Below are 57,671 nucleotides of genomic sequence, written 5' to 3'. Positions count from 1 at the left end.
ATCATCCGGCAGGTAGAGCAGTCTCACCTGCCGGCGAAGCGGACACTCGACATGATCGGCGTGCCCCGCACGACCTTCTACCGGTGGTATGATCGCTATCTGTCTCTCGGAGCCGCCGGGCTCGAGGACCGGCCTTCGCGTCCGACCCGGGTCTGGAACCGCATCCCGGACAAGGTGCGCCGGCAGATCGTCGATCTCGCGCTCGAACAGCCTGAGCTGTCGCCCCGGGAACTCGCGGTCAGGTTCACCGATACCCGGTGCTACTTCGTGTCGGAGGCCAGCGTTTACAGGGTTCTGAAGGCACAAGACCTGATCACCAGCCCGGCCTTCGTCGTGATCAAGGCGGCGAACGAGTTCCATGAGAAGACGACCCGCCCGAACCAGCTCTGGCAGACCGACTTCACCTATTTGAAGGTCATCGGCTGGGGCTGGTTCTACCTCTCAACGATCCTCGACGACTACAGCCGTTACGTCGTCGCGTGGCGGCTCTGCACGACGATGAAAGCATCAGACGTGACAGCTACGCTGGAAGATGCCCTGGTCGCCTCGGGCTGCGACCGAGCCACCGTCGTCCACCGGCCCAGGCTGCTCAGCGACAATGGCAGCAGCTACATCTCCAGCGAATTGGCCAACTGGCTTGCCGACGAGGGCATGGATCACGTCCGCGGCGCGCCCCGGCACCCACAGACCCAAGGCAAGATCGAGCGCTGGCATCAGACCCTGAAGAACCGAATTCTCCTTGAGAACTACTACTTGCCCGGGGCGCTCGAAGAGGCGGTCGCGGCCTTCATCGACCACTACAATCATGACCGCTACCACGAGAGCCTCGGGAACCTCACGCCTGCCGATGTCTATCTCGGCAGGGCAGAAGCAATCCTGAATCGGCGAAAGGAGATCAAAGCCAAGACCATCGAGAAGCGCCGCTTGCTGCATCGCCAAACCGCGGCATAAACTGAAACCCGATCGAGCCAGACCCTCCATTCCCAGTCAGGCCTTCGTGTCCCAAATCATCTGACAACGGACAGGCATGGTAGTTGGTGATGACGATCTTGGCGCTCTGGATATCCCGAAGCATGTCCGGTGGCGTGATCTCGCGGCTGCGATAGTAGCTTTCGGGGTCATTGGGCAGCAGGACGCGCAACCGGTCACGAATGGTGATGCCGGGCGAGACGATCAGGAACCGGCTTGAGAACTGCTTGCTGTTCGGGTGGCGCACGGCATTTACCGTCTGCCACGCGATCAGCATCGCCATGACAGTTGTCTTGCCTGCGCCGGTTGCAAGCTTCAGCGCCAGGCGAAGCAGTTCCGGATTTGCCTGTTTGTTGGTCCCCTTGATATGGGCCCCGAACTTGGCCACCCGCGGTCCCATTTTTGGCGCGACCTCGGTCAGCCAGATCGCGGTCTCGACCGCTTCGATTTGGCAGAAAAAGGGACGAATGCCCTCGAACTGATGGTGCCGCCAATGCTGCAACAGTCTGGCCGTTTCGGGTGTAACCATCCACTGATCGGGATTCGGAAGGTTACGCCAAGTTTCGACGTATCCTCGTACTTCGTTGATGATCGGGGTTGAATTGTATTCCTGGTCAGTCGTCGAAAGATCGTCGTCCGCACCTAGAATGAGGGAGCCCTGCTTCTGGTTCTGACGCTGCTTTTTTGCCTTTGGGACAGGTGTGATCAGATCAGAACGTCGTCTTGACTTGATGATCCGGTTCGTCGGTTGCCCATCGTCATCCAACTCCCAATGGCGACCAGGGTATTCGTAAGGAGAATTGAGTATTGGCTGCTCGAAAAACGTCTCGGTCATACCTTTGCACTCCCAACAAAGCTTGAGTTCGCGCCGTTGAATAGCTCACCTCGATTGAGAAGAACGATCTGCTGATTCTGCGGATTTCTGGCGGCCGGATCCGTATCGAGGCCAAGCCTTTTCAGCGCGTAGTAGAGGAGCGCACGCCGGACCGTGATCTTCGCCTTGCCACCCCGCATGCCGTAGTCGAGCGCGATGACTTTTGCTTGCGTATCCGAGAGGTCGGGGTGGGGAGCGATCTCCAGCGTGACATCGGAGTGCCAGTCGCTGTCGTCGGCGGCCGAGGTTTCGGTCTGCCGTGCACCTCGGATCCTAAGCATCCGGGACAATAAGAAGTCCTTAAAGCATTCATCGGTCTGGCAGAAAGCCCGCGTGTGCCATCGGAACCCGTCGAACGCGATGGCGTGCGGAGCGACCCAGCGCCAACGCGGCTCAGGGCTGGACAGGGATTGGTACTTGACCTCGATCGCCTCGGTCCGGCGGATCGCGCCGACAACTGAGAACACTCCGCGCCAGGGCGTCGGCCGAGTGGCGTGAAATCGTGGCGGCCTGAGGCTGCCTCCAGGAGGTGCGGCCGGCCAAAGAGAATTACCGTGACAGTGCCCGTTCGGGCTTTCCTGAGCCTTACAAATCTTTAGGTTTCAGGAATGCGGATGGTTCAACTTCGATGGTTCACGTAATTTCCGAAACAGCGCGCTGCCCGTGATGGCATCGACGCGAAACCGACCTTTGCCGGAGACCCCAGATGCCGCACATCGCGACTGACCCGACCAAAGCCCTGCCGGTTGGTCTTGCTGGCTTGATGCGCGGCCGTGTCGCGCGCCGTGAGGGCCGGGTCGCCGGGTTGGTCCTGGCTGTCGCGGTCGCAGGGATCGTCGGGGCGGATGCTGCGGCCGCTGCCGATCTGCTCAGCCCGATCGGGCCGGTCTTGGCGGACCAGTCGACCCATTTCCTGCGCGCGGCGCTGATCGCCCTTGTCGCGGTCCTGCCTGCAATCATCCTCCTGCCGATCATGCTTTACCGCTACCGTCTCGGTAGCGGGGCGCGCTATACGCCCGAGTGGGAATTCAACAAGTGGTTCGAGGCCGCGATCTGGGGCATCCCGGTGCTCGTGATCTGCGTTCTGGCCTATTGGCTGGCGCAGGCAACGCTGGAGCTGGATCCCTATGCCCCCTTGGGCGATGACCCGCTGGAGATCGACCTAGTGGGGCTCGATTTCCGCTATCTCGCGCTCTATCCCGACCAGCAGGTGGCCGCCGTGGATCAGATCGTGATCCCCGTCGGGCGGCCCGTCACCATTCGCCTGACGACGGACACGGTGATGCAAAGCTTTCTGCCCAACGGTTTTGCCGGGCAGATCTACGCGATGCCGGGGATGGTGACGAAACTGAACCTCTCGGCCGATCAGGAGGGGCAGGGGCTGGCGACCCAGACCCAGTTCAACGGCTTTGGCTTTGCCAATATGCGCGTGCCGATGCGCGCCGTGCTGCAGGCCGAGTTCGACGCCTGGATCACCGGCGCGACCGGCGCCGCGCTGGACGCCGCGACCTATCCTACGTTGGTCGTCACCGGCGCCGAGGCCGACGAATTTCACGAAACCTCGCCCGTGCTTCGGCCCTTGGGGGATGCCTGCCTCTTCGACCGGGTGGTGGCCCGCTATCACCAGGGCACAGCCGTTCCGCCCGAGGCGCAGCCGGGCAGCACCGTCTATGACCCCGCCAAGGGCACCTTGCCCGGGGGAGCCTGCGACAGCGTTCTGGCCGACAGCCATTTAGGAATGGATGGGACGGATATGACGCATCACGACCATTCCACCGCGCCCGCCGCCTCCGGCCAATAGAAGCGACAGACTATGGAACAGTTCATCTTCGGACGTCTCGGTTGGGACGACATCGCGATCTTCGACGTCTTTCGCGATCCCACGGCCAGCAACATCGTTGGCAGTTCGGCGGGCTGGCTGGCCGTCATCGGTGGGGTCATCACATTGGCCCTGCTACTGATCAGGGGCTGGTGGAAGCCGTTGCTGTTTGATTGGCTGAACACGACCGACCACAAGAAGATCGGCATCATGTATATCGTGGTGGGTCTGGTCATGTTCGCCCGCGGCGTGGCCGAAGGCGTCGTTATGCGGTCGCAATACGCGACCGCATATCAGGGGGGGTATCTGACGCCGGACCACTTCTCCGAGCTGTTCTCGACCCACGGCACCATCATGATCTTCTTCGTTTTGATGCCCTTCCTGATCGGCTTCATGAACCTGCTGGTGCCCTTGCAGATCGGCGCGCGGGACGTGGCGTTCCCCCGGCTGAACCAGATCAGCCTGGGCTTTACCATCGTGGGTGCAATGCTGTTGATGATCAGCCTTGTGGTCGGGCAGTTCGCGACCGGCGGCTGGACCGGCTATCCGCCCTATACCGGCGTCGCCTTTCAGCCCGGCACGGGGCCGGACTACTGGATCTGGTCCCTGGGCCTATCGGGGATCGGGTCGCTGCTGACGGGGCTGAACTTTGCCGTGACCATCTACAAGATGAGATGCCCCGGCATGACCTTCCTGCGGATGCCGATCTTTGTGTGGACGGCGCTCTGCACCTCGATCCTGCTGGTCTTTGCGCTGCCGCCGCTGACGGCGGTCATCATCATGCAGGCACTCGACCGCTATCTGGATTTCCACTTCTTCACGAACGACCTTGGCGGGAACATGATGAATTTCGCCAACCTGTTCTGGATGTTCGGCCACCCGGAGGTCTATATCCTGATCCTTCCCGCCTTCGGCCTCTACTCCGAGTTCACGGCGATCTTCTCGGGCAAGCGGATCTATGGCTACATGTCGCTGGTGATCGCGACGATGGCGATCGCGGTGCTGTCCTTTACCGTCTGGCTGCACCATTTCTTCACGATGGGGCAAAGCCCGACGATCAATGTGGCCTTCGGGATCGCCACCATGCTGATCGCGATCCCGACGGGGGTGAAGGTCTATGTCTGGATCGCCACGCTCTGGGGCGGGCGGATCCGGATGCGCACGCCGATCATCTATCTGGCGGGATTCATCTTCTACTTCTCGGTGGGCGGCTATACCGGCATACTGCTGGCGAACCCGACGATCAACTTCACCGTCCACAACAGCCAGTTCGTGGTGGCGCATTTCCACAACGTGCTGCTGCCCGGGACGCTGTTCGCGGTTCTGGCCAGCATTTATGTCTGGTTCCCGAAATTCTTCGGCTTCCGCTTGGACGAGCGCTGGTCGGCCGCCACCGCCTGGCTGTTCATCATCGGCTTCACCTTCGCCTTCATGCCGCTTTACATAGTGGGCCTGATGGGGATGCCGCGACGCAGCCCGGCCTTCGACGATCCGGCCTATGTACCGTACATGATTGTGACGATGGGGGGCGCGCTCTGCGTTCTGACAGCGCTTGGCTGCCTGATCGGCACCTTCGTCGTCTCGGCCCGCCGGCGCGAGGCCCTGGCCGTGCCCGGCGGCGACCCCTGGGATGGCCGCACGCTGGAATGGGCCACACCCGCCCCAGTGCCCGCATGGAACTATGCCTTCATCCCGCAGGTCCACGGCCCGGACGCCTTTGCCGCGGAAAAGGCCCACGGCACCGCCTATGCCATCGACTGCCCGTCCTACGAGGACATCGAGCTTTCCCCGACAAGCTGGATCGGCCTGACCATCATCGTCTTTGGCACGGCCCTGGGTTTTGCGATGGTGTTTTGGATCTGGTGGCTGGCGATTCTGTCGGCGCTGGCCATCCTGATCCATGCCATCGGCCTGGGCTTTCTGCGCGACAAGGAAGAGATCGTCCCCGCCCAGGTGGTCGAGGCGACCGAGCGCGCCTGGCTCGACGGCGCCAGGCAGGGCCCACTGACCGATCGGCGCGACGAAGTGACCAGCCAGAACCGCGGCTACGCCGCACGCATCCCCGAGGCGTGACATGAGCACATCGACCGCGACCGCCAACAGCCATCCCGGCCTGAACCTCGGCCCCAGCCATGGCGAAGCCCACGAACAGGCCGAAACGGTCGTCTTCGGGTTCTGGGTCTTCCTGATGAGCGACCTCGTCACCTTCGTGATGTTCTTCGCGACCTATGCTATCTCGATCCAGGCGACAGCTGGAGGACCGGGCAATGCCGACATCGTCGACATCGCCAGCATCGGCATGCAGACCGGCGCGCTGCTGATCAGCTCGCTTCTGTTCGGGATCGCGACGGTGACCATGAAGCACGGCTCGACCCCGCGCCGCGTGATCGGTTGGCTGCTGGCTTCGCTTGTCTTCGGGCTGTGCTTTCTGGGGCTGGAGGTCCGTGACTTCATCGACGCCGCCGAAAAGGGGGCCGTGCCGATGCGATCGGGCTACCTCAGCGCCTATTGGGCGCTGGTCGGCCTGCACGGGCTGCACGTGACCGTGGGCAGCATCATGATCCTTGTCGTCTGCGCGCAGATCGCCATCTTCGGCTTTGCGGCGGACGTGAAGACCCGCGTGCTGCGGTTGGGGCTCTACTGGCATTTCCTTGACATCATCTGGATCGGGATCTTTTCGATCGTGTTTCTTCCGGGGATCCTGACATGAGCGACAGGGACAAACGCGCGCGCGATCTGCGCATGTATTTCATCGGCTTCGCGGCGGCAGTCGCCCTGACCGCACTGTCCTTCCTGACCGCGATCCTGCAGCCCTTCGGACCCGCGGGGGTCTTTGCCGCACTGTCGATCCTGGCCTTCGCGCAGGTGCTTGTTCATTTCCGCTACTTCCTGCACATCGACCTGTCGCGGCAAAAGCGCGAAGATCTTCACCTGATCCTGTTCACCGGCCTGATCATCGCGATCATGGCAGCGGGCACGATCTGGATCCTCGGCAACCTGATGATGCGGATGATGTGACGCGCCCGGCGGCCCGCCCCGTCGATCTCGCCCGCGTCGTCGACATCGAACGGCGTATCGTGACGCTGAATGCGCAGATCACAGAGGGGCGCTGTCACGTAAAGCCAGTGGCAGCCACCAGGGGGTGACGGTAGAAGTCGGCATGCGCCCAATTTCCTACGCACGTCACCGGTTTCCGCCCGCCATCATCCAACATGCGGTCTGGCTCTACTTTCGGTTTGCGCTCAGTTACCGCAATGTCGAGGAAATACTCGCCGCGCGTGGCATTGATGTTTCCTATGATACCGTCCGGCGATGGGTGCATAAATTCGGCCAAGTTTTCGCTGAGCGTATTCGATGGCACCTAGACGAGGTTTTCCTCAAGATCGGCGGCAAGGCGGTATATCTGTGGCGCGCGGTGGATGACGAGGGCGAAGTGCTTGACGTCTTGGTCCAACCGAAGCGGGACCGGAAGGCCGCGCTGAAATTGCTTAAGCGCCAAAGCTATATTCCCAGTGCGATCGTGACGGATCGGCTTCGATCGTACGGCGTAGCCCTGCGAGAGTTGGACCTGGCCGACCGGCACGTGACCGGCGGCCGGTCCAACAACCGAGCAGAGGTTTCGCATCAGCCGACCCGACGCCGAGAGCGGCAGCAAATTCGATTCAAGTCGCCCGGATCGGCGTAGCGCTTCCTCTCCTCCCACGCCGCCATCTCCAACCACTTCGACGTCCAGCGTCATCTGATTTCCCGCAGCACACTGAGAACACTCCGCGCCAGGGCGTCGGCCGAGTGGCGTGAAATCGTGGCGGCCTGAGGCTGCCTCCAGGAGGTGCGGCCGGCCAAAGAGAGTTACCGTGACAGTGCCCGCTCCACCGCTTCCAGCGATTGTAGAGCGTCTTGTGCGGGCCATAGGTTGTAGGCGCATCGCGCCATCGTAAGTCATTGCGATTGATGAAGATAATCCCACTCAACACCCGCCGGTCATCGCCCCTTGGTTTGCCGTGTGACTTTGGGAAGAAAGGCTCAAGACGCGCCATCTGCGAATCCGTCAGCCAAAAGAGATCAGACATGTTCACCGCTCGGTTTTCGAACCGTGAATCACCCCCCTACGCGGAAATCAATGGGTCCTGACCCTAGCACCTCGGGCAAGGGCCTTTGGGCCCGCTGGCAGGCCGTTCATACCTTTTAAGCATCAAAGATACCGCTTTTGGTATTGGACGGTAATGCCGTGCTTTCCCCATGTTGTGCCCGAATGGAACACCAACAAAGGCGAAGGGCATATGCAGACCAAACCTCAACACAAGGGCTCTGCCGGCCGGCTACCGGAAGACCGGATCTGCCGGATGCCGGCGGCGATCGATCCGGCGCTGCTGGACCGCTTCGAAAAGCTCGAGGATCTGACCAGCACCGTTTCGGACGTTCTGGACAAACTTGGACGTGTCGGGGTGATCGGCTCGTCGATCCTGAAGCCGACGCTGCCGCAAAAGAGGGTGATCGGCCGCGCGATTACCGTCCGCAACATCCCCCAGACCCGCTCCGTCCAGCAGACCATTGCGGATGGAGCCAACATGATGACCGAAATCGAGGGGATCCATCAGGCGGAGACCGGCGACGTTCTGGTGATCCAGGGGCTGCGGAACCTCTCGAACATGGGCGGGGTCATGGCCACGACCTGTTTCTACAAGGGACTAGCGGGCGCCGTGGTGGACGGCGGCATCCGAGATGTCGGAGAGAGCCGGGGGCTCGGCTTCCCCGTATGGTCGCGCGATATTTCCCCGATCTCGGGGAAGTGGCGGGCCGAAACCAAGGAAATTAACGGCCCGGTGAAGATTGATGGCGTGCCCGTCGAGGCGGGCGACTTGGTCATCGCCGATGAAACCGGGGTGTGTTTCGTCCCCCGCGATCTGATCGAACAGGTGCTGGAGGCCTGCGAGGCAATTGCCCAGACCGAACAGGGTTGGGTCGAGGGGTTGAAGAACGGGATGACCGTTCCGGAGCTTGTGGCCCAGCTGTTCAAGTAGAAACACAAACCAATCAGGGAGGAGTATCATGACTGCAAAAACGATCGTGGTGGCCGGGCTTGGCCTAGCCGCCAGCCTCATGACCCAGCCGGTTCTTGCCGAAGGCGAGGATTATCCCAACAGACCGGTGGAGTTGATCATCCCTTATCCGCCGGGGGGGTCGGATACGCTGGGTAGGCTGATTGCCAACAGCATGTCCGAGATGACCGACGAAGACATCGTGGTGGTGAACGTGCCCGGCGCTTCGACCCAGATCGCCAGCAGGCGTGTGGCGGGGGCGAAGCCGGACGGTTATACGATGTACATTGCCACACCGTCGGAGTTCCTGTCTGGCATGGTGTTTCAGGGCAACCTTCCCTTTGACCCGATGAAGGACTTCACCTTCATCTCGCATACGGCCGAAGCGCCCTACATGCTGATGGTCAATCCTGAGTTGCCGGTCACTAATTATGAGGAGTTTGCGGCTTACCTCTCCGAGCATCCCCAGGAAATCCTCTTCGGCTCCTACGGGCCGCTGTCGCAGTCGGACCTGATCGCGCGACGTTTCCGTGCAGAAACCGGGATCGGATTCGATATCATCCCCTACAGTGGCGGCACTCCCTCTTTCAACGCGCTTCTGTCCGGTGAGATCCAGGCTCTTTTCGCGACCTCGATTCCGACGCGCGATTTTATCCGCAACGGCCAGATGCGGCCGCTTGCGGTGACGACAGGTGAGAGGGTCGCGCTTTTCCCCGATCTGCCGACGCTCCGCGAGGTTGGGGTGGATGTCGTGGATTCCCTGTCGTTCTCGCTGGTCGGTCCGGCCGGGCTTCCCGATGAGGTGGTTCACTACTGGAACGAAAACTGGACGGCCGCGATGAACGACCCCGAGACCCTTGCGCGGATCGAGGAGATGAGCGTGACGGTTATCGGAAGCTCTCCGGAGGAGCTAAGGGGCTGGTTCGATGAGAACCTGGCGCTCTGGCAGAGCTTCCCCGAAACGCTGGACCTTGATGCGGCGAACTGACGTGACACCGTCGGGCCCTCGCATCTGGGAGGAGAGGAATTTGGACGAAGCCAAAAAAAACACATCGGAATGGTACGCTTGGAGCGTTGCTGTTCCGCTGATCTTCATCGGTATGGGACTCTATGTGGCGCTTGTCGCGCTTGACTTCGGCTTAGGGAAGCTGGCGCGACCGGGCCCGGGAGTCTATCCGCTGGCCCTCGGGATCATGCTGGCACTGCTGGCTCTGGCCTGTCTGATCGCCTCTCGGCGGGAGCAACCAGACGTACGGGGAATGAGCCTTCGGCCTGCACTGCTGGTGCCGGCGGCGCTTGTCGTCTTCGGGTTGTGCCTGGAGCGGTTTGGCCTGATTCCCGCCACGGTCATTTTTACATTCGTCGCAGGGCTGGCGGACAGAGAGGCCCGGTCGATGACCGTGCTCATCACCGCCGCCTTCCTGTCTCTGACCGGCGTTCTTGTTTTCATTTACGGGCTGGGCGTCCCTGTCCACATCGCGGAGTTCTGAACCGGTGGACTTTCAAGACATCTATCTGGGCCTCCAGGTCGCGTTCTCCTGGCAGGCGCTGATCTTCTGTTTCGTTGGGGTCGCCGTCGGGACGGCGATTGGCGTCCTTCCCGGCATCGGCCCGCTGGCGGCGATCTCCATGGCCTTGCCGATCACCTTCCACCTAGACCCGACCATTTCGCTGATCATGCTGGCGGGCATCTTCTACGGGGCGCAATATGGCGGCTCGACGGCGTCCATCTTGCTGAACCTGCCGGGGACGGCCTCTTCCGCAGTCATTTGCCTGGACGGTTACCCCATGTCCAAGCAGGGCAGAGCGGGCGTGGCTCTGTTCATCGCGGCTATCGCATCCTTCTTCGGCTCGTCTTTCGCGATCCTTCTCATGATGGTTTTCACGCCGTTGCTCGCCACTTTCGCGCTCAGCTTCACCTCAGTTGAGTATTTCTCGGTCATGCTGCTGGCGCTGATCATCGCCTCAACGGTCAGCACGGGCGCTCCGCTCAAGGGATTGCTGATGGTCATCGTGGGGCTGATCCTTGGCGTTGTCGGGACGGATGTCAGCAGCGGCACGTTCCGCTATACTTTCGGACTTCTGGAGCTTGCGGATGGGGTCAGCATGGCCGCGGTCGCCATGGGGTTGTTCGGCGTGTCGGAAGTGATCGGATCTCTTTCGGGCGCAACGCGTCCAAGCGGGCTCGGTAAGGTTTCCATGCGGTCGATGTATCCCACGCGGGCGGAGATGCGTAGCCTCGCAAAGCCGATCCTGCGCGGTTCGATCGTGGGGTCTCTCGTAGGTATCCTGCCGGGGACCGGGCCTTCTGTCGCCTCGTTCATGGCCTATTCCACCGAGCAAAGGGTGGCCCGTGACCGAAGCCGGTTCGGCAAGGGGGCGATCGAAGGGATTGCTGGCCCGGAAGCGGCAAACAACGCTTCGGTGCAAGCAGCCTTCATCCCGACGCTCAGCTTGGGCATTCCCGGCGATGTGGTCATGGCGGTGATGCTGGGAGCGATGATCATCCATGGCATTTCGCCGGGACCGGAGTTGGTCAACAGTCACCCGGATCTGTTCTGGGGACTGGTGATGAGCTTCTGGGTGGGGAACATCATGCTGATCGTGCTGAACGTGCCACTTATCGGGGTTTGGGTGAAGATCCTGTCGATTCCGTACCACTATCTATCGATCGCGATCCTCTTCTTCATCTGCATCGGGGCCTATTCAATGACCGGGTCTCCCTTCGCCATCTATCTCACCGCAATTTTCGGCCTGGTGGGTTACGTGCTGAACACGTTTGGCTATCCGCCGGCGCCGCTGATCCTTGGTCTGGTGCTCGGCCCGATGATGGAGGAGAATTTCCGGCGGTCGTTGATGGTGTCGCGGGGGGACTTCGCGATCTTCTTGTCGCGGCCGGTCAGTGCGCTGTTCCTGCTGCTATCTCTGGTGATGATCTGGCTCGCGATCCGGCCCTATCTGGCGCAGCGCGTCCGGCCGGACTAGGATCCCCGCCAGCACATATTCAGGTCAGAACCGAAGGGGGGGCGATGAACCTGACGCGGCTTCGCTGCTTTCTGGTGGTTGCGGAGGAACTGAACTTCGGGCGGGCTGCGCAGCGGCTCAACATTTCACAGCCTCCGTTGACCCGCCATATTCAGATGCTGGAAGCGGAATATGGGTGTACGCTGCTGCGCCGCAACAATCGTGTGGTTGAGCTGACGGCGGCGGGGCGTGTTCTGATGGAGGAGGCGCGGCGACTTCTGTCTCAAGCCGCGCGGGTCGACCAGCTAATGCAGAAAGGAGGGCAAGAGCGCAATACGCTGTTCTTCGGGGTCGTTCCCTTCGCTCTCCACACTGTCTTCCCGGAGTTCATCCGCAACCACAAGGAGACCTATCCCGACACGCAATTCGTCTTGGACGAGGGACATACCTCCAGCGTGATTGCTGGGGTGAAAGCCGGGCGGTATGACTTCGGTATCGCTTGGCGAAGTCTGAGCCAAGTCGAATACGGGAACAGTGGGCTGGACGAGGTGATCCTGCGCCGTGGCCGCTTTGTGCTGGCCTTGCCACAGGGACATCCGCTGATCGACACAGAATGTGTCACGCTGGAGCTTCTGGCGGGCGAGCCGCTGATCCTGCCGTCTCGACGGCAGTCTCCATTCTACTACGACAAGCTGATCGCGGCCTTCGCCGGACGGGGGGTCAGCCCGACGATCAGCCGGGAGGTGGCCCGTATCCATTCGCAGCTTGGCTACGTGGCCAGTGGCCTTGGCATTGCGCTGGTGCCGGAAGCGGCTTCTGCCGTCAACGAACGCCACGTTACCCTGCGGCGTGTGGAAGAGCTCGATGTGGAGTGGCAGATCCAGCTTGTCTGGTCACGCGACCGGACATGCCGGCTGAGCCCGGAGCTCATCGATTTCCTTCGGCAGGAATATATCGAAGGTCGGTAGTGGGTCAGTTTGTAACCTAGATGGTTACGGCTTCTCCCGCATTACTTGTGGAACACGACAGTGTGGCTTGATCCACTTTGCCTTGGTAGGGGCTCTGTTGCGCAAACCCTTGCGGGGATTCATCTCGTGAATCCAGAAGGGTAGCTGGTCGTCATGAGCAGACCCACACCTCCGACCTACAAGACCAGGAACTGGCCGACCTACAATGAAGCGCTCAAGTGCCGGGGCTCGCTGACGATCTGGTTCGACCCAGAGATGAGCTGGGATGCCGCGCCGACAGGCCGGCGTGGCCGCCAGCAAACCTACGGCGACACCGCCATCCAGACGTGCCCTTCGATGAAGGTTTTGTTCGGCATGGCGTTTCGGCAAACGAGTGGTTTTGTCGAGAGCCTGCTGAAGTTGATCGGCTTGGACTGGGCGGTGCCCGACTTCAGCACGCTGTCCCGCCGCCAGAAGACCTTGGCCGTGAACATCCCGCATCGCGGCTCCAAGGGGCCCTTGCACCTGCTGATCGACAGTACCGGCATCAAGGTCGAGGGGGAAGGCGAATGGAATGCGCGCAAGCATGGCGGTCCCAAACGGCGGGTCTGGCGCAAGATTCATCTCGGCATCGATGAGCAAACGCTGGAAATCCGCGCTGTCGAGTTCACCAGAAGTGGTATCGGCGACGCCCCCATGCTACCGGAATTGCTCGATCAGATCCCGCCCGAACAGGAGATCGGCAGTGTCACCGCAGAGGGTGCGTATGATACGCGCAAGTGTCATGACGCCACTGCGGATCGAGGTGCTGCCGCCGTTCGTCGGGGAAATGGTCCCCCGGACCATTTCCTGATCCTCCTCACTCCCACCCCGCAAGAACGCAAAGCCATGGAAGCCGAACACGCCCGGGGCGCGCGCACGAAACGAAGCCTTCCGGGCGTCGAAAAATCTTGGGCGGGCGCTCTGGCGAAACTGGAGTGGCTATCACCGCCGAAGCCGCGTCGAGAGCAAGATGCATTGGGTAAAGCTGCTGGGCCAGCGCCTCATGGCGCGAGCCTTTGATCGCCAGCTCGCCGAGATCCAGATCCGCATAGCCGTCCTGAACGGCTACACCGCGCTCGGCATGCCCGTCACAGAGGCCGTAGGATAAGTCTGTCCGGGGATGGGGGAACCTCGACCGTCAGCCGATTTGCGCAACAGAGTCGAGACGCAGCATAATAGAGGCCGGGTGGAGGTCCGCACCGGGCCGGACGAGACGCGCAACTGCGTCGCTCCGCGGTCACGACCGCCGCACCGCCGCATGGATGCGGTGCCCCAATTTCGCCGGTGTAGCTATGCGCGTTGTGGCTCGACCGGCCCATAGCTGCCGTTCGACTGCCACGCTGGCACTGTCACGGTAATTCTCAGTGGCCGGCAGCACCTCCTGGAGGCAGCCTCAGGCCGCCACGATTTCACGCCACTCGGCCGACGCCCTGGCGCGGAGTGTTCTCAGTGTGCTGCGGGAAATCAGATGACGCTGGACGTCGATGTGGTTGGAGATGGCGGCGTGGGAGGAGATGGCGGCGTGGGAGGAGAGGAAGCGCTGCGCCGATCCGGGTGACTTGAATCGAATTTGCTGCCGCTCTCGGCGTCGGGTCGGCCGATGCGAAACCTCTGCTCGGTTGTTGGACCGGCCGCCAGTCAGATGCCGGTCCGCCAGGTCCAACTCCCGGAGGGCTGCGCCATAGGATCGAAGCCGATCCGTCACGATCGCACTGGGAATATAGCCTTGGCGCTTAAGCAGTTTTCGAAGCAATTTCAGCGCGGCCTTCCGGTCCCGCTTCGGTTGGACCAAGACGTCAAGCACTTCGCCCTCGTCGTCCACCGCGCGCCACAGATATACCGCCTTGCCGCCGATCTTGAGGAAAACCTCGTCTAGGTGCCATCGAATACGCTCAGCGAAAACTTGGCCGAATTTATGCACCCATCGCCGGACGGTATCATAGGAAGCATCAATGCCACGCGCGGCGAGTATTTCCTCGACATTGCGGTAGCTGAGCGCAAACCGCAAGTAGAGCCAGACCGCATGTCGGATGATGGCGGGCGAAAACCGGTGACGTGCGTAGGAAAGTGGGCGCATGCCGACTTCTACCGTCACCCCCTGGTGGCTGCCACTGGCTTTAAGTGACAGTGCCCCGAAGGCTGGACCGAAAGCCGCCATCGTATCGGTCTCGATCCTGGCCGCTGCGTCGGGGTCGGTGACGAAGGTCGGAAAGCCCGGCTCGAACAGGTAGAGACTGCGCACCAGGTCGGGCCGCTCGATCGCGAGCGCCAGCGCCGCATGCGCCGAGTATGACCATGCCGTTAGGTCGATCGGGCCTCCGATCCCGCGCGCGATGTCGCCAAGGTCGTCCCGCTGCTGCGTGGTGCCGAACGGTCTTTCGCCGTGGGGCCCAGAGCCCGCATGACGCTGGCTGATCGTGATCGCACGGCAGATGTCGGCAAGCGCATCCGCGACCGGTGCAAGCGTCTCCATGTCTCCGGGCACGCCATGCAGCAGCACCAGGGAGCTGCCGACCCCGACCGCACGCCATCGCAACCGTGCGTCGGCGACGACACAGGCGCCTTGCGACACCTCTCCCGCTTCGCTCATCCCAACAACTCCATCAGGGCGTTAACTTCGGCATCGGGGAGGTCACACGGAGCGTAACGCTCTTCGGCGAGGATAGCCTTCGCGGCCGCTGCCCAGCCCTGCGGTCCGTTCGGATCGCATCGCGCCAGCGTATCCAAGATGCGCAATTCCACAGAGGGAAGATCGACTTCTCGAACCCGTTCGAGTAGGTTCTTGATTTGGGAAAGATCATTGCAGCCCCCGTGGTCAAGCCGGTGGCAAAGGAGTGCTGCCTCGGCAGATAGACGTGGAATAGGGTTCAACCCGCCAGCCTTGATTGCCAGAAGACGATCCAGAGTGTGCTCGCCGTCCGTAGACGCGCCTATCTTGAGGTCGAGCTCGGCCAGCTGCGCTTCGGCAGTATAGACGTAATTTCTGAATTCCATCTCCCGGCTAATTGTAAGAGCGGATTTGAAGGCCTCTGCCGCGGCATCGTGGCGGCTCGCGCCGGACAGCATTTCCCCTATCGCGAGGAACGTCTTGTATTTGTCGATCGGCCGTTTTGTCGCTTGGCTGGCCTCGATCATGTCACGCGCGCAGTCGAGCGCGGTACGGGATTCTCCCAAGGCGGCGTGCGCCCGGGTCAATAGATGTTGCAGCATGACGTAACGCGTAACGACAAGGTCGCCGCGATGCATCTTCCGGTCGTCCCAGTAATTCCGGTGCGAAGCAATGGCGCTGAGCGCGCGGCCCATGTGACCTTGGAACGTGAAAGTCTGACAACGTGCCAAAGCACTTTCAGCCACAAGCTCGTCCGAGCCTGCGGCGAGCGCGGCTGCGCGCGCTGCATCGCAGAATGCCAGCGCCTTCGCTACCTGACCATCATCGGTATGGCGATAGGCGCGCTGGACGCAGATATCGGCAATCAAGTGCTGGTCGCCCAGTTGGCGGGAAATCGCTTCGGATTGGGCGAGGCTTTCGTCGACTTCCTCGAGCTTGGACAACGGCCAGGCAAGCGGGCGCTGCCAAGCGAGGATCTTTGCCATGAGCCGGCGGTTTTCTGCAGTGGGCTCAAGCGTTCGGGCGCCTTTGAGCGCAAGCCCCAGCATCTTGTCCGCAAGCGGATAGGACGATTGCGCGACGGCCTGCTCGGTTGCACAGAGCGCCAGTTCGACGGCTTTGGCAGGCTGCCCGCTGGCGAGCGCATGATGCGCCAGCATGATGCTCAGGCCCTTGTCGCCTGCGCGCCAATCATCTTCGCGCAGCGCGACGACCTTCGTATGAAGCTCTTTGCGCCGATTGGTCGGGATCGCCTGGTAGGCCGCCTCTTGCACCAGCGCGTGTTTGAACCCGTAGACACGCTGCGGCACCGATCGGATTCGGAACAGGAGGTCGCCATCCGCAAGCTGGGTTATGGCCACCTCGTAGGCGTCAGGGCGCAGCCCGGACAAGGGCTGCAGCAGGTCGTCCGCCGGCTCGGCCCCCAGAACGGCGGCCGCCTCGATCGTCCGGCGCAGATGCGGTGGCAGCGCGTCGATCCGCCGGGTCAGAAGGCCGGCAAGTGTTTCAGGTACGGGTTGAGATCCGTCACCAGGCATCGTCCCCAGCCGGGCGATCTCCTCCAGAAACAACGGCACGCCACCTGATCTGGCGGTGATATCGCTGGTCACATCATGTCCCAGCAGGGCCAGAAGGCGGACGGACTCGGCTTCCGACAACGGTGCCAGGGTGATCGAGCCCAGACCGGCGATGCCTGACAAATTCAGGCCGCTGCCAGGCCGCATCGTGACGATCACCAGCGGGCCGTCGCCGTCGAGCGACCGCAACATCCGTTCGACAAGCATGGCGCCATCGTCGTCCGCCCAGTGCGCATCCTCGACCAGCAGTATCGAATCACGACCTGCCAGAAACTGGATCGCAAGAAGCAGTGCATCGGCAATCGCCTGCAGGCGCACGCTCCTCGGCAATTCCCCGCTTTCCGGAAGCGCGCCGCGCGCGGCGAAAAGAGCCTCCACCGGCGCGATCCGGCGGCGCAGGGTCGCATCCGGGATCGCGGCGTCGAGGGCCGCAACCAGATTGTCTGCCGACCTTCCCCCGAGGAGCGAAGCCAGCACCGATGTGAACCGGGTGATACCCCCACCGAGCTCATTGGGATGGAACTGAACGCGTAGCAGTTGAACCGGGCCGAGCCGCATGAGCGTCTCGTGGACAAACCGGGACTTTCCGATCCCGGCCTCGCCGGTAATGGCTACGGCCCGCGGTCCTACTTGCGCGGCCAGCGCAGATACCTCGTCGATTTCGGACTCTCGCGCCACGAAGGGTGTCAGGCCGCGCGCTTTCCGGATGTCGAAGCTGCCCCGCGAAAGGATCTCTCCGGTCAGCCGCCATGCGACAACCGGTTTTGCCTCGCTCGTCTGCACGGGGTCCGCCGCCGCGAAGGAGAAAGCCCCGCTGCACGATGCTGCCACTCTGTCAGTGCAAAGTGCGTCCCCTGGAGCTGCCGCCTCGGCCAGGACCTGTGCGAGGTGGGCGGCGGGAAAGCTGTCGCTCTCGCCGCCGATCAGCGCGCGCGCGGCGTCGATGCCCACGGCGCAGTCGAGGCCCGCGATCTCGTACGCGGCGAAAGTCGCTGAAAGCGCCGGGCTCTCGTCCGGACGGTCGACACCGAAGACGCAGGACAACCGGTGTCCGGCCCGGCCCGCGATCAAGCCACCCTCACGCCGCACAGCCCGCTCGATGGCGTCGGAGGCTGCGCGGCTGGCCGCCTCCGCGTCCTCGGGATCGCGGTTGCGCAGCGCCGCCAGAAGGCGGTTCGAGACAACATGCATGACCGCAACATGCCGAAGGTGGGGCAGGGTCGCCTTCGCCGGCGGCCCCGTCGGTGAGGCGGGCGGCTCGATCCTCTCGGCGGTGACGGCCGTTCGCTTCTGGTCCTGAGGGACGGCGGGTCGCGCCCTGATCTCATGATAGAGCGCTGTCGTGGAAGGATCGACGGACACCGACAGGTCGGCACGTATGCGCTGGCTCGTCTCGCGAAATGCATCCAGTGCCGCATTCCTTCGGCCCTGACGCCAGAGGGCTGTCATCAGCATCCGCAGTGCGCTTTCGTCGTAGCCGTCGAGCACGAGATGCCGCCGCGCGAGGCTCTCGAGATCGGCAAATCGGCGTGCGGCAAGGGCCTCGGACTCTGCGTCTTCCAACCAGTTCATGAGACGCGCCCGCAGTTCTGCGCGCGCCGCGTCGAGCCGATCCTCGACCTCGGGCTCCAATCCGCTCATCCCCTCGAGCGGCGTGCCGATCGGAAGCGCCGAGGCCGCCGCGCCGCGTCCGAGCGCATCGATGTCCCGCTCGATCCGGTCGCTCCGAAGCTTGATCCAACCGGAGGTCACTTCCACGGCATCCGAAGGATCAAGTGCTGTCTTCAGACGGAAGATCGCCTGCCGGAGTGAGGCCCGCGCCTGCGCGTCGGGCTGCCCCGGCCAGAGCATTCCCGCGAGCGTGGAACGGCTGAGCGCCACGTCCGGCTCGATCGCGAGAAGTGCAAGGATCAGTTCGACCTTCCGCGTCGGCATACGGACGGGAATGCCGTCGAGACGCACCTCGAACTGTCCGAACAGATTGATCCCGATCTGATGTTCCATGGCTCCAGATACTTACACATGCAGCGATTCTAAGGGCATGATCCATTTGGGCCTTGAATGGCCTGTGCGTAAACGGCCTTGGGGGTCGGGTTTGACCTTTTAACGACGCTGTAACGGCTGGCCGCCGCCGCGTGGAACGGCCAGGGTCCAAACGACGGGTGTCAAAACGAAAGGCACCCATCATGTTCAGACGTATCTTCAAACCATTCCGACGCAGGCTGCTTCCCGACCTGCCAAGCAGCGCGCATCTGCGCCGCGATCTTGGCATTGAGCAGGCCGATTGCCGTGACACGTTCCTGGCCCGGCACAACCCCAATCTCGGGGGGTGGGTGTGATGCGTGCGCTCCATCGAAACCGGTTGCCGCAGATCGACGGCACGCAACTCCTGACCGACGCCGGCCTCGAGACGACGCTCATCTTCCTCGAAGGGCTCGATCTGCCGTGCTTCGCATCCTATCCGCTCCTTGGACACAACGACGGGCGCCAGACGCTCAAGAGCTACTTCGAGCGGCATCTCGCCATCGCGGCCGATCACGGCACCGGCTTCCTGCTCGAGGCGCCGACCTGGCGCGCCAGCCGGCACTGGGGGGCGCAGCTCGGGCATTCGCCGGATGATCTCGCGCGGTTCAACAAGCGCGCGATCGAGCTGCTGGCCGAGGTGCGGCGCGAGGCTGTCTCGGTCTCACCGATCGTGATCTCAGGCAATATCGGCCCGCGTGGCGATGGCTACCGGCCCGATACGGCGATGAGCGCGGACGAGGCGCAAGCCTTTCACGCCGAGCAGATCGGCTGGTTTCTGGACACGGAGGCCGACATGGTCAGTGCCTTCACGATCTCGACCGTGAACGAAGGCGTGGGAATCGTGCGCGCGGCTGCCGAGGTGGGGATGCCGGTGGTCCTGTCCTACACGACCGAAACCGATGGCCACCTGCCAGACGGCACGCCGCTGGGCGAGGCCTTCCAGCGGACGGACATGCTGACCGGAGGTGCCGCGGCCTACTTCATGGTCAATTGTGCCCATCCCGACCACTTCCGGGCTGCGCTCGAGTCCGACGCCGCCTGGTTGCGGCGCATCTGGGGCGTGCGGGCGAATGCCTCGCGTCTTAGCCATGCGGAGCTCGACGAGGCCGAAGAGCTCGACCCGGGAAACCCGGCGGAACTCGGACAGGACTACGCCCAGCTCAAGCGGATCCTGCCGAACCTGCGCGTCTACGGCGGCTGCTGCGGCACCGACCATCGCCACATCGAGGCGATGGCGGATTGCTGCTGTCAAGCACACACGGCCTGAGAAAAACACCGTCCTGCATTCGGCCGGAACGGCATGATCCACTCTCAATTTCAAGGAGCTTTCCCATGAAGGCCATGACCTCCCAATGGGACCCTAACGAGCGCACTGCGAATGACGCCGGAACCGATGCCAAACGATCAGGATGCGCCATGCGATATCGTGGCGTCACCTATCTCCATGGCGATTTGCCGAGACCGATCCCCCTCGCATTCGGCGACATGATCTATCGTGGCGTCCGCTATCGCGCCCGTCTGCCTCGACGCATACCCACCGTCGTTCCCGGCCAACGCCGCTATAGGGGCGCCGCCTACTAAGCGAAGCGTCCCCAATCTGTTGGACATATTTCAGAAGGAAAAGAATGATGACACCGAAGTTTTCCCGTGCAGCACTCCTTGCCGCGACTACCGCCCTGACGCTGCCCGCCTCGGCGCATGAGACCGAGCGGCGCACCGAGCTGTTCCGTCCCGGCGTCGCCCATGCAGAGACGACCATGCTCGACTCCGACGCTGCAGTCGCCATGGAGCTTGCCGGCTACGGCGATTTCGGCTTCGACGCCGGTACCCAAGTGCCCGAGGCGCGCGAGGCTTTCGCGCGGGGTGTCGCGCTTCTGTGGGGCTTTAATCACGCCGCCGCCGTGTCGGCCTTCCAGGCGGCGCAGGAGGCGGATCCCAGTTGCTCTGCCTGTTTCTGGGGCGAGGCGTACGCGCTTGGGCCAAACCTGAATGACGGGATCCACAACGAGAATGTCGCGCGCGCATTCGATACGGTCTGGACTGCGGTCGATACGGCATCGACCGAAAAAGAGCTGGAACTCGCGCGGGCCCTGACGCTTCGCTACGCCTCGGAGGGCGGTGATCGGGCGCTTCTGAACCGCGCCTTTGCGCAGGCCATGGGGGAATTGGCGGTCCGGTATCCCGACGATCCGAACATCCATGTCGTCCATGCAGATGCGCTGATGAACATGCAGCCTTGGGACTATTGGGAGACCGACGGCGTGACGCCGAAAGGACAGACGGAAGCCATTCTCGCGGCGCTCGACTGGGCCCTGAAGCTTGACCCTCAGCATCCCGGTGCGCTGCACCTTCTGATCCACGCGGTCGAGGCTTCCGCCGATCCGTCCATGGCCGAAGCGGCGGCAGACGCGCTGCGCGGCGCAGTCCCGCTGGCTGGGCACCTGCTGCACATGCCTGCCCACATCTACAACCGGGTGGGGCGCTACGCCGACTCCATAGCAGTCAACAAGGAGGCCATCGCCGCCGACCAGGCCTACCTCGCAGCCGCTGGCGACGCGGCGAGCCCGCTCTACCGCTATGGCTACTACCCGCACAACATCCATTTCCTGCTGGTGGGTGCGCAGATGGCCGGACTGTGGCAGGACGCTCTCGAGGCGGCGGACCTCCTGGCCAGCGTGACCTCGGAGGACGTGTCTAGCGATCTCGCGTGGGTGCAGGCCATCGACACCGCACCCTACGCCGCCCACGCACAGCTGGCCACGCCGGACGCGATCCTCGCGCTGTCCGATCCGGGCGAAAGGTTCCCATTCGTCCGGGGTCATTGGCACTGGGCACGCGGCACTGCCTTCGCGCTGCAGGGCGATCTGGACGCCGCGCTGGCCGAGCAGCGCGCCATCGAAGCGATCATAGCCGAGGCCGATCTGTCGGGTCTGGAGGAGCAGTATCTGCCCGCCCGCGACGTCCTCGAGATCGCCAGACACCTGGTGGAGGCCCGTATCGAACAGGCGCAGGGCAACTGGCACGCCGCCGAACATCACCTTGAGGAGGCAATCCGGCTCGAGGACACGATCGGCTATATGGAGCCGCCCTACTGGTCGTATCCGGTGCGACAGACGCTTGGCGCCGTGCGGCTCCAGGCGGGCAACGAGCTTGGCGCGCTCCAGGCTTTCGAGGCCGCGCTTGAAACCCACCCGAACAACGCCTGGGCGCTCTGGGGCGTCTGGCAAGCCGAGGAGGCGCTGGCCGTCGACCAAGGCGACGCAGGAAGCGCTGCCGCCGCGCGCCGTGCGTTCGAGCGGGCCTGGCTGGGCGAAGTCGAGCCGTCTCTCGGCAGGCTCTGAAGATTGCGGGGCGCCGTCACCCGGCGCCCCGAACCACACGGAACAGCAACGAAAGGGGCTTCCCATGAACCAGGCACTGAAATCCAGGCCAGACCACTCCATCAAAAGTGATCTCCAAATGAGCGAGGCTCAGGTGGTCGCCGACCTGACCGCTGCATTCGAGACCGATCCGGCGGTCCGGTGGATGTATCCCGAACAGACCGGGTATCTGCGACATTTCCCGACATTTCTGCATCCCTTCGGCGGTGTCGCGATGCACGAGGGAACGCTCGATTGGGCCGAAGGAGGAGCTGCGCTCTGGATCGCGCCCGGATTGGCGCCCGACGAAGCGGCCATCATGGCTGTCGTCGAGGCGAGCGTGCCGGCAAGCCGTCATGAAGCCGTCTTCGCCGTCTTCAAGGCCATGGGACACACCCACCCGGAAGACCCGCACTGGTATCTTCCTGTCATGGGCGTCGTGCCGGAGCGTCAGGGCCAGGGTCTCGGCACGGCGCTGATGCGTCCCGTTCTCGAGCGCTGCGACGCGACGGGCACCTTAGCCTATCTCGAGGCCACGACCGAGCGTAGCCGCGCCCTCTACGCGCGGCTCGGTTTCGAGCAGACGGACACGATCCTCGTCGCGGATTGCCCGCCGATCTATCCGATGGTGAGGCAGCCGAGACGAGGGTGACGGGTGCGTTTCGACGCATCCAAGCCGGCATGTCTCGATTTCGCGCGTTTATGTCTTTCCTGCGTCCCCCGGGGATCACGCGGTCGCCGGTCTTGCTACCCAAAAACTTCACTTGAGCGGCAGCGTAATTGCCGGATAGACACGAGGAAACCCATGCAAATATCCCATTCGACGCTCTTCTCCGCCCCGACTGGGATCGTCTGGCGGGTAACGGCCGATGTCGCCCAATGGCCGGAATGGTCGCCGACTATAACCTCTATATCAGGCTGGGGCGGCGGTGACTTGTTTCAAGATGCGCAATTCGATCTCAAACAACCTTTCCAGCGCAGGCGATCGTGGGTCCTGTCGCACTGCGCAGCTCCGCATTTGCTAAGCTTGCGCACGGCAGAGGGCGATATGACCGCGCTGCATGAGATAATTGTGACGGAAAGTGTGAGATGCAACCGGCTGTCCCTCCAGGTGTCGGGGCTTTTAGGCAGGCTCGCCCGACCATTTATTTCACTCGCGCTGCAAAAGGAAAATGCGGCTCTGAAGAGCCGATGCGAAAGCGCGGCGGCGACGTGGATCTTCCCGCCTCGCGTTCTGCACACCGAGATTACCCAATAGTGAGACACTCATAATGACTTTGTCGTTTGCCTTGCGGCCCTATGAAGAGAGCAATGCAGCCCCCCTCGCGGCCATCTACCGAAAGGGCGTCGAAAGTCTCGGACCTAACGCCTACAGGGCCGAGCAGGTCGCGGCGTGGCTCTCCATCGCGCCCTCCGCGCAGGATCTGGATCGCATCTACCGCGATGGCCGTTTCACCCGCGTGGCGTCGGACCGGAACGGTGTGCCCATCGGCTTCGGCGATCTCGCATAGACCGGCCACATCCGTTTCCTTTTTGTCGACCCTGACTTCGCTGGTCAGGGCATCGGCCGCGCGCTGGTTGCGGAATTCCTGCGCGAGGCGCGCCGCCAGTCGCTCGAGACGGTGTTTTCAGATGCCAGCGAACTGGCCCGCCCAGTTTTTTGGAGGGTCGGATTCAAATGCATCGCGCGGCAGGAGCGCGAGATCAATGGCATTTGCATCCACAACTACCACGTGTGTTTCGCGGTGTCGGAACGGGAGCGGGCGCTTTCGCAAGCAAGGGGACGATCCGATGGTGACACTTAAAAGACCGTTCCGGCTGGCCACGGACGAGGACGCCCCGCAACTCGCGGAGCTCGTCAATTTCGCCGGAGAGGGCCTGCCGCTGCATGTCTGGGCGGGTCTTTCCGGGCAGGGCGAAGACCCCTGGGAGATCGGCCGCGCTCGGCAGGCGCGGAAGGCGCGCGACGGTGACATCATCGTTGTTGACCATGGCACGGGCGCAGTGGCCGGTCTGACCGGCTACTCGATCGGCACCGAGCCTCAACCTGTTGGCATGGACCTACCTGTCCTGTTCCGTCCCCTGCAGGAGCTCGAAAACAGCGCCCTCGAAAGCTGGTATATTAATGTCTTGGCCTGCTATCCGGCGGCGCGCGGAAAAGGGATCGGATCACGGCTCCTGCGCCTGGCGGAGGAGATCGCCGTGTCTGAAGGGCTCAGCCGCCTCAGCGTGATCGTGGCCAGCGACAATGCCGGCGCCTGTCGGCTTTACGAACGACACGAATTCAAGGAGGTCGAGCGGAAGGCCTGCGTCAAGGACGGATGGGACACTGAGACCGACCAGTGGCTTCTTCTGATGAAGCCGCTTTCCAGTGCCAAAGCGAAGACCGGCGACGTTCCTGCGCAGGACCTGGCATTCGGAGGGGGGGCTTCGCGATGAACTTCCGGAGCGATATCGGATCCCGGCGATCGCTCTGCATACGGCCCGCTGCCGTGGCGGACGCGGAATTGCTGGCGCGTCTGTTCGACGAGGCCGATGGCGGGCTTTCTCATCCCCGCTGGGCAGCAGCGGCATCGCCCGGCCAGAACCCTTTCGCGGTCGGCGCCGAGAATATCGTCTCGAACCGGACACGGCAAGCGCTGCGCGATGCCTGGGTCGGCGAAGACGAAGGAAGAATCGTGGGTGCGATCCTCGCCTACAGAATGACACCGGCCTTGATCGGCACCGACCAACCCTACGCGCGCCTCAAGACCCATGTGCTCGGCACATGGTACATCGACTCCCTCGCGGTTCTGGAGGGCCGCCGCCGCAGCGGCGTGGGTCGGTCCTTCCTCCAAGCAGCCGACGATGCGGCCCGTCGTGCCGGCTGCACTGGGCTGTCACTCCTCGTCTACGACAACAATCCCGCGGCGGCAGCGCTCTACGAGCGGTGCGGTTTCACCGAAACTCATGCCCATCCGCTGCCACCGGAACACCCGACCGGGGCACGGACCATCCTGCTTCTCCAGCGTGAGGTAACCAACTCGGAGCATTGATTTTCGGAAGCATGAACCCTGGGCTAGGGGTGGAGAAGGTTGGATAACAGGCCCATCCCCTCCGCCACTTGCCCCCGCGAAAGCGTTCTCCCGATCCGGCTGCGGCCGAATTTTCCGTTGTTTTCGAGGGTTATGCGGGTGGGGCTCAGCACTGGCCCTGCCGCCGCTAGGCTTGGAAGCGGTCTCTCTGGGCCGATATTCTCCGAACCTCATGACTGCGTGGGTTTGGTGAATAGCCTGCAACTATCGGAAATTTCAGTTCTTTCCGACGCCCCACCTGAACACTTCGATGTCAGTGGCGTTCGTGAAAAGGAACCCGGATCGAACATTGAACAGGCGGATCATAGCCTTGCTGCGCTGGATCAATCAGCAGGCAGAGCCGGCGTCCTCACCTTCTCTTGCGTGTGCCGAAGCCTCGATTTCACCGAGTTCGAGCGCGTCACCTACGGCCGCCAGCCATTCTGTAAGGCGGTCAGTGGCCACGGAGACCTGTTCGGGCTTACGCAAGGCACACTCCCAAATCGTCGCCACGCGCCAACCCTCCTCAAGCAGCGCTCCGCGAACGGCGCTGTCACGAGCAACGTTCGCCGCGAATTTGGCCTGCCAGAAGTCCGAGCGCGTAGCGGGAGTGGTGGAGTAGCGGCATCCCTCATGCCGATGCCAGAAGCAGCCGTGCACAAGGACGACGGCGCGATACTTCGGCAGAACGAGGTCCGGTCGCCCGCGGACCTTCTTAGAATGGAGCCGGAATCGAAAACCGCGCGCGTGCAACGCCCGTCTTAGCGCAAGCTCGGGCCTTGTGTCTTTTCCCCTGATCCCCGACATCATCCGGGAACGGGTCTGCTGGTCCACGATATCTGACACATGCGTCCTGGTTTTTGTTTCTGAACCTAGTATAGACCAACGGGATGAAAATCGTCAGGAGCCTGATTTGCCTTCCACTTTCGGTATTGTCGATCTGTTTGCCGGTCCAGGCGGGCTTGGCGAGGGATTTGCGTCCCTTGCCAGGGACGGCCATGCGCCGTTCCGGATCGGCATCTCGGTCGAGAAGGAGGCATCGGCCCATCGGACCCTGACGCTTCGTGCATTCTTGCGTGAATACATGGCTCTTCACGGCACCTTGCCCGATCAGTTCATCAATTTTCATGCAGGGCTTGAGACCGAACCAGACTGGTCAGCCGTCGACGCTCAGGCGTGGAAGCATGCCATAGACGAAGCCCGTGCGCTTGAACTTGGAACCGATGTCGCCGCGTCCGCAATAGATTGCGCCATCAAGAATCTGAAGGCCGGATACGACGATACGATCCTGATCGGCGGCCCCCCCTGCCAAGCCTATTCCTTGGTTGGGCGCGCACGGTCGAAGGGCAAACTCGGCTATGTTCCCGAGAAAGACGCACGGCACTACCTCTTCCGCGAGTACATCCGGGTGCTGGACAAACTTCGCCCAGCCGCCTTCGTCATGGAAAACGTCAAGGGCATGCTGTCCTCGACGGTCGAGAGTCGGCTGGTCTTCGAGATGCTGATGGAAGACCTGTCGTCGCTCGGTACGGGGCGCGACCATCATTACGAACTGCGTGCCATCCGGGTCGAAGACGACAAGGCAGATCTGCAGGAAGCGACACAACCTTCGGACTTCATCGTACGCTCCGAGGCATTCGGAGTTCCGCAACGACGCCACAGGGTGATCATTATCGGCATCCGCTCCGATCTTGCAGCAAGGGCAGCAGATGCAGAGATCGCTGTCTCACCGGCGACCAGGACAGTCAACAATGTCATAGGGAACATGCCCTCCTTGCGGAGCGGCATCAGCAGAGGGCTCGACGAGGCCAAGTCGTGGCGTAGTGAGGTCATCGATGCGGCAAAGCTGCTGGCCGACATCTACAAGGGGAAGGATGACCGCGCCCTTCGCGAAGCCTTCCGCTCTGTCTCACGGCGCGTGCAGGAAGCTTCCCCAGAAGTTCGTGCTGCCTCGTGGCTTCCAGACGGCTATGCAATGTCGAATGACGAGTTGCTGCAATGGCTGGAACGGCCGGGCCTCCGCGCGATCGCCCAGCACGAGACGCGCGGGCACATGGCGTCTGATCTCGGCCGCTATCTCTTCGCCGCGGTCTTCGGTAACGTCCATGGTTATAGCCCGAAGGCCGCCGACTTCCCGCTCGCACTCAGCCCCGATCACCGCAACTGGCACACCGGTGTCTTCAACGACCGCTTCCGGGTTCAGCTGGCGCACAAGGCATCTACCACGGTCACCAGCCACATCTCGAAGGACGGCCACTATTTCATCCACCCGGACCCGATCCAGTGCCGAAGCCTGACAGTAAGAGAGGCCGCCCGACTGCAGACCTTTCCCGACGACTACCTTTTTCTCGGGAACCGTACGCAGCAGTATGTGCAAGTGGGGAATGCCGTGCCGCCATTTCTGGCAAGGCAGATAGCCAGACTCTTGCTTAAGTGCCTGTCAACCTCCGGCATCTAGCATTACTCTCAGTTGTTCGATTGCTCGATGTGAGCAACGGTTGATTGTCTTGTTACTGCAGATTCATGGAATGCATAAAATGGGCCTAGCTCGGCATGCAGATGCCACTCCTCACGCCGCCGCATTGATCGAGGGGCTGAGGGACATCGGTTATTCCCTCGAGACGGCAATTTCTGACATCATCGACAATTCGATTACTGCGGGTGCACATCGGATCCATATCGTCACCGAAACGTATTCCGATGAGCCCTACATCGCGATCATCGACGATGGCGAGGGGATGTCAGAGGAAGAACTGGTTGCTGCAATGCGACCAGGCAGCAAGAACCCATTGGCCACACGCGATAAACCTGATCTAGGAAGGTTCGGCCTCGGACTCAAGAGCGCAAGTTTTTCACAGTGCCGCCGCCTGACGGTCGTTTCCAGACGGTCGGGACAAACAAGCGCAGCCATCTGGGATCTGGATGTCGTGGCCGAGCGGAACAAATGGGAGGTGGAGTTACCGGGCCAATATGATTTGATCCCCGGCATCGGCAAGTTGAGCCCAAAGGGCACGCTTGTTCTCTGGCAGAAACTCGATCGGCTGACCGGGGGTTATTCCCACAATGCCGCCAAGCGCGCCGAAGTCATCAACCAGAGAATTGCAGAAACCGAGCGCCACCTGCGCCTTGTGTTCCATCGATTCATGGAAGACTCAAAACCGCTGCACATTTTCCTGAACGGGCGACTGCTTCGTCCCCTCGATCCTTTCGCGCGAAAGAACCCCGCAACCATTTCAGACCCCGAAGAGAAGCTGACCCTGATCAGGGGCGATGTAAAAATCCAGAGCTTTACGATTCCTCATCACAAGCAGACCACGGATTGGGAGGATCTCGGCGGCCCGGAAGGCCACCTAAAATCGCAAGGCTTCTATCTGTATCGTGGCAAACGCCTAATTGTGCACGGCACCTGGTTTGGCCTCTGTCGCCAATCGGAACTGACAAAGCTGTCGCGGGTCCGGATCGACATTCCCAACACCATGGACGCCGACTGGAAGATCGACGTCAAGAAATCCTCGGCACAACTTCCGCCAATTGTGCGCGATCGCTTGAAAAAGGTCATCGAGCGCATCCTTGCTGGTTCGAAGCGAACCTACAGCAAGCGGGGCCAGAAGCTCGTCGATCACGAACGGCTGCCGATGTGGCACCGGACTCAGGCAGATGGGCAGATCCGCTACCGTCCGAACACGGACCACCCGGCCTTCGCCGATTTCGCCGAAAGCCTGCCTCCTGACTTTCGGCGCGGCTTCATCAACTGCATCGCCTTGGTCGGAGCGTCTCTGCCTATCGAAACATTGCACGCTGACATGGCAGGCACGGCCGAGCAAATCGTCCCGGATCGTGTGGACGAAGACACGCTTGCCCAAGCCGTGCAGGCAACCCTCTCCGCCCTTCTAGCCGCGCACAAGGACATCAAGGAAATCAAGGCACTGATGAAGGACGTCGATCCGTTCAGATCGGCTTGGGAAGATACGGAACGCATCATCGCAGCGACGATCGAGACGAAGGAAGACAAGTGAAGCAGATCCTGAGCAGCCTCGAGGGCATGACGTCCATGTACATGGCGTCTCAACCCGGCCCCCACACGGCACAGTCGATCAGGGAGATCATTGCCCAGCTGCGCGACATGCCGATGTTTGCAGGGCAGGTCGAAGATGATGACGCCGAAGAACTAGCGCGCTTGATCGAGGAGAAGTACGGCATCAGCATGGGCTTCGGCGCAATTGTCGATGCCGAGGATTTTCGCCCCTGGCTGCATGACGCCCGGATCAACGGCGAGGTCGGTGACTTCTACTGGGGCCGGTACCGAAAGCTCCTGAACTTGAAGGGACTGCCGAAGTCGGTGATCGACGCGACGGACGAGGTGACCGACCGGGTGCTGGACCGTCTGGGCGATCCGCGCAACCTCAGCCCCTGGAGCCGCCGCGGTATGGTCGTGGGCCATGTGCAAAGCGGCAAAACTGCCAACTACACCGGGCTGATCTGCAAGGCGGCGGATGCCGGCTATCGCCTGATCGTCGTGATCGCAGGCATCCACAACAACCTGCGCAACCAGACCCAGGCGCGGATCGACGAGGGCTTCATCGGCCGGGATACAGGGCGGCTGGCGCACGCCAACAAGGCCATGAAACAGAAGATCATCGGGGTCGGCCAGTTCGATCAGCGCGAGTTCCCGGTCTCGCTGACCAACACGATCAGAGACTTCAACAAGGCGACGGCGACCACCAACACCAGCCAGATCGGGCAATACAACGTCCCCGTCGTGCTAGTGATCAAGAAGAATTCCAGCACGCTGAAGAACCTGCTGGAATGGCTGGAGGAACACTCCGCAACCGGGGCCTCCCGGATGGTCAGCCAGCCCATGCTGCTGATCGACGACGAGGCCGACAACGCCTCGATCAACACCGCCTATGCGCGCGACGAGGTCACCCGTATCAACGGGCAGCTCCGGCAGCTGTTGTCGATGTTCCACCGCAGCTGCTACGTTGGATATACCGCGACGCCCTTTGCCAACATCTTCATCGACCCGGATACCGACGACGAGGCCCTGAAGCAGGACCTGTTCCCGCGGCACTTCATCATCGGCCTCGACGCACCGTCGAACTATTTCGGCGCGCAGAAGGTGTTCCTCGATTCCCGCGAACGGCATGTCCGCCTGATCGACGACAACGAGGACATCCTGCCAATGAAGCACAAGATCGACCATCCGGTCGACGTGCTGCCAGCAAGCCTGATCCGTGCCGTCCGCGCCTTTGTCGTCGCGCGAGCGATACGGAATGCCCGGGGCCAGCAGGGCGCGCATGCCTCGATGCTGATCAACGCCTCGCGCTTCACCGACGTCCAGGGGCGGTTGCGGTTTCGAGTGGCCGACCTGGTCGACAGGATGCGGGACGCGGTCGCGGTCGATGGGGCCAAGGGCGTGGCAGCGCTGTGCAACCCCGAGATTGCTGCCCTGCACGCGGTCTGGGAGTCCGAGTTCGCCGAAGCCGAGGGCGCGGACTGGCCCACCGTCCAGTCTCATCTGCATGAGGTTCTGGTCGCCGGGCGTGTTGTCGAGGTCAACGCGTCAAAGCGGTCGCAGCCGCTCGACTATGACCAGGCTGGGGAACATGGCGTGACGGTGATCGCCGTGGGCGGCTTCTCTCTCTCACGCGGACTGACGCTGGAAGGACTGACGATCAGCTACTTCCTGCGGAACTCCATTATGTATGACACGCTCATGCAGATGGGTCGGTGGTTCGGCTACCGGTCGGGCTACGAGGATCTGTGCCGCATCTGGATCCCCGCCGATGGTGTGGGCTGGTATGCACATATCCACGAGGCGATGGACGATCTGCAGACGCAGCTGAAGCGGATGGAGCTGGCCAAGGCCACGCCAGAGCAGTTCGGCCTGGCCGTGCGCAGCCATCCGGAATCGCTGATCGTGACGGCGCGAAACAAGATGGGAACGGGGAAGGAATTCCCCATGAAAGTCAGCCTCGAAGAGAAGCTGATCGAAACCACGCGCATAGTTGCCGACGAGTCCCTGATGCAACGCAACCGTGCCGCAGGCGAGGCATTGCTACAGGACATGCTTTCAGATGGCCTTGCGTTCAAGCGTCGAAGCCGCGGACACTTGGTAAAGGGGGTTGCGGTTGGCAGGATCGACTCCTTCCTGCGGACCTACCGCACGGATCCATCGAATGTGCCTGCAGATCTTCTGACTGACCCGAAACTGATCCGCGATTACATCGTCGCGCGCGCCGACAGCGAGTTGCGGCTGTGGGACGTTTTCATTGCCAGTTCAACCGGAAGAGACTTCAAATTGGTCGACTTCGGGCATCTGACTCTAGTGCCATACGGGCGTTCGGTCGACCCGGGCGACTTCTCGAGGGGCGTACTGACGATCAGCGGCACAAGTCGGCGCGTTGGTTCGGCCGAGGATGAACGCGAAGGGCTGACCACGGAACAGATCGAAAGGGCTCTTGAGGGTTATCGGCTGACGCGCGCGGACAAGAAACTGCCCAAGACGATATCGCCTGCGGTCTATCGCAAGGTTCCGGGGAGGCGTCCGCTCCTGATCCTGCGTCTCGTGCGCCCGATGGTGGATAGAGAGGACGGCAACACCTTCTACGGAAAAGATGTCCTCGCCTGGGGCCTTTCCTTCCCCTCCAGCAAGATCGCAGGCGGCACCGTAGAATACGTCGTCAATACCATCCGGATGCGCGAGATGTTCGGCGAGGAAGAGATTGAGGAGGAGGCGCTCGGTGATACCGAATGACACGCCATGGTCCGGCCTCGAGGCCGGGAAAGTGGACACCCGCCGGGTATCGGCATCGGCACGGTGGAACTGGTTCTGGGCGGTGATGCCGCGCGCCGATGTTGCCCTTGTCCTGCAACTGACAGACCTGCCGAAGCCCGCGCCAGACCTGCCAAAGCTCCGGAACCTCGAAATACGGTTCCAGACATTACCCGGTGGACCGATCCTGTACATCCGACTCAAGGACAGCGCGCAGCTTGAACTGTTCGAGACCCTCTGCCGCGATGTGATGACGGCAGGCGAACTTGCCGAGACGGAGGCCGAGGCTCTCGAACGCGCCATTGGCCGCACCTTCAGGTGGCATTACCTGCTGCGCGGCGGAAAGCTCGAGATCTTGTCGGAGGAAGCCCAGAAGGGTCTGATCGGCGAGATCGAAGTGCTGAAGTTGCTGATTTCCACCCTTGGCGCCAAACCGGCGTTGACCGCGTGGACGGGCCCTTCTGGCGCACCGAAGGACTTTGAAATGAAAGCCGACTGCATCGAAGTCAAGGCGAGGCGCGGGGCCTCTCAGCCCTTCGTGAAGATCACGAACGAGTTCCAGCTGGCTGATGTGCCGGATCGACGCCTGTGGCTGGCGGTGCTGGCCGTCGACAAGGTGCAGCCGCCGCACGGCCGAACGCTGACAGAGCATGTCTCGGAGGTCACCGAGCTTCTTGAACGGACCGAACCTTCGGTCATCATGGATTGGGACTTGCACCTTGCTGACGTCGGATTTGACATCCTGCACGACTACTCAGCGTGGCGCTGGATCGTGTCGGCGCCTGAATTCCATGCTGTAACCGAGGACTTCCCGCGGATTGCCGCGCCCGTGCCCTTGGGGCTGTCTGCGGTTTCCTACGCCCTTGCCCTTTCTGCCTGCACGCCATTCCGGACGGATTGGGGCACGGTGCAGGAAAACCTGAACGAAGCAGCCCAGCCATGAGCGAACTCGACGAGTACCACCAGAACCTGATGGCCGATATCCGCCGCGAAGCGGATGCCAGCGGCATCTTCCCCGTCGAGGCATTCTTTGACCGGATGACGGACCGTCTGACTGAAGCCGGTGAACTGGAGGTAGCCGATCGCGCCTACTTTCAGAGCGGCGAAGGCGGTCAGAGACTGAGGATCGACGGCTATGCTGGTGATCCGAGAGACAGCGAAGGTGTCCTTGGCTTGATTGTCTGCGATTTCGCCGACAGCGACAGTGTACAGACCTTTGGCAAGGGCGATGTCCCCCCGATCCTGAACCCCTTGATCCGATTTCTGAAGAAGGCAAAGATCGAGAATTTCCGGGATTCCCTAAATGAGGCCAATCCGGCGTTTCAGGTCTCGGACCTGATCATCACGACATGGGCACAGGTCACGAAGGTCAAGCTGATCCTTGTCTCGAATCGCCAGTACATCGGTCGTGATGATGCGGTGAAGCTGGTCGAAATCGGTGACGTTCCGATCACCTGGTCCGTCTGGGATCTCGCTCGGTTCGAGCGCTTCGATCTGAAGGGAAGCGACGAAATCGAGATCGACCTGAACGGAGATTTCGGCGGTGCGATACCCGCCCTCAAGGCCTCGCGATCTGGTGACGCCTTGGAAAGCTACCTGATGATCATTCCTGGTTCGCAACTGGCGAGCATCTACGATCGCTGGGGCGAAAAGCTCCTTCAGGGCAATGTGCGCTCCTTCCTTCAGGCGCGGGCCAAGACGAACAAGGGAATCCAGAACACAATTCGAAACGAGCCCGAGCTGTTCTTCCCCTACAACAATGGCTTGTCCGCGACCGCAAATGCGGTCATGTGCGATGAAGGTTCGAATGGCCTTGTCGTCACCTCGATCAGCAACCTCCAGATCGTGAACGGTGCCCAGACGACCGGTTCGCTTCATGCGGTCATGAAAACTGCGGCGGAGCAACTGCAGCGGGTCTTCGTGCAGATGAAGCTGACGGTGGTCCCATTCGATCGGGCGGAAGAAATCGTGCCGCGGATCTCGGAATATGCGAACACCCAAAACAAGGTGAACGCTGCCGACTTCTTTGCCAACCATCCGTTCCACGTCCGGATGCAAGATTTCTCGCGGGACGTCATTTTTGCGCGCCGCGAAGGCGAACGTCACGACACCAAGTGGTTCTACGAGCGGGCGCGTGGTCAATACATCAACGCTAGGCCAAAGACGCGGGGGCGAGCCCAGACCGATTTCGATATTCAGTTCCCAAAGCCGCAGCTCTTCAGCAAGACAGATCTGGCCAAGTTCGAATTATCGGCCGCGGGCCACCCCCACATCGTGTCGCGCGGGGCCCAGAAGAACTTCGCCGAATTTGCGAAGGACATCGGCGAAACCTGGTCAAAGAACGATGCCAAGTTCGACGAACTTTGGTACAGGCGACTGATATCAAAGGCGATCGTGTTTCGCTGGCTCGAGACCGAGATTCCCAAGCAGCCATGGTACGAAGGCGGCTACCGTGCAAATATCGTCACGTATGCAATGGCCAAGGTGTTTCACGATGCCAACGGCGAGAAACAGGTTCTGGACCTCGATGCAATCTGGCGTCGCCAATCCGTTTCCGACGCATTGAAACAAGCCTTGTTGCTGGCCGCAGGCGAAGCAAACGACGTGATCACCAATCCTCCTGCAGGCGTGCGCAACATGTCGGAGTGGGCGAAACAGCAGGCGTGCTGGAACGGATTGAAGGGGCGATCACTGGATTATGGTCCAGATTTCGATGGCTGCCTCGTGCTGGCAGAGAATGCCCGAACCAATGAGCGCGACCAGAGGAAGAAAAAGCGGGAGATTGACGGTATATCCGCTCAGTCTGAAGTCGTGAATCGTGGGGCCGATTTCTGGAGGGAAATTCTTGAGCTGGGCATAGCCGACCGGAAACTCACTCCGAAAGACCAGCAGATCTTGCAGGTTTGCGCCTCGATGCCGCGACAACTGCCGAGTGAACTACAGTGCAAACATGCCTTGAGTGTCCTTGAACGCCTGAGGGAACAAGGGTTGGTTTCCGTTTAATGCTTTTCTAGTCGGTGTATTATCGGAGTGTCGTGATAACTCACCCGATTACGGCTTCTTGGGTCTGCCAGTGTTGCGGGAATGGCCGCAGTAGCTGAGCAAGCGTGACCTCTGGTCCCTGCCTGCCGTCGAGGATCGCCTCGACGATATCAGGCGCAAGCAATGTCAAACGCAGGACACGGGTCATGTATGAGGGCGCGATCCCCTCGCGTTCGGCAAGTTCGGCAATGGTGGCGAACTCCCCAGAATCCAGCATGCGCTTCCACCGGAAGGCGCGGGCCAGCGCCTTGACCAGCGTGCTGTCGGTCCTCGCCGGGTGCGTGCCGCCTTCCGGCAGCTGCATCTCCTTCCGCCCGCCGCGCTTCACGATGCGTAATGGCACGTGGACTGTGACGGTCTCGGGTACCTCCGTCGCGCGGGTCATGCCGCTGCTCCGATGCAGCCAGACAGCATCTCGCGCGCAAGCCCTCCGAGACCGTCCATCCGGAGCCGGACGTACAGGCCGTTCGTGCCGATGTCGACCCGTTCGACCAGCAGCGCCACGATCCGCGCCTGCTCGGCGGGGAAGAGTTCGTCCCACAGAGGATCGAGCTGCTGCATTGCTGCGCGGGCGTCGGCCTCGGTGATGTCGGCGGCATGGGCGCGCGCCGCCCTCCACGTCCCCGCCACGATCTCCGGCTGGCGGAAGACGGCGCGCAGCTGGTCGATGACGGCCGCTTCGATCTCGGCGGCGGAGATACGGCCGACCGGGCAGGATCCGGCACCGTGCTTCAGCACCGTCTGGCTGACATAGTAGCGGTAGAGCCGCCCGCCCTTGCGAGTGTGCGTTGGGGAGAAGGCCGCGCCATCGGGCCCGAACAGCAGCCCCTTCAGCAGCGCGGGCGTGTCGGCGCGGGTCCGGGCAGCGCGCTTGCGCGGGCTCTCCTGCAGGATCGCATGGACGCGGTCCCATATCTCGCGGTCGATGATCGCGTCGTGCTCGCCGGGATAGCTTTCGCCCTTGTGGACCGCCTCGCCGATGTAGGCGCGGTTGCTGAGCATCCGGTAGAGGTACTTCTTGTCGATCCGGTTGCCGCGCGGCGTGCGGATGCCGCGTTTCGCGACCTCCCGCGCCAGTTCCGTCCCAGATCCGATCTCGAGGAAGCGGGCGAAGATCCAGCAGACGTGCTCGGCTCGCTCATCGTCGATGACCAGCTTCCGTTTCTCGACGCGGTAGCCGTAGGGCAGCACCCCGCCCATCCACATGCCCTTGCGCCGGGAGGCCGCGACCTTGTCGCGGATGCGCTCGGCCGTCACCTCGCGCTCGAACTGCGCGAAGGAGAGCAGGATGTTCAGCGTCAGCCGACCCATGGAAGTCGTCGTGTTGAAGGACTGCGTCACCGAGACGAAGGTCACGCCGTTCCTGTCGAACACCTCGACCAGCTTCGCGAAGTCGGCGAGTGAGCGGCTTAGGCGGTCGATCTTGTAGACTACGACCACATCGATCAGCCCATCCTCGATGTCATCCAGCAGACGCTTCAATCCGGGGCGCTCCAGCGTGCCGCCGGAGATGCCGCCGTCGTCATACTGATCGCGGACAAGTATCCATCCCTCGGACCGCTGGCTGGCGATGTAGGCATCGCAGGCCTCCCTCTGGGCGTGGAGGCTGTTGAACTCCTGCTCCAGCCCTTCCTCCGAAGACTTCCGGGTGTAGACCGCGCAGCGGAGCTTGCGGACGACCTCCGATTTTTCCGGCGGCTTCGTCATCTCCGCCCCCTGTGGTTCTTGAGCCCGAAGAAGCCCCAGCCGTTCCAGCGCGTGCCGGTGATCGCGCGGGCGATCGCGGACAGCGACTTGTACGGCCACCCCTGCCATTCGAAGCCGTCGGCGGTGACGGTGACGATCTGCTCGACGCCCTGCCATTCGCGCAGGAGCCGCGTCCCTGCGATGAGCGTGGCATCGTGCCGGATCCGGCGGGTCGCAACATTCTTGCTGTCATATTGCTCGCCGAGGATCTCCAGCCGCCGGCGCGTCTCGGGCCTGAGGCCGCCGAAGTGCAATTCCTGGAGCCGGTAGGCAATGCGGTTCTCGAGATGCCGGCGGTTGTAGGGCGGCGGATCGGTCTGAAACAAGTCTCTCCACTGTTTCCGCAGCTCCGGCATCGGCATGGTTTTCAAGGCGGTGATGCGCGCGGGTGTCCGCCATCAGCGCTCTTGGGACATCTGAGTTGGCTTTGTAACGGAGGGTTTCAGGCTCATCGAAGCCACCAAGGAGTGGAGATGAGACAGAAACCCGGAACATCGAAGCCTACAGCTGAGGCGATGGTTAAGGACATTCGCCGGCGCACACGGAAGCACCATTCGTCCGAGGAGAAGATCCGCATCGTGCTTGAAGGGCTGCGTGGCGAAGACAGCATCGCCGAGCTCTGTCGGCGCGAAGGGATCGCGACGAGCCTCTATTACAGCTGGTGCAAGGAGTTCCTCGAGGCCGGCAAGAAGCGGCTCGCCGGTGATACGTCCCGCCAGGCGACCAGCCCCGAGGTCAAAGAGCTGCGTCAGGAGGCGTCAGCGCTGAAGGAGGCCGTGGCCGATCTCACGCTGGAGAACCGCCTTCTCAAAAAAAGCATGCTTGGGGATGGGGGAGACCAGGAATGAGATATCCCGCGTCCGAAAAGCTCGAGATCATCCGGCAGGTAGAGCAGTCTCACCTGCCGGCGAAGCGGACACTCGACATGATCGGCGTGCCCCGCACGACCTTCTACCGGTGGTATGATCGCTATCTGTCTCTCGGAGCCGCCGGGCTCGAGGACCGGCCTTCGCGTCCGACCCGGGTCTGGAACCGCATCCCGGACAAGGTGCGCCGGCAGATCGTCGATCTCGCGCTCGAACAGCCTGAGCTGTCGCCCCGGGAACTCGCGGTCAGGTTCACCGATACCCGGTGCTACTTCGTGTCGGAGGCCAGCGTTTACAGGGTTCTGAAGGCACAAGACCTGATCACCAGCCCGGCCTTCGTCGTGATCAAGGCGGCGAACGAGTTCCATGAGAAGACGACCCGCCCGAACCAGCTCTGGCAGACCGACTTCACCTATTTGAAGGTCATCGGCTGGGGCTGGTTCTACCTCTCAACGATCCTCGACGACTACAGCCGTTACGTCGTCGCGTGGCGGCTCTGCACGACGATGAAAGCATCAGACGTGACAGCTACGCTGGAAGATGCCCTGGTCGCCTCGGGCTGCGACCGAGCCACCGTCGTCCACCGGCCCAGGCTGCTCAGCGACAATGGCAGCAGCTACATCTCCAGCGAATTGGCCAACTGGCTTGCCGACGAGGGCATGGATCACGTCCGCGGCGCGCCCCGGCACCCACAGACCCAAGGCAAGATCGAGCGCTGGCATCAGACCCTGAAGAACCGAATTCTCCTTGAGAACTACTACTTGCCCGGGGCGCTCGAAGAGGCGGTCGCGGCCTTCATCGACCACTACAATCATGACCGCTACCACGAGAGCCTCGGGAACCTCACGCCTGCCGATGTCTATCTCGGCAGGGCAGAAGCAATCCTGAATCGGCGAAAGGAGATCAAAGCCAAGACCATCGAGAAGCGCCGCTTGCTGCATCGCCAAACCGCGGCATAAACTGAAACCCGATCGAGCCAGACCCTCCATTCCCAGTCAGGCCTTCGTGTCCCAAATCATCTGACAACGGACAGATTGGACCAGGACGTCGAGAACTTCGCCTTCGTCATCGACAGCACGCCATAGGTACTGGAGCTTGCCGCCGATCCGGATGAAAACCTCGTCCAGATGCCATCGTACCGAAGACTGTGGTTGGCGCCGTCGGATCCGAGCAGCAAACGCGCCGCCGAACTTGAGCGCCCATCGACGCACCGTATCGTAGGATACATCGACGCCTCGCTCAGCGAGCAGGTCCTCGACATCGCGATAGCTCAGGGCGAACCGAAAGTAGAGCCAGACCGCATGTTGGATGATGGCGGGCGGGAACCGGTGACGGGCATGAGAGAGTTCATTCATGCCGACTTCTACCGTCACCCCCTGGCGGCTGCCACTGGCTTTACGTGACCGCGCCTACAGTCCCCTTTTTCAGGGGTGGATGATGGGCCGGGAAATTCCCGGCCCATCATCGTTATCGCACGGGTTCCGGCGTCATGTCCGAAGCCATCACGCCTTGCCCGACCCACGCTGTCCGGTCGATGTCCAGATCGGCGTAGTCGTCTGGATTCAGCACAGGGCGCTCGACGCCGGCCTTGAGCTGCGCACGGAAGTCACGCAACAAACGCATGGCAATCGGAAACAGCATCATGATGGCCAGCAAGTTGACCAAAGCCAGAACTCCCATCATCGGGTCCGAAAAGAAAAAGACCGCAGTTGCGCCCGGAGCGACGGAGCCGAGAAACACGATAATCATGATCGCGAAACGAAAGACCGTCACCGACAACGGGTGCTTGCTCAGCACAGTCAGGGCGTTCTCGCCGAGGTAGTAATTGTAGATGATCGATGAAAACGCAAACAGCAGGATCATTCCGGTCAGGAAGTAGCTGGCCCATGCGCCGAGATGCGATACCATCGATTGCTGCGTCAGCGCGGCACCGTCAACATCCGCAGCCCCGGGCACGTAGACGTCGCCGAGCAGAATGACGAAGGCCGTGCATGAACAGATCAGGATGGTGTCGATAAACACGGAAAACGACTGAGTGATGCCCTGGCTGATGGGGTGGCGTACGTCTGCGGTTGCGGCCACATTGGGTGCGGACCCCAAGCCCGCCTCGTTGGAGAACAAGCCCCGACGCAACCCCTGTGCAATCGCCGCTCCCATGCCGCCACCAACAGCCTGTTCGAATCCGAAGGCGTTTTTCACGATCGACACGATGACAGCGGGGACGTCGCCAATGTTGAGGACGATCACGAGAAGCGCCATCAAGAGGTAGCCGACCGCCATGATCGGAACAATGACATCGGCCGCCTTTGCGATGCGGTTGATGCCTCCGAAGATGATGATACCAGCGACAGCGGAGAGCGCGGTACCCGTGTAGAGTCGATCGATTTCGAAGCTGTCCTTAACCGCACCGGCGACTGTATTGCCCTGAAAGGCGTTGAAGCCCAGGCCAAAGGCCGCGATCAGGCAGATGGCATAAACAACCGCCAGCCATTTGTATTCGACACCGAGGCCATGGATGATCGCCCGCGCTGGCCCTCCGCGATATTCGTTTTCTCCAACCTTGCGTTTGTACAATTGCGCAAGAGAGCATTCGACGAGGCTCGTTGCCATACCAACAAGCGCGATGGCCCACATCCAGAATACGGCCCCCGGTCCGCCTAGCGTGATGGCCACTGCGACGCCGGCAATATTACCGCCGCCGACGCGTCCGCCGACGGACACCAAAAGCGCCTCGCGGGCGGAGATCTTGTTGCGATCATTGGAATTTGCGTCCTTGCGCAGGACGCGGAACATGCGCCCGAAGAATTCGAACTGCACGAAGCCGGTTGCTAGGGTGATGAACACCCCGAACACGACAAGGATCGGGATCAATGACCACCCCCACGTCAGATCGCCGATCTTTCCAAATATTAGTTCCAGAATTTCCATGGTTTTCCTCCCTTTTCGGCACGGTCCAGACCCTGTGCGCGATGCGGCACCTTAGGAAATGAAGGAGGGAAAGCCATTTCACTAGCTTGCGTCTATGTAGAGCGGGTCGATACAAAAACAGCGTCAACTAGGGAAAGAAGGCATGGATAATGTCCCGAGATCTTCCGAAAAACCTGCGATTGCTGTGCAGCTATCACAAATCGATCGCAGAAGTCTGCCGCAAGCTCGGCGTGAACCGATCTCAGTTCAACCGGTACTTGAATGGCGAAACCGCCCCTTCGCTGCGGTCGATGCGCCGCATGTGCGACTTTTTCGGAGTGGAGGAAGCCGAACTCCTCTTGCCTCATGGACAATTTTCCGAACTTGTGCGCCTCAAGCCCAGTGAATTCGGCGTGCGGGCCGAAACCAACGTGGTGTCCGCCATAGCAAATGACGTCCGTATGGAGTCGCGCAGTGCATTGGACAGTTACGTCGGGCACTATTTTACCTACTACAATTCCATGTCCCATCCCGGCAAAACGCTTCGATCGCTGACGCGGATCTACCGCACCCCCTTCGGCGTAAATGTCAAAAGCGTGGAAAGCGTCGGCACTACGGGGCAAAGAAAGTTCACCTGCAAATATGAAGGCGCATGCTTTGTTTTGGGGGATCGCATTTTCATGACAGTGATGGAGATGCTGACCCGCAACGAGGTCATGCAGATCATCCTCTACCCCAGCTACAACAACCGCATCCGCTATCTGAGCGGCGTAGTGTCCGGCGTTGCCGCGAGAGCCCCCCGTCCACCGGCTGCATCGCAAATGGTCTTCCAGTATCTGGGTGACAACGTCGACTTGAGAAAAGCGATGCGGCTCTGCGGCCTGTACGATCCCGACCACCCCGAGGTCCCCGAGGACGTTCGGAAAATGCTATCCGCTGGCATGCGGCAAGGAACGGGAATTATGGAAGCGCCACTGATTTAGCCTACGGTCTTAATGGTCAGCTCACCGCATTGGCTGTCGCCAATGAAAGCGCGCCGCGGCATGTATTCCCGGCTTTGAGAGAGGCCAAAATGCATTTTCACGCAGGCCATTTCCGGTGTCATGTCGCGCCCGTCGATCACGTCGTTGTCGCGCAACACCTGACCTGCGGCATAGGTGCCGAGCTTAATGCCGCCTTCGGAGCATTGGCTGACCGCGATCACGGGAACCTCGCGCGCACGCGCCTTGCCGAGCGCGGCGCGCAGCCCGGAAGTGTCCGGCGCCGTTCCCGATCCGTAGCAGCGCAATATGATCCCGTCGCAGGTCTCTGCCGCGAATTCCAGGAGCTCGGTGCATGGATCTGGCGTGATCGAGAAAACACCCACCTTGTGGCTCGCAAGCGCTGCGATGCCAGGTTCCGGCGCGGCCCGAAGCGGCTCGTCTGAGCATGGTGCGGCCTCGAAAGCGTCCATGGAACTGGAATGTGACTTCCGTACCCGCGCCCCATGCAAAAGTCGGCCCGCAAATTGCACCCAAATACCCGGCGCCCCGGCTTCGGCGGCTCTGAACGCGTCGCACAGATTGCGATGACCGTCGGTCCTGTCGACCGTCAACGGGAGCATCGCACCCGTCACGATCACCGGCTTGCGAAGCCCGGGCAGGGCAAGGCAGAGCGCCCCGGCAGTATAGGCCAGCGTGTCGGTCCCATGGGTGACGACGAACGCATCATGGTCGTCGCGCGCCTCGAAGATGCAATTCGCTACCCTGATCCAGTCGGTCGGCGTGGCCAGAGCACTGTCGATCAAGGGGTCAAGGGTCTGTATGGTGACGTCAGCTGTGATGTCGCCAGTTTTCATCAGCGCCTGGATTGCCCCTTCGACAATGCCTTGGCGTGGCGCAAACCCGCTGTCGGTCCGAACCATTCCAATCGTTCCACCAGTATGGATCAGCAATATGCGCATGAAGGATCCTCAACGTCTCTTTAAGGTCGATACTACCGATCACCCGACCTTTGGCTTTGCCCTAACTGCGTAAAGCGCGACCGGCGATCCAGATGCAACTGCCGTTGCTTCTGGCGTGAGCATACCTCAAACCAGCGTCAACTAGGGACTAAACCGTCCAAGTCGAAGAAATGCTGTATTGGCAAATATTTGGCGAGGCGTAAGAGGCCGCTCAGTTTTTGCTGGGAGAACCGGATATGCGCACCGAATACGATTCACTGGGTCAATATGACGTTCCCGACGACGCCCTCTACGGGATACATTCCATCAGGGCCTACCACAATTTCCGGATCTCGGACGTGCCACTGTCCGAGTATCCGGAATTGGTCCATGCCCTGGCCATGGTCAAGAAAGCCGCCGCCGGCGCAAACCGCAAGCTGAACGTTCTCTCCCCCGAGAAAGCGACGGCGATCCGCAACGCTTGTGACGAATTGCTGGCAGGCCACCATCACGAGCATTTCATCGTGGACATGGTCCAAGGCGGCGCAGGCACCTCGACAAACATGAATGCGAATGAAGTGATTGCCAATCTTGCGCTGAAATCACTGGGCTTTGAATACGGGGACTATCAGAATATCCATCCCAATGACGATGTGAACAGATCGCAATCGACCAATGACGTGTATCCGACGGCTCTTCGCCTCGCTATTCTTCAGAAAATGGATGGGCTCACCGAAGAGCATCAGCGCTTGTGTGATGCTTTCGAAGCAAAGGCGCGTGAGTTTGACGGCATTGCGAAAGTCGGACGCACGCAGTTGCAGGATGCCGTGCCGATGACACTGGGGCAGGAATTCAGGTCTTTTGCGAACACGATCGAGGAAGACATCGAACGGCTCAAAGAAGTGTCAAAGCTTCTGCTGGAGGTGAACCTCGGCGGCACGGCCATCGGAACCGGCGTGAATACACCAGCCAATTACACCGATGTCGCCGTATCAGAATTGCAAAAGGTCTCTGGTTTTCCGCTTCGCTCCGCACGCAACCTCGTCGAAGCCTCTTCCGACCTTGGTGCCTTTGTCGCCTTTTCAGGTATCCTGAAACGTGTCGCGGTGAAACTCTCCAAGATCTGCAACGATTTGCGGCTTCTGAGCTCCGGCCCCCGCGCGGGTCTCGGCGAAATCCGTCTGCCGGCTGTTCAAGCCGGATCATCCATCATGCCGGGCAAGGTCAATCCCGTGATCCCCGAGGTCGTGAATCAGGTCGCGTTTCAGGTCATCGGCAACGATCTGACTGTCACAATGGCCGCCGAAGCCGGGCAATTGCAGCTCAACGCGATGGAACCCATTGCGATCCTTAATATCCTGCAATCCATTCGCATTTTGAAACGTGCCATGGCCTGCCTGACGGATCGTTGTATTCTGGGGATTGAGGCCGATGAGATGCGTTGCCGAGGGCTTCTTGAAAACAGCTTGGCAATGGCAACATCGCTTGTTCCGCAAATCGGTTATGAGAAATCTGCCTTGGTGGCAAAACATGCCCTGAACAACGAAATCTCAATCGCGCAAGCCCTTGAGGAACTCAAAATAGACGCTCAACCGCTTATCCCCTGACAGGCCGGTGAAAAAGTCGTTGGGTCGGAACTGTTCCCCTGCGCTGCAGGCTTCGCTGTCCGGCCTTGCGCTTTCGAATCTGGAAGGCGTGCATACGTTCTTGCCATACTAACGGGCTTGAGGTTGATGGGTTATTGATCTGGGCAAAGTCGTCGTGAAGGTCGCGGGCCGGTCACATTGGCTGTGGCGTGTGACCTGCTCCCCTGAAAGGGCCGCGCTTTCCGGCTAGCCTGTTCTCCGAACGAGGAGACAGACGATGAAGAGAAGCGGTTTCAGCGAAGCGTAGATCATTGGGATCCTGAAGGAGCATCGGGCGGGCCTGCGCGCGCCTGAGCTGTGCCGCAAGCACGGGATCAGCGATGCGACCTTCTACAACTGGCGGCGCAAATACGGCGGCATGGAGGTTGCTGACGCCAGGCGTCTGAAGGAGCTCGAGGCCGAGAACGCGAAGCTGAAGAAGATGCTGGCCGAACAGATGATGGATGTCGCCACGCTGAAAGAGATGCTCGGAAAAGACGTCTAAGGCCCGGTTCGAGGGGGAAGGCTGTGGATTGAGCCATGAAAGAGAAGAGCTACTCTCAGCGGCGGGCCTGCGCGCTGGCCGGGATCGATCCGCGCGTTTATCGGCGCCGGTCGGCTCGGCCCGCCGATGCGGAGTTGCGCAAGCGGCTGAAGGATCTGTCGTCCGAGCGACGGCGGTTCGGCTATCGGCGTCTGCACATTCTCCTGAAGCGCGAAGGCTGGGAGGTGAACTGGAAGAAGCTGTATCGCATCTATCGGGAAGAGGGCCTCACCGTGCGCAAGCGTGGCGGGTGGAAGCGCGCGATCGGGACCAAGGCGCCAATGGCGATCCCGCAGGGACCGAACCAGCGATGGTCGCTCGACTTCGTGTCGGACGCGCTGTCGGACGGCCGCCGGTTCCGCGTGCTCTGCGTGATCGACGACTTCAGCCGGGAGTGCCTCGCCGCTGTCGTCGACACCTCGCTGTCAGGCGACCGCGTCGCGCGGGAATTGGACCGGATCGCGGAGATGAGGGGCTATCCCTGCATGGTCGTCAGTGCCAACGGGACCGAACTGACCTCGAACGCCATGCTGAAATGGCAGGAGGACCGTCACGTCGACTGGCATTACATCGCGCCAGGCAAGCCCATGTAGAACGGCCTGGTCGAAAGCTTCAACGGGCGGCTGCGGGACGAGTGTTTGAACGAGCACCTGTTCCTGAACCTGCGCCATGCCCGCCATTTGATCGCTGCATGGCAAGACGACCACAACCACCACCGCCCGCACACGAGCCTCGACGGGCTCACCCCGCGGGAATATCACCAACGGTCAGAAGAGGACCAAACCCTGAACAGAGCTAACTCATAAACGCGGACTCCAACGGGAGCAGGTCAAGAGCAGTGAATCACGTCGGCGCCTCAATGGGAGACCTATTGCAGGCGTCCAGCTCAACTCTTGTCCAGCCAGCTACAATACTGATCTCCACTCATTAAGCTTTAGTGTCGGGCATATAAGGACCATTCAAGTATTCAAGAACCATTGATTGCCCTCCTCCCTTCAGTTTTCCTTTAAGCTTATCGATATCGCTAAGAAGAGATTTAGGAATAACGTTGGTTTCGAGGCTTGAAAATTCAAATTCCTTTTTGAAGCCAATAGATAACATGTACTTGTTACTATCTACGTCGGAGAACGCACTGCGGAAAATTTCTCCAAAATATGGGTCTCGATCAAATTGCAAATGCGTAAATCCGTCTGCACGACCTTTACTCGACCCATCCAATACGTACGAGATATAAATATTATTCAAATAAAAGGCAGAGTTTGTATTGCCCTCAAAATTGTACTTCCAGGTCCCATCTATTCTAAAAATTTTCGCGTTTACTTTAATATAATCGAAAACGAAACTAATACTCATAAAGACGACGCTTCTGATTTCTCTTGTTGGGTCGTCGCTCGCGAATGAAAAAGATATCCACGTTCCCTTTCTGTCAACTACCCTACTATCAACAAGAAGCTTACTTTCCTCGCTACTACTATGGTCTACGATGTAGTAGTCTTGACTCTGCTTATCTCGATCGCGCAATCGTCTCTGATACCTATTAAACGTAAAATCCTTCAAATATTCAAAGTAATTCTCAAAGAGTCAAACAAAATTTATATTGCTGGATCTAAATATCGCACTTTTATCTGAAGCTTGATCAGGTAGCCATCCAAAATATACAATTTTACTATTTGATTTGTTTGTATTAGAAGTAGTATCGGAAATATCCAGAATTGTAAAATTGATAACTTTAGTTCCTTCTCTCAAGATATATACAAGGTGATTACGTAATGATATATTTCCTGTTTTTATTTTTCTGAATCTATCAAAATAGAAGTCAGAATACGATACAATGTCTATCCATTGACCGTTGGGGTTTTTCTTCAACCAGTTCTCATGTGCTTCCCTCATCTTGTCTTCAATGTCGGAGCTATCACTTCGTGCTTGGGGCGTAGATATAAAAGTTTTCTTTACGCTTACAGCATTATTGATGTCTCGAATATAATGATCCATGGAAGTGGTAGAGATTCCAATAAAATTAATATTAAAAGCACAATTCTCTATAAATTCTATTTTTTAGATTAGATTATTTATTATATTATAGTGATCGGTTATTATTTCTGTTCTTATGGAATTGAGTGAGATATCAATTTTATTGTTTGTTGATTCTCTATGGCTATCAATACTCGAGAATTTAACATACAGATAGATAATAATCGAGGTGTTAACCCCTAAATATGAAAGTAACATCCACTTCAGTTCTGATTCATGAATGGAAAGTAATCCGATTAAGAAAAAAAATAAACCAATTACACCGACTAATATTTCAATTTTGTTCTCTTTTATCATTCTGCATATTCCCGGTAATCTTTTCCATCAGCTTATCTATCGTAACTACTCACGTGGCTGGCAGAATGCAATTCATTCCACTTAGCGCGCGGCCATCAACGAGAGCGCGGATGGTGTTGAAAACGGTGTGACCGTGAAGGCGGCCTGTGCTCGGGAGGGCACTGTCACGGTAATTCTCTGTGGCCGGCAGCACCTCCTGGAGGCAGCCTCAGGCCGCCACGATTTCACGCCACTCGGCCGACGCCCTGGCGCGGAGTGTTCTCAGTGTGCTGCGGGAAATCAGATGACGCTGGACGTCGATGTGGTTGGAGATGGCGGCGTGGGAGGAGATGGCGGCGTGGGAGGAGAGGAAGCGCTGCGCCGATCCGGGTGACTTGAATCGAATTTGCTGCCGCTCTCGGCGTCGGGTCGGCCGATGCGAAACCTCTGCTCGGTTGTTGGACCGGCCGCCAGTCAGATGCCGGTCGGCCAGGTCCAACTCTCGTAGGGTTGCGCCGTACGATCGAAGCCGATCCGTCACGATCGCACTGGGAATTTGGCCTTGGCGCTTAAACAGTTTTCGAAGCAATTTCAGCGCCGCCTTCCGGTCGCGCTTCGGTTGGACCAAGACATCAAGCACTTCGCCCTCGTCATCCACCGCGCGCCACAGATATACAGCCTTGCCGCCGATCTTGAGGAAAACCTCGTCTAGGTTCCATCGATCCGTAGGCTGTGGTCGGCGCCGTCGAATACGCTCAGCGAAAACTTGGCCGAATTTAAGCACCCATCGCCGGACGGTCTCATAGGAGACATCAATGCCCCGCTCGGCGAGTATATCCTCGACATTGCGGTAGCTGAGCGCAAACCGAAAGTAGAGCCAGACCGCATGCTGGATGATGGCAGACGAGAACCGGTGACGGGCATAAGAGAGTTCATTCATGCCGACTTCTACCGTCACCCCCTGGTGGCTGCCTCTGGCTTCAAGTGACAGTGCCGCTCGTGGGGCTCTTCGGCTCGGACCGACTCCGCCTCGCGGTCTCCGCCGACGGCAGCACCTTCTTCGATGGCTTCAGCGTCGACAACGCCACCGGCATTGTCGACCAGCCGCAATTGCCCCGGTTCAAGGCGTACACCAACTACGACAACTATGTCGGCGTCGGGACCTGGACGAAGATCGCCATCAACAACACCGACTACAACGACCAAGGGATCTTCGACGCCGCGAACAACCACTTCGTCGCCCCGGTCGACGGCAACTACCTGTTCGGCGCGACGCTGCTCTACAAGATCAACGCCAGTGCCACGGCCCGCATGCGCGGGCGGCTCGTCCTGAACGGCACCACCGAAATCCGTGGCTCCCTCGGCGAAATCTCCGCCACCCACGTCTCGCTCGCCACCGCCATCTGGCGGCAGACCATGGTGCCGCTCACCGCGGGCGATACCGTCGAGCTGCAGGGGTATTTCCGGGTCGCCGACGGCTACTTCGCCGCCGACCACACGTCCTTCTGGGGCTGCAAGGTCGGCTGAGCGGCGGAAGGAGGATCCCGATGACACCACCCCGATCCGAGGGCTTCGTGCGCATGCCCGACGCCGAGTTCTAGGCGATCCTGACGCGGCGACGGGGGAGCTGTAGCCGAGACTTCGGAGGCGGGTGTGGTGGTGTGGTTGTAGGTTGTAGGCGGCAACAAAGTCGGGGAAGAAGTCGCCGTGCTCCTCGTGAGGGTGGAAGGTGCTGCGGCGTCGGGTGTCGTCGCGGAACCGAGATGCTCCCTCGATCGCGTTGTGGCAGCGGCGGTCGAAGAGATCGACTGCTTAGCCTCCCCCAAAGCAAGCTTGGACATTGCTCCGCAACGCGTCATAGTCTACCGCAACAGAGGTCGTCTCAAAGCCGGATGTGCTCCGCACCAAGTCGAACTGAGAAACCAGGCTGCGATAGTCGGGCATTTCGCGTAGCAGCGACCTTCGCAGGATGAGTCTGGCCGTCCTGTAGCCGTCCATAAGCATAGATACCGAAAGAGGATCCCCATTTGCCTCACGCGGAATGGCCCGTCCGGCAGCGGCGATGCAGAGGCTGTGATCGGCCGCATTGATGAAACTAGCGCTGGCGCTCCGAAGGTTGAAGTATTGCGCGCCAGAGTTAAGCGCTAGTCCGGCAACTGCAAACGCTGTCAGCGTCTCACTGCTTGCACCGTCAACCGCGGCCAGAGCACCACCCGCAGTAATCCCGATCAGTCCGGCAGAAACAATGTCTTGGGTACGCGTATTTCTATCGGCCAACGCAAGGTAGGCGGTGCCGAGATCCTGACCGAACAGGATGGCCGCGCCAACGGTTGTGATACGAAGACCGCCGCTCTCGTGTCGGGCGATTACTTCGGATTCGACTTGAGTGACCCCCGGGCCACATGATGGCGCGGCGAGCGCTATTAGGAGCAGAGTCAGTCTGCAGAAGGAAGCCTGTGGTGGGGTGTCGGGGGCCTGAATGGACGCGGGGGTCATCGGTCTGTCGAAGCGCGGGTCAAGTTTGAAAGGGAGGGTCACCGTACGTGCTCGCGTAAACTGCGTCACGGGATAGACATCTCTCTGCGGCAGTCCGCTACGAGGCTGAATCCATCGCTATCGCGCACGTAGGAGTCGGCACCGGTCTTGCCGTCTGCGCTTTTCGGCGCAGCGGCGCGTATTGCCGCCATAACCCGAAGCGCGAGCCCTGCATCGTCACCTGCGTCGACCGTCACTACGTAGATCTTCTCGCGTTCGCGCCGGGCGACATAGATCGGCAAGCCTTGAGCCGCCGTTCCCTCGAGCAATCCCCTGAACTCATCTACGTCCAACTTTGCCTGCCGACAGCCGTAGGGATTGAGCTGGTGTGAGGCGATCAGCGCCTGCCATTTTCCCAAGCGTCGGACGGTATGCTGCCCGGCGTCCGGCTGCCCGCTAAGGTAGTAAACGTCTCCTTTCTGATCGAACAGAAACGCCGGCACTATCGCACGACGCTGCACTTGCTCCATCACCTGTGCCGCAGTTGCTTTCGGCGCACTGAATGCGATAGCACGATATGCTTGCGCCTGTTCCGCGATCGCCTTGGGCGTTCCGGCGCAATCCGAATAGGCGCCGCTTTCGTAAGTCGCCTCAACCAGGATCGCGGTTCCAAGTTTCTGCCGAAGCTCGTCGAGCGCCGCGAGTGCCGGGCCGATGTTCGGCCATAGCGTTTGGTCGGGATAATCGTTTAGAGCCGCACATGGTTGTTCGCCACGTACAGCCTGCCCGAGTTGAAAGATTTCACGGCTGGAGAAATTTTGGATCGCAGAAAAATTCTTATGGTAAAACGCATCGAACGCTGCCCGTCGGATCTCGTCGCCACGGTCGCTCCGTAGAATCGGCTCAGGAACTGCGCTCAGGTCACTTTGGAACAAATGCCCCAACAGCGTGACAGGAAGGTTCTGAGCCTGAACATTGCCTTCGAACGTAACCGGCGGCAGGGCGTTGCTGCTCGCATAGCGCTTCAGGGCAAGGTCAGTGCTGGGTGCCATCAGGCCGTCCACCAAGCCAAGGTAAAAGCCCTCCTCTGTTAGCTTCCGCTGGACCGCGCTTATCAGATCGGCCTCGAGCCTTTCCTGTTCACTGGAGTCGCGAACCTCTAGGGCATTCACTGGCTTTTCGAGGTCGGCGCGATCTAGAAACGAAAGGCCGGATTGGGTGAGAATCGCGATGGTTTGTCCGTCCGCCGACACGTCAAAATCGACGATCGCCTCGGTGCTGCGCAGGTCGGCGATTCGGGCGATCGTACGTTCGCTGCGCGCCACCGCGTGCACGAGATTTGGGTCGAGGCCACCAATCAAGACTAGCGACTGATCGTTGTTCGCCGCCACGCGCGCTGCGACCGGACCACCAGCGGCGGCAAGCGGGACGTCGGGTTCGAAGCCGATAGTAAGGGGCGCTGACGTTTCGGAGAGATCAACGAGGTAAACTGAACCCGTGGGTCGCAACTCTTGGAAGTCGGGATCGATCTGAAGAATAGTAACCCCGCCGGACTCGGGAGCGCTAATATAAACCGTTGCTTGGGCGCCAAGGCCCCCGCCAACTAGTACTAACCCCAAGGGGCCTTGCAAGTCGTTAATTGGTTCAAGCTGTAAGGACTTACCGTAGCGGATGTCAATCAAGTTCACTAGATTAGTAAACCTATTTGTGGAAACCGCTAGAAAGGAAGAAGGATCTACAACCAGTTCAGTGAAAGATGGCCCATAGATCTCGATTTTCGAGATCGGAGGACTGCGGTTGGGGAGACTGCAGATGTGCAGAAGGGCACAGGGCTGTATCGACCACAGCTGCGGTCTGTCCCCATCAGCGATCCAGAGCGTGCCGTCGCTTGCAAGGTCCGCGGCCTTTGCGTCACCTGAGGGTAAATCAACGACATCTATCAGGTCGAGCCGATCTTCGACGAAACCGAATACAATCGTCCTGCCTTCAAGCCTGTCAGACGCGACGCCGACCCATGTACCACCAATCTGCGTCAGATTGACGATCGGATAGGTTGAACTCAGCTCCCCCAAGCGCATGGGTTTGAGCACATCTTCGCCGCGCGATACTGCCCCTAGCCGCCCACCGGCAGCATCGTAGACTATGGCTAGCGCGCCGTCGTCGGCTACCTTAACCTGAGACCAAGTTTCTGGCACCGTGTCCGCCAGCGCCGCGCCCGCAGCGGACAATATTACGAAAATCACTGATCCAAAATATCTTTCGAAAGTTCGTTGTGTGCGGTACATTCCTGCCCCTAACATTCTGCCGCTAGTTCTCAACTTTCAAGTCAATCGAGATCGGGAGCTCGAAAGATGTCCGGCGCTCGGGTCCGCTGTTCCGCCAACCTGACGGATAATGAAATGCTGGCTTTAACTTGATACGAATGCGGTCGAGTCGAGTAAACCCAAGAGCCTGCGCCTTCTTGAACAATTTATCGGCGTAATAGTCAAAATAGTTAGATCCTTCCTTCAAGTTAACGGGCTCCCGCGCATCCTCCGCCGATAGCGCCACAGATATGTCACGTTCGCCACGCGAATCGATACCCCAGAGAGTGGTCGAAACCTCTACAGTATCAAAGGCGAGTTCGTCCGTGTATTGATCGAAGAAGAAGCGAATGTGTAGGCGTTGTCCGCCCTCGTTGTCACTGCTACCTCCGATTATCTGGTAGGTCCAATTGATACCAGTCTGAACCTGTTCGGAGGTACGGATCAGATCATCCATCTGTCGCATGATCAGCGCAATATACACCTGCGACATCAAGGTGTCGGCATATTCGACCGGCAGATATCGAGTTTCGTCACCATCTTGGCTTTCGACGATCCCAAGAAGCGCGCCGCCGATGGAATCGAAGATTCCGCCCCCAATCTCTTCACGCTCTATTTTGTGCTCGACGGTCCAGCGGATGTCCAATCCGGGTCGCGGGTTGACGCTCGCAGGAACTTCAGCGCGATAGCGATTTTGATTGTTTTGGCGGAAGCCGATAAGGCAGACCGCATCTTGGGAGCTGTCGTTGAAACCCGCCAGAGTCGCAGGAACGAGTTCCAGCCGCGTCACCTCATCGTCTGGAATCTTAACCAGTACCAAATTGCGCCGCCAGTCGTGCCCAATGATGATCCCGGCGGCGGCAGCGGGCCTATCGACGATGTCGGACCAGGTCTGAACCTTCAGCTTCTCCAGCGGCGCTTCGAGCAGGTCCGTCGCGTTGATTTCCGTGGCTGTCGCACTGAGGTTGAGGATGCTCAGCACCAGACCACTTTCTGAGACCAAGACCCCTGTTCGCGGGTCGTGGAGAATTGCTCCAGCCTCGTCGGAGGCAAGCATCACCACTTGCCGCGACAGAGGCGGATCCTCTTCACCGCAATTCTGCGCAGTTGCCGGAACGGTCTGCGCCCAGACCGCTATGGTGGCGAACGCGGCCCCCGCCCAGTTTGGGATTCGGTGAGACCCGCTTCTAAAACCGGAGGCAATCTGCGTAGGCACCATGCGGGCCGCTCCCGTCGTTGACGCCCATTAGGACGTATTCTCCGTCCGTTTCCGTTACCGCGACGAGGTCGTCCGGATCGTCGAAATACCCCCAGACCCGAACAAGGAAGCAAACACCTTCCGATACCTTCATGCCTAGATGCAAGGGCGGGTCGGTTGCTTCCCAAGGCCGCCCGTGAACCGTACCTTGGGGGCCCGAGGTCCGCGCCTTGTCGGCACAGCCCTCAGGATCCTCTGACAGGCCCCAGCTTACGAATTCGTTTGCCAGCACCTGCACAGCAAGAACCGCCGAATAGTTCAGCAGTCCGTTCCCTGGGTCGGTCTTGGCACCTGAGACGATGCCGATGAGGTGGCCGTTCGCTGCCAGCGTCACCATTCCGCCGCTCATGCCCGATGTGGTCGTGCTATCGGTCTCGATGTATCCCGCCCCATCCGGCTGCACCGTCGACAGGACGCCGACCCGCGACGACGGCACTCCTGTGCCAGTCAACAACGGAAACCCCGTAGCGATAATCTGTGAGCGCTGGAGCCGCGGTTCCAGCCGGCAGAACCGCTGGAACGGGACTCCGTTCACGGGCAGTTTCAATAAAACTGCGTCGTACTGCGCGCTAGTCGCTTGCAAGAACAAACCAGACTTGGCGCGATTTGCGTTGCCTATTGCACCGCTGCAAGTGGTGCCCGACGGCATCTGCGGTTCAGCGCCGAACACTACGTGTTTGGCGGTAAGCACCACGCCGTCGGCTGAAACCACTACGCCGCTGCCCTTGCGCGGTGGCTTTCCTGGTGAAGTGCATTCGATGTAGACGATGGTTTCGTCGATCGATGCCGCTTGTGCGGGCCTCACACCGGAGCATGCGATCGAGACCATTGCGAGAGCAACCAGACCGGACCGCGCGCTCATGGCTCGATCCACCCGGCGATCGTGGCCATACGGTCGGGCGTTATGCGCGTGCACGCGTTGTTCTCGCTCCACGGTGGCGATCCATGCAACCCGTTGGTGTGGACGCAGAAGATCTGTGGATCACTGCCACGCGTTACTGGCGCGCCGCTGGTCCCACCAAAAGAGTCGTTCTGGTAGAAGGCCTTGAGCTGCTGGAGAACGCGCACTTGGTCAAGGCTCACCCATTGCCGCCCGGTCGGACTCCGGTCGCCGGCATAGCCTTGCAACTTCGTCTGAGCGCCCAGTTCCTCATCCCCCATTGCCCGCACGCCGAACCACCCGGTGCGACTGCCAACATCGCAGTCGAGCTTCAGCGCAGCCATGTCGTAGAGTCTTGCGTCGGCGTTGGTCGCAGCTTCTATCCAGCCCCGCAGTGCCAACAGACGTACGGCGTGGCACTCGCCGAAGGGTTTTGTATCGGTGTTTCGGCCGGGATATACGATAAAATCTTGGTACCAATGCCCGATTGCTGTGCCGCTATGGACGCAATGCCCGGCTGTCAGCACAGTATCGGGCGAGATCATCGCTCCCGTGCACAGGTTCTGCGCAATCCCAGCAACCTTCTTAAAAACAATCTGCACTATGGCGCTCTCCGGGAATTGGGTTGTATTCAAGACAGGTTCGCGGTTGTCATCCCCGATCACCGTAAACGGGATGAAGTTGTCGCCCTCATACCTACCTTCGGCCAATTCATACTCAGAATATGTCTCCGCAGCGCCGGCGAAGGAAGTTAGCTCGTCGATGTCCAATCCGGCGCTGGCCAGCTCGGCCTCGATGGGTTCAATGGATTTAGTCTTTCCTTCGAGGACCGGTGCGGCCTCCTCCGAGTTGCCATCGAGCGCGAACGATGCTGTGCCGTCGGGGTCGACCATCGGAGCGGCCGTATATTCGGCAGCCTCCAGATCGCGCCATTCCGATGGGTCGGTGATGGCATAAAGGGTATCCTCGTCCAGCACACCGGTCTCTGAAAGACCTCGCGAGGTCTGATATGCTCTTAGTGCCTCCGAATAGGCTTCCCCGCCGCCGGCGCTTTCCACCGCGCCCGCGTCGTCGAGGAACCCCTCTTCACTAAGGATTTCGGCGATCGCGCGTTGGATGTCGGTGGGGTCGACGATCTCGGAGCTCTCCACCCATGCGAGTTCCTCGCCAAACGGCGCGCGCGACGCGAATACCTTCACCCAAAGTAAGTTGAACCAAGTTCGTGCGACCGCAGCGCCATGCGCCGCCGGACCATTTACCAGCACCCGCACCCGCAACCGGTCGTTCAAATCTGCGGCCTCGTTGATCTCGCGCGCCAACCAGTAGGCGGTAGCCGCCTTTAGCCCGGCGATTGGGTCGCGGGCTATGTCCGGATTGTCGACAATCGGCAGCCCGATTTCGGCGCCGCGGCGGACAAAATTGTCGCGTCCGGTAAGTTGAATGTATCCCGAACCGCGATAACGCCAGCCGTCGTCCGTGTCGCGACCGCGGTTGCCAAGACGGTTGCCGTAGATCCAGTTGGCGATCTGCCGCGGCTGGTGCTCGATCTCGCGGGCCTTGGCCGGCGTGATGACTTTGCGACTGAAGACCCGCAGAAGCCGGTCGGCGGAGTAGTTCAGGTTCTCGTCCAAGCGCGACAGGCCGCCGGTCTCGGTGAACACCTGCGCCAAGAAATGCGCTACGCGCAGGCGCGACGAAATGTCAGATTCCGACAAAAGCGTCTGGTTGTCGACCAAGGTTCGGACGAGATCGCGGTCGGCGCGCGGCGAGACGACCAAGATGTCCTTTTCTGAAAAAAAGGGCTGGCTCTGACCACTTCCCGCCTGGACGAGGACAAGAGCGAATGCGACAAAAAGGCGACGTGCATACGACAAGATCGAGCCCCCCCTGCCAATCTGGATCAATGACCGCCTCACCGTCAAGCGCGCACCGATAGCTTGTAGTATATCACAAGTTGCAGCTCGCTGTTAGCTAAGACTCTCGGTGGCGCTGTCACGTAAACCATGTAGCGTTCGCGGGAAGCCGGCGGTAGAAATCGGCCTGCGCCCACTTTCCTACGCCCGTCACCGGTTCGCGCCTGCCATCATCCAGCATGCAGTTTGGCTCTACTTTCGGTTTGCGCTCAGCTACCGCAATGTCGAGGATATACTCGCCGGGCGTGGCATTGATGTCTCCTATGAGACCGTCCGGCGATGGGTGCTGAAATTCGGCCAAGTTTTCGCTGAGCGTATTCGACGGCGCGGACCACGGCCTTCGGATCGATGGCACCTAGACGAGGTTTTCCTCAAGATCGGCGGCAAGGCTGTATATCTGTGGCGCGCGGTGGATGACGAGGGCGAAGTGCTTGATGTCTTGGTCCAACCGAAGCGCGACCGGAAGGCGGCGCTGAAATTGCTTCGAAAACTGTTTAAGCGCCAAGGCCAAATTCCCAGTGCGATCGTGACGGATCGGCTTCGATCGTACGGCGCAACCCTACGAGAGTTGGACCTGGCCGACCGGCATCTGACTGGCGGCCGGTCCAACAACCGAGCAGAGGTTTCGCATCAGCCGACCCGACGCCGAGAGCGGCCGCAAATTCGATTTAGGTCGCCCGGATCGGCCCAGCGCTTCCTCTCCTCCCACGCCGCCATCTCCAACCACATCGACGTCCAGCGTCATCTGATTTCCCGCAGCACACTGAGAACACTCCGCGCCAGGGCGTCGGCCGAGTGGCGTGAAATCGTGGCGGCCTGAGGCTGCCTCCAGGAGGTGCTGCCGGCCACAGAGAATTACCGTGACAGTGCCGCCGTCCCCACGCTCAGGCGGGCTGGTTCGAATACACCAGGGCCTCGCTTTCGGCAGCGTCCTCGGCGAAGCAATAGCCGTCGCCATGAACCGTCACGATCCAGCGCGGATTCTTGGGGTCCGGCTCGATCCGCTTTCGCAATCGGGCGACGAGGACGTCGATCGCCCGATCCTCGTAGGACCAGTCGCGCCCGAAAACCCCCGGCGTCAGGCGCTTGCGCTCCAGCACCTGGCCGGCGTGGGTCAGGAAGATCGCCAGGAGTCTGGTCTCCGATGGGCTGAGGCGCTGTGTCCCGCTGGCGGTCTGCAACTGCCGTGTCGCCGGCCGCAAGCAGAAGGGGCCGTGCTGGATCGGGCTGCCCATCGCCGCCTGCAGCACCCGCCGGTCGGTGACCAGAAGGTTGCGGATCCGCACACGGATCTCGTTGGCGTTGAATGGTTTCGAGATGTAGTCCACCGCGCCGAGGCCCAGACCCAGCATGCGGTCGTGCTCGTCGCCCATCACCGACAGCACGATGATAGGGCAGTCGCAGCTTTCCTGGATGCGCCGGATCAGCACGAGGCCGTCGCCGTCCGGCAACCGCCGGTCCAGCAGCACCAGATCCCACCAGGCATTGCGCAGCGCCGCCTTGGCCTCGTCCGAGGACCGGGCCTCGCCGACCTGGTGGCCGGCCTCGGTTAGCAGGCCCCGCAGCATCGCACGGGTCACGGCGTCATCGTCGACGATCAGGATGCGGTTGCGCTCGCGGGTCATGGCAGCGCCTGCGTCTCGGCGAGCCGCAGCGCCCGCGCGGGTGCTGCGGCCAGTATCGGCATCAGCCGGTGCTGCCACAGCGTGAATTCGGGCGGCTGCAGGCCGCAGCGGCAGCTGGCTTCGAACCCCTTCAGCGCCTCGGCGATATCGGCAAAGCCCAGAGCGGCGCAGCTGCCGGCCAGTCGGTGCGCGATCTGGGCGGCTTCGG

General features: G+C 60.6%; 45 protein-coding genes and 7 pseudogenes (2 of these 52 cut by a window edge). 32 read left to right on the top strand and 20 right to left on the bottom strand.

The genetic code is table 11. From position 1 onward, the window contains the following. Positions 1-951, top strand: a protein-coding gene (locus ACF66B_RS07775) for an IS3 family transposase (protein ID WP_392664565.1) (it extends 359 nt beyond the left edge of the window). Within the gene, positions 1-951 belong to an annotated coding region that runs on past the window's edge; the region does not span the whole gene. Between the two features lie 58 nt (positions 952-1,009). Here ACF66B_RS07775 and ACF66B_RS07770 read toward each other — a convergent pair. After that, positions 1,010-1,804: pseudogene (locus ACF66B_RS07770) on the bottom strand (DEAD/DEAH box helicase family protein); the annotation flags it as partial. Next, positions 1,801-2,337 (bottom strand): annotated as a pseudogene (locus ACF66B_RS07765) (WYL domain-containing protein); the annotation flags it as partial. The pseudogenes ACF66B_RS07770 and ACF66B_RS07765, both read right to left, overlap by 4 nt. 212 nt (positions 2,338-2,549) lie before the next feature. Between ACF66B_RS07765 and ACF66B_RS07760 the strand changes: the two are divergent. The 5 genes and pseudogenes from ACF66B_RS07760 (at position 2,550) to ACF66B_RS07740 (ending at position 7,476) form a co-directional block, all read left to right on the top strand. Then, positions 2,550-3,644: a cytochrome c oxidase subunit II gene (locus ACF66B_RS07760; protein ID WP_111432129.1), complete on the top strand. Its 1,095-nt coding sequence runs from the start codon at positions 2,550-2,552 to the stop codon at positions 3,642-3,644. A 12-nt stretch (positions 3,645-3,656) separates the two neighbouring features. Next, entirely contained in the window at positions 3,657-5,735 is a 2,079-nt protein-coding gene (locus ACF66B_RS07755) for a cbb3-type cytochrome c oxidase subunit I (RefSeq protein ID WP_111432130.1), read from the top strand. A gap of 1 nt (position 5,736) precedes the next feature. After that, positions 5,737-6,372 (top strand): cytochrome c oxidase subunit 3, encoded by a 636-nt coding sequence (locus ACF66B_RS07750; protein ID WP_111432131.1) that lies wholly within the window; start codon positions 5,737-5,739, stop codon positions 6,370-6,372. Next, complete coding sequence (gene cyoD, locus ACF66B_RS07745) at positions 6,369-6,680, top strand: cytochrome o ubiquinol oxidase subunit IV (protein WP_111432132.1); 312 nt, start codon at positions 6,369-6,371, stop codon at positions 6,678-6,680. The genes ACF66B_RS07750 and cyoD overlap by 4 nt, the downstream gene beginning before the upstream one ends. A gap of 142 nt (positions 6,681-6,822) precedes the next feature. After that, positions 6,823-7,476: pseudogene (locus tag ACF66B_RS07740) on the top strand (IS6 family transposase). Between the two features lie 52 nt (positions 7,477-7,528). Here the strand turns inward: ACF66B_RS07740 and ACF66B_RS07735 are convergent. Then, positions 7,529-7,732, bottom strand: a pseudogene (locus ACF66B_RS07735) (transposase); the annotation flags it as partial. Positions 7,733-7,885: 153 nt separating this feature from the next. Between ACF66B_RS07735 and ACF66B_RS07730 the strand changes: the two are divergent. From ACF66B_RS07730 to ACF66B_RS07705, 6 genes and pseudogenes are all read left to right on the top strand, one after another. Then, positions 7,886-8,683: an RraA family protein gene (locus ACF66B_RS07730; protein WP_111431981.1), complete on the top strand. Its 798-nt coding sequence runs from the start codon at positions 7,886-7,888 to the stop codon at positions 8,681-8,683. A gap of 28 nt (positions 8,684-8,711) precedes the next feature. Next, positions 8,712-9,689 carry a tripartite tricarboxylate transporter substrate binding protein gene (locus ACF66B_RS07725; RefSeq protein WP_111431982.1) on the top strand — a complete coding sequence of 326 codons (978 nt, stop codon included), beginning with the start codon at positions 8,712-8,714 and terminating at the stop codon, positions 9,687-9,689. A 40-nt stretch (positions 9,690-9,729) separates the two neighbouring features. After that, positions 9,730-10,191: a tripartite tricarboxylate transporter TctB family protein gene (locus tag ACF66B_RS07720; RefSeq protein WP_162683451.1), complete on the top strand. Its 462-nt coding sequence runs from the start codon at positions 9,730-9,732 to the stop codon at positions 10,189-10,191. A gap of 4 nt (positions 10,192-10,195) precedes the next feature. Further along, positions 10,196-11,686, top strand: coding sequence for a tripartite tricarboxylate transporter permease (locus ACF66B_RS07715; RefSeq protein WP_111431984.1), 1,491 nt, complete (start codon positions 10,196-10,198; stop codon positions 11,684-11,686). Positions 11,687-11,730: 44 nt separating this feature from the next. Beyond that, entirely contained in the window at positions 11,731-12,633 is a 903-nt protein-coding gene (locus ACF66B_RS07710; RefSeq protein WP_111431985.1) for a LysR substrate-binding domain-containing protein, read from the top strand. Positions 12,634-12,786: 153 nt separating this feature from the next. Then, a pseudogene (locus ACF66B_RS07705) lies at positions 12,787-13,762 on the top strand (IS5 family transposase). A 285-nt stretch (positions 13,763-14,047) separates the two neighbouring features. On the opposite strand, the gene ACF66B_RS07700 reads toward ACF66B_RS07705, so the two are convergent. Then, positions 14,048-14,731 (bottom strand): IS6 family transposase, encoded by a 684-nt coding sequence (locus ACF66B_RS07700; RefSeq protein ID WP_111431986.1) that lies wholly within the window; start codon positions 14,729-14,731, stop codon positions 14,048-14,050. A gap of 509 nt (positions 14,732-15,240) precedes the next feature. Beyond that, complete coding sequence (locus ACF66B_RS07695; RefSeq protein ID WP_111431987.1) at positions 15,241-18,843, bottom strand: AAA family ATPase; 3,603 nt, start codon at positions 18,841-18,843, stop codon at positions 15,241-15,243. A gap of 334 nt (positions 18,844-19,177) precedes the next feature. Here ACF66B_RS07695 and ACF66B_RS07690 point away from each other — a divergent pair, with 334 nt between their 5' ends. The 9 genes from ACF66B_RS07690 to ACF66B_RS07650 all read left to right on the top strand — a co-directional run bounded on the left by ACF66B_RS07690 (position 19,178) and on the right by ACF66B_RS07650 (position 25,258). Continuing rightward, positions 19,178-20,131 (top strand): homocysteine S-methyltransferase family protein, encoded by a 954-nt coding sequence (locus ACF66B_RS07690; RefSeq protein ID WP_111431988.1) that lies wholly within the window; start codon positions 19,178-19,180, stop codon positions 20,129-20,131. A 65-nt stretch (positions 20,132-20,196) separates the two neighbouring features. After that, on the top strand, positions 20,197-20,445 hold the full coding sequence (locus ACF66B_RS07685) for a DUF4278 domain-containing protein (protein WP_111431989.1): 249 nt from the start codon (positions 20,197-20,199) through the stop codon (positions 20,443-20,445). Between the two features lie 44 nt (positions 20,446-20,489). Next, entirely contained in the window at positions 20,490-22,205 is a 1,716-nt protein-coding gene (locus ACF66B_RS07680; RefSeq protein ID WP_392664557.1) for a hypothetical protein, read from the top strand. 118 nt (positions 22,206-22,323) lie between these two features. Beyond that, positions 22,324-22,875, top strand: a complete 552-nt coding sequence (locus ACF66B_RS07675; RefSeq protein WP_162683453.1) for a GNAT family N-acetyltransferase — start codon at positions 22,324-22,326, stop codon at positions 22,873-22,875. 153 nt (positions 22,876-23,028) lie between these two features. Continuing rightward, positions 23,029-23,481, top strand: a complete 453-nt coding sequence (locus tag ACF66B_RS07670) for an SRPBCC family protein (RefSeq protein WP_111431991.1) — start codon at positions 23,029-23,031, stop codon at positions 23,479-23,481. Positions 23,482-23,494: 13 nt separating this feature from the next. After that, positions 23,495-23,734, top strand: coding sequence for a hypothetical protein (locus tag ACF66B_RS07665; protein WP_162683454.1), 240 nt, complete (start codon positions 23,495-23,497; stop codon positions 23,732-23,734). A gap of 9 nt (positions 23,735-23,743) precedes the next feature. Further along, complete coding sequence (locus tag ACF66B_RS07660; protein WP_111432004.1) at positions 23,744-24,028, top strand: GNAT family N-acetyltransferase; 285 nt, start codon at positions 23,744-23,746, stop codon at positions 24,026-24,028. Then, a complete protein-coding gene (locus ACF66B_RS07655) occupies positions 24,015-24,662 on the top strand; it encodes a GNAT family N-acetyltransferase (protein WP_111431993.1) in 648 nt (215 codons plus the stop codon). Before ACF66B_RS07660 ends, ACF66B_RS07655 begins: the two co-directional genes overlap by 14 nt. Before the next feature lie 68 nt (positions 24,663-24,730). Further along, the gene (locus ACF66B_RS07650) at positions 24,731-25,258 is read left to right on the top strand and encodes a GNAT family N-acetyltransferase (protein WP_162683455.1); all 528 of its coding nucleotides are present in this window, start codon (positions 24,731-24,733) and stop codon (positions 25,256-25,258) included. 366 nt (positions 25,259-25,624) lie between these two features. On the opposite strand, the gene ACF66B_RS07645 is transcribed toward ACF66B_RS07650, so the two are convergent. After that, entirely contained in the window at positions 25,625-26,083 is a 459-nt protein-coding gene (locus tag ACF66B_RS07645; RefSeq protein ID WP_392664832.1) for a very short patch repair endonuclease, read from the bottom strand. Between the two features lie 106 nt (positions 26,084-26,189). On the opposite strand from ACF66B_RS07645, the gene ACF66B_RS07640 reads away from it, so the two are divergent. From ACF66B_RS07640 to ACF66B_RS07620, 5 genes are read left to right on the top strand one after another with little or no spacing between them, the layout of a single operon-like run. After that, complete coding sequence (locus ACF66B_RS07640; RefSeq protein ID WP_392664553.1) at positions 26,190-27,734, top strand: DNA cytosine methyltransferase; 1,545 nt, start codon at positions 26,190-26,192, stop codon at positions 27,732-27,734. Between the two features lie 49 nt (positions 27,735-27,783). Continuing rightward, positions 27,784-29,292 (top strand): ATP-binding protein, encoded by a 1,509-nt coding sequence (locus ACF66B_RS07635; RefSeq protein ID WP_392664550.1) that lies wholly within the window; start codon positions 27,784-27,786, stop codon positions 29,290-29,292. Continuing rightward, positions 29,289-32,033, top strand: coding sequence for a Z1 domain-containing protein (locus tag ACF66B_RS07630; protein WP_392664547.1), 2,745 nt, complete (start codon positions 29,289-29,291; stop codon positions 32,031-32,033). Before ACF66B_RS07635 ends, ACF66B_RS07630 begins: the two co-directional genes overlap by 4 nt. Beyond that, the gene (locus tag ACF66B_RS07625; RefSeq protein ID WP_111431998.1) at positions 32,020-32,994 is read left to right on the top strand and encodes a PD-(D/E)XK motif protein; all 975 of its coding nucleotides are present in this window, start codon (positions 32,020-32,022) and stop codon (positions 32,992-32,994) included. Before ACF66B_RS07630 ends, ACF66B_RS07625 begins: the two co-directional genes overlap by 14 nt. After that, entirely contained in the window at positions 32,991-35,054 is a 2,064-nt protein-coding gene (locus ACF66B_RS07620; RefSeq protein ID WP_111431999.1) for an AIPR family protein, read from the top strand. Before ACF66B_RS07625 ends, ACF66B_RS07620 begins: the two co-directional genes overlap by 4 nt. 40 nt (positions 35,055-35,094) lie before the next feature. Here the strand turns inward: ACF66B_RS07620 and ACF66B_RS07615 are convergent, their stop codons facing one another. The 3 genes from ACF66B_RS07615 to ACF66B_RS07605 are packed head-to-tail and all read right to left on the bottom strand — an operon-like array spanning position 35,095 to position 37,219. After that, positions 35,095-35,478, bottom strand: a complete 384-nt coding sequence (locus ACF66B_RS07615; protein ID WP_111432000.1) for a hypothetical protein — start codon at positions 35,476-35,478, stop codon at positions 35,095-35,097. Further along, positions 35,475-36,800: a recombinase family protein gene (locus ACF66B_RS07610; RefSeq protein ID WP_111432001.1), complete on the bottom strand. Its 1,326-nt coding sequence runs from the start codon at positions 36,798-36,800 to the stop codon at positions 35,475-35,477. Before ACF66B_RS07610 ends, ACF66B_RS07615 begins: the two co-directional genes overlap by 4 nt. After that, positions 36,797-37,219, bottom strand: a complete 423-nt coding sequence (locus tag ACF66B_RS07605) for a DUF2924 domain-containing protein (protein WP_392664830.1) — start codon at positions 37,217-37,219, stop codon at positions 36,797-36,799. Before ACF66B_RS07605 ends, ACF66B_RS07610 begins: the two co-directional genes overlap by 4 nt. 93 nt (positions 37,220-37,312) lie before the next feature. Between ACF66B_RS07605 and ACF66B_RS07600 the strand changes: the two genes are divergently transcribed. Further along, positions 37,313-38,664 (top strand): IS3 family transposase gene (locus ACF66B_RS07600; protein WP_392664544.1). Its coding sequence is split into 2 segments (ribosomal slippage): positions 37,313-37,649 and positions 37,649-38,664, totalling 1,353 coding nucleotides; the frame shifts between segments, so codons are not numbered across the junction. A 66-nt stretch (positions 38,665-38,730) separates the two neighbouring features. Here ACF66B_RS07600 and ACF66B_RS07595 read toward each other — a convergent pair. Next, positions 38,731-39,060, bottom strand: a pseudogene (locus ACF66B_RS07595) (IS6 family transposase); the annotation flags it as partial. A 112-nt stretch (positions 39,061-39,172) separates the two neighbouring features. Continuing rightward, positions 39,173-40,633, bottom strand: coding sequence for an alanine/glycine:cation symporter family protein (locus ACF66B_RS07590; RefSeq protein ID WP_111432124.1), 1,461 nt, complete (start codon positions 40,631-40,633; stop codon positions 39,173-39,175). Positions 40,634-40,782: 149 nt separating this feature from the next. Here ACF66B_RS07590 and ACF66B_RS07585 point away from each other — a divergent pair, with 149 nt between their 5' ends. Beyond that, positions 40,783-41,595, top strand: coding sequence for a helix-turn-helix transcriptional regulator (locus ACF66B_RS07585; RefSeq protein ID WP_111432125.1), 813 nt, complete (start codon positions 40,783-40,785; stop codon positions 41,593-41,595). On the opposite strand, the gene ACF66B_RS07580 is transcribed toward ACF66B_RS07585, so the two are convergent. Then, positions 41,592-42,554, bottom strand: a complete 963-nt coding sequence (locus ACF66B_RS07580) for an asparaginase (RefSeq protein ID WP_111432126.1) — start codon at positions 42,552-42,554, stop codon at positions 41,592-41,594. The two genes, ACF66B_RS07585 and ACF66B_RS07580, sit on opposite strands and share 4 nt — an antisense overlap. A gap of 236 nt (positions 42,555-42,790) precedes the next feature. On the opposite strand from ACF66B_RS07580, the gene ACF66B_RS07575 reads away from it, so the two are divergent. Next, positions 42,791-44,140 carry an aspartate ammonia-lyase gene (locus ACF66B_RS07575; protein ID WP_111432127.1) on the top strand — a complete coding sequence of 450 codons (1,350 nt, stop codon included), beginning with the start codon at positions 42,791-42,793 and terminating at the stop codon, positions 44,138-44,140. A 286-nt stretch (positions 44,141-44,426) separates the two neighbouring features. Continuing rightward, positions 44,427-45,508: pseudogene (locus ACF66B_RS07570) on the top strand (IS3 family transposase). A 775-nt stretch (positions 45,509-46,283) separates the two neighbouring features. Here the strand turns inward: ACF66B_RS07570 and ACF66B_RS07565 are convergent. Continuing rightward, entirely contained in the window at positions 46,284-46,694 is a 411-nt protein-coding gene (locus tag ACF66B_RS07565) for a hypothetical protein (RefSeq protein ID WP_392664540.1), read from the bottom strand. Positions 46,695-47,238: 544 nt separating this feature from the next. After that, complete coding sequence (locus ACF66B_RS07560) at positions 47,239-47,949, bottom strand: IS6 family transposase (protein WP_392664537.1); 711 nt, start codon at positions 47,947-47,949, stop codon at positions 47,239-47,241. Positions 47,950-47,993: 44 nt separating this feature from the next. Between ACF66B_RS07560 and ACF66B_RS07555 the strand changes: the two genes are divergently transcribed. Further along, entirely contained in the window at positions 47,994-48,536 is a 543-nt protein-coding gene (locus ACF66B_RS07555; RefSeq protein WP_392664534.1) for a hypothetical protein, read from the top strand. 1,034 nt (positions 48,537-49,570) lie between these two features. Here ACF66B_RS07555 and ACF66B_RS07550 read toward each other — a convergent pair. From ACF66B_RS07550 to ACF66B_RS07535, 4 genes are read right to left on the bottom strand one after another with little or no spacing between them, the layout of a single operon-like run. Next, positions 49,571-51,769 (bottom strand): hypothetical protein, encoded by a 2,199-nt coding sequence (locus ACF66B_RS07550; RefSeq protein ID WP_162683477.1) that lies wholly within the window; start codon positions 51,767-51,769, stop codon positions 49,571-49,573. Positions 51,770-51,791: 22 nt separating this feature from the next. Continuing rightward, the gene (locus ACF66B_RS07545; protein WP_162683478.1) at positions 51,792-53,006 is read right to left on the bottom strand and encodes a hypothetical protein; all 1,215 of its coding nucleotides are present in this window, start codon (positions 53,004-53,006) and stop codon (positions 51,792-51,794) included. After that, a complete protein-coding gene (locus ACF66B_RS07540; RefSeq protein ID WP_111432116.1) occupies positions 52,975-53,907 on the bottom strand; it encodes a serine protease in 933 nt (310 codons plus the stop codon). Before ACF66B_RS07540 ends, ACF66B_RS07545 begins: the two co-directional genes overlap by 32 nt. Next, entirely contained in the window at positions 53,904-55,799 is a 1,896-nt protein-coding gene (locus ACF66B_RS07535) for a trypsin-like serine protease (protein WP_162683479.1), read from the bottom strand. The genes ACF66B_RS07540 and ACF66B_RS07535 overlap by 4 nt, the downstream gene beginning before the upstream one ends. 166 nt (positions 55,800-55,965) lie before the next feature. Here ACF66B_RS07535 and ACF66B_RS07530 point away from each other — a divergent pair, with 166 nt between their 5' ends. Continuing rightward, the gene (locus ACF66B_RS07530) at positions 55,966-56,658 is read left to right on the top strand and encodes an IS6 family transposase (protein WP_392664828.1); all 693 of its coding nucleotides are present in this window, start codon (positions 55,966-55,968) and stop codon (positions 56,656-56,658) included. Between the two features lie 64 nt (positions 56,659-56,722). Here ACF66B_RS07530 and ACF66B_RS07525 read toward each other — a convergent pair whose 3' ends face one another. Further along, a complete protein-coding gene (locus tag ACF66B_RS07525) occupies positions 56,723-57,463 on the bottom strand; it encodes a response regulator transcription factor (RefSeq protein ID WP_111430737.1) in 741 nt (246 codons plus the stop codon). Beyond that, a protein-coding gene (locus ACF66B_RS07520) for an ATP-binding protein (protein ID WP_392664528.1) crosses the window boundary here: on the bottom strand, positions 57,460-57,671 show its 3' portion. The gene runs 2,125 nt beyond the window's last position; the window shows 212 of its 2,337 coding nt (coding positions 2,126-2,337); its start codon lies beyond the right edge, outside the window — the gene reads right to left on this strand; it ends in the stop codon at positions 57,460-57,462. Before ACF66B_RS07520 ends, ACF66B_RS07525 begins: the two co-directional genes overlap by 4 nt.

The sequence above is a fragment of the Amaricoccus sp. B4 genome, from assembly GCF_043226085.1.
Lineage (GTDB): Bacteria > Pseudomonadota > Alphaproteobacteria > Rhodobacterales > Rhodobacteraceae > Amaricoccus.
This window is presented reverse-complemented; position numbering and strand designations above follow the sequence as displayed.

Bases quoted from the DNA above. Each gene is read 5' to 3' on its own strand.
- ACF66B_RS07760 (WP_111432129.1), top strand. From the start codon at position 2,550: ATGCCGCACATCGCGACTGACCCGACCAAAGCCCTGCCGGTTGGTCTT.
- ACF66B_RS07755 (WP_111432130.1), top strand. From the start codon at position 3,657: ATGGAACAGTTCATCTTCGGACGTCTCGGTTGGGACGACATCGCGATC.
- ACF66B_RS07750 (WP_111432131.1), top strand. From the start codon at position 5,737: ATGAGCACATCGACCGCGACCGCCAACAGCCATCCCGGCCTGAACCTC.
- cyoD (WP_111432132.1), top strand. From the start codon at position 6,369: ATGAGCGACAGGGACAAACGCGCGCGCGATCTGCGCATGTATTTCATC.
- ACF66B_RS07730 (WP_111431981.1), top strand. From the start codon at position 7,886: ATGCCGTGCTTTCCCCATGTTGTGCCCGAATGGAACACCAACAAAGGC.
- ACF66B_RS07725 (WP_111431982.1), top strand. From the start codon at position 8,712: ATGACTGCAAAAACGATCGTGGTGGCCGGGCTTGGCCTAGCCGCCAGC.
- ACF66B_RS07710 (WP_111431985.1), top strand. From the start codon at position 11,731: ATGAACCTGACGCGGCTTCGCTGCTTTCTGGTGGTTGCGGAGGAACTG.
- ACF66B_RS07700 (WP_111431986.1), bottom strand. From the start codon at position 14,731: ATGCGCCCACTTTCCTACGCACGTCACCGGTTTTCGCCCGCCATCATC.
- ACF66B_RS07695 (WP_111431987.1), bottom strand. From the start codon at position 18,843: ATGGAACATCAGATCGGGATCAATCTGTTCGGACAGTTCGAGGTGCGT.
- ACF66B_RS07690 (WP_111431988.1), top strand. From the start codon at position 19,178: ATGCGTGCGCTCCATCGAAACCGGTTGCCGCAGATCGACGGCACGCAA.
- ACF66B_RS07685 (WP_111431989.1), top strand. From the start codon at position 20,197: ATGAAGGCCATGACCTCCCAATGGGACCCTAACGAGCGCACTGCGAAT.
- ACF66B_RS07680 (WP_392664557.1), top strand. From the start codon at position 20,490: ATGATGACACCGAAGTTTTCCCGTGCAGCACTCCTTGCCGCGACTACC.
- ACF66B_RS07675 (WP_162683453.1), top strand. From the start codon at position 22,324: ATGAGCGAGGCTCAGGTGGTCGCCGACCTGACCGCTGCATTCGAGACC.
- ACF66B_RS07670 (WP_111431991.1), top strand. From the start codon at position 23,029: ATGCAAATATCCCATTCGACGCTCTTCTCCGCCCCGACTGGGATCGTC.
- ACF66B_RS07665 (WP_162683454.1), top strand. From the start codon at position 23,495: ATGACTTTGTCGTTTGCCTTGCGGCCCTATGAAGAGAGCAATGCAGCC.
- ACF66B_RS07655 (WP_111431993.1), top strand. From the start codon at position 24,015: ATGGTGACACTTAAAAGACCGTTCCGGCTGGCCACGGACGAGGACGCC.
- ACF66B_RS07645 (WP_392664832.1), bottom strand. From the start codon at position 26,083: ATGTCGGGGATCAGGGGAAAAGACACAAGGCCCGAGCTTGCGCTAAGA.
- ACF66B_RS07620 (WP_111431999.1), top strand. From the start codon at position 32,991: ATGAGCGAACTCGACGAGTACCACCAGAACCTGATGGCCGATATCCGC.
- ACF66B_RS07615 (WP_111432000.1), bottom strand. From the start codon at position 35,478: ATGACCCGCGCGACGGAGGTACCCGAGACCGTCACAGTCCACGTGCCA.
- ACF66B_RS07610 (WP_111432001.1), bottom strand. From the start codon at position 36,800: ATGACGAAGCCGCCGGAAAAATCGGAGGTCGTCCGCAAGCTCCGCTGC.
- ACF66B_RS07590 (WP_111432124.1), bottom strand. From the start codon at position 40,633: ATGGAAATTCTGGAACTAATATTTGGAAAGATCGGCGATCTGACGTGG.
- ACF66B_RS07585 (WP_111432125.1), top strand. From the start codon at position 40,783: ATGTCCCGAGATCTTCCGAAAAACCTGCGATTGCTGTGCAGCTATCAC.
- ACF66B_RS07580 (WP_111432126.1), bottom strand. From the start codon at position 42,554: ATGCGCATATTGCTGATCCATACTGGTGGAACGATTGGAATGGTTCGG.
- ACF66B_RS07575 (WP_111432127.1), top strand. From the start codon at position 42,791: ATGCGCACCGAATACGATTCACTGGGTCAATATGACGTTCCCGACGAC.
- ACF66B_RS07565 (WP_392664540.1), bottom strand. From the start codon at position 46,694: ATGGATCATTATATTCGAGACATCAATAATGCTGTAAGCGTAAAGAAA.
- ACF66B_RS07560 (WP_392664537.1), bottom strand. From the start codon at position 47,949: ATGAATGAACTCTCTTATGCCCGTCACCGGTTCTCGTCTGCCATCATC.
- ACF66B_RS07550 (WP_162683477.1), bottom strand. From the start codon at position 51,769: ATGTACCGCACACAACGAACTTTCGAAAGATATTTTGGATCAGTGATT.
- ACF66B_RS07545 (WP_162683478.1), bottom strand. From the start codon at position 53,006: ATGGTGCCTACGCAGATTGCCTCCGGTTTTAGAAGCGGGTCTCACCGA.
- ACF66B_RS07540 (WP_111432116.1), bottom strand. From the start codon at position 53,907: ATGAGCGCGCGGTCCGGTCTGGTTGCTCTCGCAATGGTCTCGATCGCA.
- ACF66B_RS07525 (WP_111430737.1), bottom strand. From the start codon at position 57,463: ATGACCCGCGAGCGCAACCGCATCCTGATCGTCGACGATGACGCCGTG.